The organism is Pseudoalteromonas sp. 23_GOM-1509m (genome assembly GCF_000518425.1).
Taxonomy (GTDB): domain Bacteria; phylum Pseudomonadota; class Gammaproteobacteria; order Enterobacterales; family Alteromonadaceae; genus Pseudoalteromonas; species Pseudoalteromonas tetraodonis.
Window position 1 is genome coordinate 115,343 of sequence record NZ_JADO01000010.1, and the last position, 57,671, is coordinate 173,013.

General features: G+C 38.0%; 44 protein-coding genes (2 of these 44 running past the window's edge). 17 read left to right on the forward strand and 27 right to left on the reverse strand.

Going from position 1 to position 57,671, the window contains the following annotated elements; translation table 11 throughout:
• Positions 1 to 89, forward strand: the final stretch of a protein-coding gene (locus N523_RS0104055; protein WP_028834386.1) for a TonB family protein. Its footprint begins 1,009 nt before the window's first position; the window shows 89 of its 1,098 coding nt (coding positions 1,010-1,098); its start codon lies off the left edge, out of view; it ends in the stop codon at positions 87 to 89.
• A gap of 40 nt (positions 90 to 129) precedes the next feature.
• Here N523_RS0104055 and N523_RS0104060 read toward each other — a convergent pair whose 3' ends face one another.
• The 3 genes from N523_RS0104060 to N523_RS0104070 all read right to left on the reverse strand — a co-directional run bounded on the left by N523_RS0104060 (position 130) and on the right by N523_RS0104070 (position 1,824).
• Entirely contained in the window at positions 130 to 582 is a 453-nt protein-coding gene (locus tag N523_RS0104060; RefSeq protein WP_013464121.1) for a low molecular weight protein-tyrosine-phosphatase, read from the reverse strand.
• Positions 583 to 648: 66 nt separating this feature from the next.
• On the reverse strand, positions 649 to 1,302 hold the full coding sequence (locus N523_RS0104065) for a glutathione S-transferase family protein (protein WP_028834387.1): 654 nt from the start codon (positions 1,300 to 1,302) through the stop codon (positions 649 to 651).
• 15 nt (positions 1,303 to 1,317) lie between these two features.
• Positions 1,318 to 1,824, reverse strand: a complete 507-nt coding sequence (locus N523_RS0104070) for a DUF3087 domain-containing protein (protein WP_008115114.1) — start codon at positions 1,822 to 1,824, stop codon at positions 1,318 to 1,320.
• A 214-nt stretch (positions 1,825 to 2,038) separates the two neighbouring features.
• On the opposite strand from N523_RS0104070, the gene N523_RS0104075 reads away from it, so the two are divergent.
• Positions 2,039 to 3,196 carry a hypothetical protein gene (locus N523_RS0104075; protein ID WP_028834388.1) on the forward strand — a complete coding sequence of 386 codons (1,158 nt, stop codon included), beginning with the start codon at positions 2,039 to 2,041 and terminating at the stop codon, positions 3,194 to 3,196.
• A gap of 252 nt (positions 3,197 to 3,448) precedes the next feature.
• Complete coding sequence (locus N523_RS0104080; RefSeq protein WP_028834389.1) at positions 3,449 to 6,700, forward strand: methyl-accepting chemotaxis protein; 3,252 nt, start codon at positions 3,449 to 3,451, stop codon at positions 6,698 to 6,700.
• Between the two features lie 92 nt (positions 6,701 to 6,792).
• Here the strand turns inward: N523_RS0104080 and kynU are convergent, their stop codons facing one another.
• From kynU to N523_RS0104095, 3 genes are all read right to left on the reverse strand, one after another.
• Positions 6,793 to 8,028, reverse strand: coding sequence for a kynureninase (gene kynU / locus N523_RS0104085; protein WP_028834390.1), 1,236 nt, complete (start codon positions 8,026 to 8,028; stop codon positions 6,793 to 6,795).
• Between the two features lie 2 nt (positions 8,029 to 8,030).
• Positions 8,031 to 8,864, reverse strand: coding sequence for an alpha/beta hydrolase (locus N523_RS0104090; protein ID WP_028834391.1), 834 nt, complete (start codon positions 8,862 to 8,864; stop codon positions 8,031 to 8,033).
• A gap of 126 nt (positions 8,865 to 8,990) precedes the next feature.
• Complete coding sequence (locus N523_RS0104095) at positions 8,991 to 10,292, reverse strand: metal-dependent hydrolase family protein (RefSeq protein ID WP_028834392.1); 1,302 nt, start codon at positions 10,290 to 10,292, stop codon at positions 8,991 to 8,993.
• 220 nt (positions 10,293 to 10,512) lie between these two features.
• Between N523_RS0104095 and N523_RS0104100 the strand changes: the two genes are divergently transcribed.
• Together N523_RS0104100 and N523_RS0104105 are read left to right on the forward strand one after the other, a co-directional pair.
• On the forward strand, positions 10,513 to 12,207 hold the full coding sequence (locus N523_RS0104100) for a GGDEF domain-containing protein (RefSeq protein WP_028834393.1): 1,695 nt from the start codon (positions 10,513 to 10,515) through the stop codon (positions 12,205 to 12,207).
• A 236-nt stretch (positions 12,208 to 12,443) separates the two neighbouring features.
• Positions 12,444 to 14,624 (forward strand): GAF domain-containing hybrid sensor histidine kinase/response regulator, encoded by a 2,181-nt coding sequence (locus N523_RS0104105; RefSeq protein WP_028834394.1) that lies wholly within the window; start codon positions 12,444 to 12,446, stop codon positions 14,622 to 14,624.
• A gap of 65 nt (positions 14,625 to 14,689) precedes the next feature.
• On the opposite strand, the gene N523_RS0104110 is transcribed toward N523_RS0104105, so the two are convergent.
• Positions 14,690 to 17,851 carry an efflux RND transporter permease subunit gene (locus tag N523_RS0104110; RefSeq protein WP_028834395.1) on the reverse strand — a complete coding sequence of 1,054 codons (3,162 nt, stop codon included), beginning with the start codon at positions 17,849 to 17,851 and terminating at the stop codon, positions 14,690 to 14,692.
• 21 nt (positions 17,852 to 17,872) lie between these two features.
• Positions 17,873 to 18,985, reverse strand: coding sequence for an efflux RND transporter periplasmic adaptor subunit (locus tag N523_RS0104115; protein WP_028834396.1), 1,113 nt, complete (start codon positions 18,983 to 18,985; stop codon positions 17,873 to 17,875).
• A gap of 173 nt (positions 18,986 to 19,158) precedes the next feature.
• Here N523_RS0104115 and N523_RS0104120 point away from each other — a divergent pair, with 173 nt between their 5' ends.
• Positions 19,159 to 19,467, forward strand: coding sequence for a hypothetical protein (locus N523_RS0104120; RefSeq protein ID WP_028834397.1), 309 nt, complete (start codon positions 19,159 to 19,161; stop codon positions 19,465 to 19,467).
• A 23-nt stretch (positions 19,468 to 19,490) separates the two neighbouring features.
• Here N523_RS0104120 and N523_RS0104125 read toward each other — a convergent pair whose 3' ends face one another.
• From N523_RS0104125 to N523_RS0104140, 4 genes are all read right to left on the reverse strand, one after another.
• On the reverse strand, positions 19,491 to 20,084 hold the full coding sequence (locus N523_RS0104125; protein ID WP_028834398.1) for an acyl carrier protein phosphodiesterase: 594 nt from the start codon (positions 20,082 to 20,084) through the stop codon (positions 19,491 to 19,493).
• A gap of 118 nt (positions 20,085 to 20,202) precedes the next feature.
• On the reverse strand, positions 20,203 to 20,697 hold the full coding sequence (locus N523_RS0104130; protein WP_010390780.1) for a general stress protein: 495 nt from the start codon (positions 20,695 to 20,697) through the stop codon (positions 20,203 to 20,205).
• A 214-nt stretch (positions 20,698 to 20,911) separates the two neighbouring features.
• A complete protein-coding gene (locus tag N523_RS0104135) occupies positions 20,912 to 21,895 on the reverse strand; it encodes a DNA topoisomerase IB (RefSeq protein ID WP_028834399.1) in 984 nt (327 codons plus the stop codon).
• A gap of 87 nt (positions 21,896 to 21,982) precedes the next feature.
• Entirely contained in the window at positions 21,983 to 24,049 is a 2,067-nt protein-coding gene (locus N523_RS0104140; protein WP_028834400.1) for a catalase, read from the reverse strand.
• 875 nt (positions 24,050 to 24,924) lie between these two features.
• Between N523_RS0104140 and N523_RS0104145 the strand changes: the two genes are divergently transcribed.
• Positions 24,925 to 25,305, forward strand: coding sequence for a hypothetical protein (locus N523_RS0104145; protein ID WP_028834401.1), 381 nt, complete (start codon positions 24,925 to 24,927; stop codon positions 25,303 to 25,305).
• Between the two features lie 42 nt (positions 25,306 to 25,347).
• On the opposite strand, the gene N523_RS0104150 is transcribed toward N523_RS0104145, so the two are convergent.
• Positions 25,348 to 27,456, reverse strand: coding sequence for a TonB-dependent siderophore receptor (locus N523_RS0104150; RefSeq protein WP_028834402.1), 2,109 nt, complete (start codon positions 27,454 to 27,456; stop codon positions 25,348 to 25,350).
• A gap of 246 nt (positions 27,457 to 27,702) precedes the next feature.
• Between N523_RS0104150 and N523_RS0104155 the strand changes: the two genes are divergently transcribed.
• Both N523_RS0104155 and N523_RS18890 read left to right on the forward strand, forming a co-directional pair.
• Positions 27,703 to 28,440, forward strand: a complete 738-nt coding sequence (locus N523_RS0104155) for a DUF4198 domain-containing protein (protein WP_028834403.1) — start codon at positions 27,703 to 27,705, stop codon at positions 28,438 to 28,440.
• 369 nt (positions 28,441 to 28,809) lie between these two features.
• Positions 28,810 to 30,453, forward strand: a complete 1,644-nt coding sequence (locus N523_RS18890; protein ID WP_051440307.1) for a methyl-accepting chemotaxis protein — start codon at positions 28,810 to 28,812, stop codon at positions 30,451 to 30,453.
• A gap of 205 nt (positions 30,454 to 30,658) precedes the next feature.
• Here N523_RS18890 and N523_RS0104165 read toward each other — a convergent pair whose 3' ends face one another.
• The 9 genes from N523_RS0104165 to N523_RS0104225 all read right to left on the reverse strand — a co-directional run bounded on the left by N523_RS0104165 (position 30,659) and on the right by N523_RS0104225 (position 37,353).
• Positions 30,659 to 31,405 carry a CPBP family glutamic-type intramembrane protease gene (locus N523_RS0104165; RefSeq protein WP_028834404.1) on the reverse strand — a complete coding sequence of 249 codons (747 nt, stop codon included), beginning with the start codon at positions 31,403 to 31,405 and terminating at the stop codon, positions 30,659 to 30,661.
• Positions 31,406 to 31,572: 167 nt separating this feature from the next.
• Entirely contained in the window at positions 31,573 to 31,785 is a 213-nt protein-coding gene (locus N523_RS0104170) for a helix-turn-helix domain-containing protein (RefSeq protein WP_010390771.1), read from the reverse strand.
• The gene (locus N523_RS0104175) at positions 31,785 to 32,342 is read right to left on the reverse strand and encodes a DUF2975 domain-containing protein (RefSeq protein ID WP_036949813.1); all 558 of its coding nucleotides are present in this window, start codon (positions 32,340 to 32,342) and stop codon (positions 31,785 to 31,787) included. The genes N523_RS0104170 and N523_RS0104175 overlap by 1 nt, the downstream gene beginning before the upstream one ends.
• 1 nt (position 32,343) lies before the next feature.
• Positions 32,344 to 33,198 (reverse strand): alpha/beta hydrolase, encoded by an 855-nt coding sequence (locus N523_RS0104180; RefSeq protein ID WP_028834405.1) that lies wholly within the window; start codon positions 33,196 to 33,198, stop codon positions 32,344 to 32,346.
• Between the two features lie 610 nt (positions 33,199 to 33,808).
• Entirely contained in the window at positions 33,809 to 34,318 is a 510-nt protein-coding gene (locus N523_RS0104190; protein WP_028834406.1) for a hypothetical protein, read from the reverse strand.
• A gap of 12 nt (positions 34,319 to 34,330) precedes the next feature.
• Complete coding sequence (locus N523_RS0104195) at positions 34,331 to 34,657, reverse strand: hypothetical protein (RefSeq protein WP_028834407.1); 327 nt, start codon at positions 34,655 to 34,657, stop codon at positions 34,331 to 34,333.
• Between the two features lie 894 nt (positions 34,658 to 35,551).
• On the reverse strand, positions 35,552 to 35,965 hold the full coding sequence (locus tag N523_RS0104210; RefSeq protein WP_155949121.1) for a hypothetical protein: 414 nt from the start codon (positions 35,963 to 35,965) through the stop codon (positions 35,552 to 35,554).
• Positions 35,966 to 36,231: 266 nt separating this feature from the next.
• The gene (locus N523_RS0104220; protein WP_028834411.1) at positions 36,232 to 36,870 is read right to left on the reverse strand and encodes a hypothetical protein; all 639 of its coding nucleotides are present in this window, start codon (positions 36,868 to 36,870) and stop codon (positions 36,232 to 36,234) included.
• Positions 36,871 to 37,044: 174 nt separating this feature from the next.
• Positions 37,045 to 37,353 carry a hypothetical protein gene (locus N523_RS0104225; RefSeq protein ID WP_036949816.1) on the reverse strand — a complete coding sequence of 103 codons (309 nt, stop codon included), beginning with the start codon at positions 37,351 to 37,353 and terminating at the stop codon, positions 37,045 to 37,047.
• 189 nt (positions 37,354 to 37,542) lie between these two features.
• On the opposite strand from N523_RS0104225, the gene N523_RS0104230 reads away from it, so the two are divergent.
• The 6 genes from N523_RS0104230 to N523_RS0104255 all read left to right on the forward strand — a co-directional run bounded on the left by N523_RS0104230 (position 37,543) and on the right by N523_RS0104255 (position 48,475).
• Complete coding sequence (locus N523_RS0104230; protein ID WP_028834413.1) at positions 37,543 to 38,901, forward strand: serine hydrolase domain-containing protein; 1,359 nt, start codon at positions 37,543 to 37,545, stop codon at positions 38,899 to 38,901.
• Positions 38,902 to 39,270: 369 nt separating this feature from the next.
• The gene (locus N523_RS0104235) at positions 39,271 to 39,444 is read left to right on the forward strand and encodes a helix-turn-helix domain-containing protein (RefSeq protein ID WP_028834414.1); all 174 of its coding nucleotides are present in this window, start codon (positions 39,271 to 39,273) and stop codon (positions 39,442 to 39,444) included.
• A 3-nt stretch (positions 39,445 to 39,447) separates the two neighbouring features.
• Positions 39,448 to 39,741, forward strand: coding sequence for a hypothetical protein (locus N523_RS0104240; protein WP_028834415.1), 294 nt, complete (start codon positions 39,448 to 39,450; stop codon positions 39,739 to 39,741).
• A 4-nt stretch (positions 39,742 to 39,745) separates the two neighbouring features.
• On the forward strand, positions 39,746 to 46,015 hold the full coding sequence (locus N523_RS0104245; protein WP_028834416.1) for a hypothetical protein: 6,270 nt from the start codon (positions 39,746 to 39,748) through the stop codon (positions 46,013 to 46,015).
• The gene (locus N523_RS0104250; RefSeq protein ID WP_231485776.1) at positions 45,921 to 46,655 is read left to right on the forward strand and encodes a hypothetical protein; all 735 of its coding nucleotides are present in this window, start codon (positions 45,921 to 45,923) and stop codon (positions 46,653 to 46,655) included. Before N523_RS0104245 ends, N523_RS0104250 begins: the two co-directional genes overlap by 95 nt.
• Before the next feature lie 2 nt (positions 46,656 to 46,657).
• Positions 46,658 to 48,475 (forward strand): hypothetical protein, encoded by a 1,818-nt coding sequence (locus N523_RS0104255; RefSeq protein ID WP_155949124.1) that lies wholly within the window; start codon positions 46,658 to 46,660, stop codon positions 48,473 to 48,475.
• Between the two features lie 80 nt (positions 48,476 to 48,555).
• Here N523_RS0104255 and gcvP read toward each other — a convergent pair whose 3' ends face one another.
• From gcvP to N523_RS0104275, 4 genes are all read right to left on the reverse strand, one after another.
• Positions 48,556 to 51,447: an aminomethyl-transferring glycine dehydrogenase gene (gcvP, locus tag N523_RS0104260; protein ID WP_028834419.1), complete on the reverse strand. Its 2,892-nt coding sequence runs from the start codon at positions 51,445 to 51,447 to the stop codon at positions 48,556 to 48,558.
• 152 nt (positions 51,448 to 51,599) lie between these two features.
• Positions 51,600 to 51,989, reverse strand: a complete 390-nt coding sequence (gcvH, locus tag N523_RS0104265; protein WP_008112430.1) for a glycine cleavage system protein GcvH — start codon at positions 51,987 to 51,989, stop codon at positions 51,600 to 51,602.
• A 76-nt stretch (positions 51,990 to 52,065) separates the two neighbouring features.
• Positions 52,066 to 53,148, reverse strand: a complete 1,083-nt coding sequence (gene gcvT, locus N523_RS0104270; RefSeq protein WP_028834420.1) for a glycine cleavage system aminomethyltransferase GcvT — start codon at positions 53,146 to 53,148, stop codon at positions 52,066 to 52,068.
• A 118-nt stretch (positions 53,149 to 53,266) separates the two neighbouring features.
• Positions 53,267 to 53,866, reverse strand: a complete 600-nt coding sequence (locus N523_RS0104275; RefSeq protein WP_028834421.1) for a hypothetical protein — start codon at positions 53,864 to 53,866, stop codon at positions 53,267 to 53,269.
• A gap of 126 nt (positions 53,867 to 53,992) precedes the next feature.
• Here N523_RS0104275 and N523_RS0104280 point away from each other — a divergent pair, with 126 nt between their 5' ends.
• Both N523_RS0104280 and N523_RS0104285 read left to right on the forward strand, forming a co-directional pair.
• Positions 53,993 to 54,850, forward strand: coding sequence for a LysR family transcriptional regulator (locus N523_RS0104280; protein ID WP_008465324.1), 858 nt, complete (start codon positions 53,993 to 53,995; stop codon positions 54,848 to 54,850).
• Between the two features lie 243 nt (positions 54,851 to 55,093).
• A complete protein-coding gene (locus tag N523_RS0104285; protein WP_028834422.1) occupies positions 55,094 to 57,250 on the forward strand; it encodes a TonB-dependent receptor family protein in 2,157 nt (718 codons plus the stop codon).
• A gap of 82 nt (positions 57,251 to 57,332) precedes the next feature.
• On the opposite strand, the gene rlmB is transcribed toward N523_RS0104285, so the two are convergent.
• Positions 57,333 to 57,671, reverse strand: the end of a protein-coding gene (gene rlmB / locus N523_RS0104290; RefSeq protein ID WP_008112440.1) for a 23S rRNA (guanosine(2251)-2'-O)-methyltransferase RlmB. 405 nt of this gene lie beyond the right edge of the window; only the last 339 of its 744 coding nucleotides appear in the window; the start codon falls outside the window, past its right edge; it ends in the stop codon at positions 57,333 to 57,335.

The window sequence follows — 57,671 nt, forward strand, 5'->3', positions numbered from 1 at the left end:
CGCAATGGCGTTATGCACCTAAGTTTGAACATGGAAAAGCGGTTGCAGCAACTTCCAAAGTACAGCTCGATTTTAAAGTAAACCGTTAATAACATACCAAAGGCGCGTTGAGCGCCTTTTTAGTTTATTCTACTTTAACTTAGCTAAAATGTTATCGCTGGCGGCCTCTATTAAATCAAGTACCTTTTCAAAGCCATCATCACCGCCATAGTAAGGATCGGGAATTGCGCTTTGTGTTTGCTCGCCATACTCTAAAAATAACGCCAACTTATATTGCAAATGCTCGGGGCAGCGAGCGGTTAGATCCGTCAGGTTTTGTTTATCGGCTGCTAAAATTAAATCAAACTCGCTAAAATCACTACTGCGCACCTTGCGTGAAAAAATACCTTTAAAACTATAACCACGTTTCTCGCCAGCTTGCATAGAGCGTTTATCTGGCGGATTACCTTCATGATGACCAATAGTCCCAGCCGAGTCCACTAGCAAATCAATGCCTAACTCTTTAGCGCGAGCTTTTAATACCGCCTCAGCCGTCGGTGAGCGACAAATATTACCCAAACAAACAATCAGTACTTTTTTCAATGATAGCTCCTTTATTGTTTAAGATTTTGTAAAATAAGCGACATTCCAGTCACCAACATTAAAAAGCTACTTAAGCGAGGCTAATATTTTTTGCTCGCCTTCAAGCATTGTGTGCATGGCAGTCCCCTGTTTTACACGGCTATGCAATGCTGCAAGATTAGGCCAGCGCGACTCATCAAGTTGCTCACCACCATGCTCCATATTCATTAACTGGCAGCTCACAGCAATGTCGGCAAGGGTTAAGCTCTCGCCAACAAAAAACTCGTTATCCCCTAAATAACCTTCTAAATAATCAAATAAAGGCGGTAGTTTTTCATTTAATGCACTTTGCACTAAGGCTTCATCGGTTGGCTTTTGCATTGTGGGAGCAATAATACGTTGCTGAAACACCGTAAATGTTGCAAAAGGAGCCAGCTCGTAATCTGCGTATTTTTCTAACCAGCGAACGGCTGCACGTTGCTCTATAGTATCACCGAGTAAGGACGCTGAATTAGGGTATTTTTCATCAAGATATTGGCAAATAACGCTAGAATCCGCCAAACTTAACTCGTCGTCTTTTAGCGCCGGAATTCGCCCTAGTGGGTTGAGTTCTAAAAACCAATCAGGTTGATTAAACGGCGAGACTATTTCGAGTTTATAGTCTAGTTGTTTATGCGCTAAACATACACGCACTTTACGTACATAGGGAGAAAGCGGGACACCATAGAGAATTATGCTCATTGTGATTCCTATAAATTAAAACTGCTTTAAAATTGCGTCATCGTAGTCATCGGCATTAAGGGTTAAATTATATTTAGCCGCAACGCTATCTAACTCGGCTTGTTTAATCGCTAAATCATCCATGGTGATGGTGTTATCGTCAAGCTGCCATAACAAGCGTGAACCTGCATAACTATAGTGAATGGCTAATAGCGCATCAGGATTACCTTCACGTCCCGCCGCTTTAAGCTTTGCCATCTTGCGGGTAATTTTATTAAGCGCTTGTTTAAGCTCCCATACATACACCACCTCGGTCATAAAAGGATGTGTACGGTATTTATTTAACAACCAGCCAATACCAATACTAGTAACAATAACGCCTAATAAGTTCCAATGAAAATGACTACCACTTTCATCGGGGAATAATGCAATAAGCGTTTGTGAAATAGCTAAACTACCAATCGCTAAGCTTGCGGCACAACCGACTATAACGCGGTTTAAATGTTTACGATAACGAGCTTTATCTATTTGAATAAGTTGCATAGTTGCCTAAAATTAAAAAACTAAAAAATACACAGCCACCATTGTAGCTAAACCCACCACAGAGTTTCGACTCTTTTTAATAAAATACCCGTAGTTTTTGATTTAACGCCGGTTTTATACTTCTTGCAACATAAAACCAACCAACGATTTTATTTGCACACACTTATTAGGCATAGGATAGTAGACAACAAATACGACTCAGTTTAGGACCATCATGATAAAAACACTGATTGCTGCAAGCTTAATTTTTTCTTCTTCTAATGCGTTAGCTAATTTAAACACACCGCTAACTCCAGAAGAATTGCGAATTGAAAAAGCCAGCCAAGCGATGCCTAGCGTGCTAAGCGCTTTTGCCAGCGAAGTTAATCAATTTGAGCAGCAATTCAAGTCACTCTCAAGCTATGCACAAGCCGTAGATACCGTTAATGACTACTCAAAACGATTATGGTTTAGTGCAAAAAAACGCATCGCTACAACGCAAAACTTAGATGATCGCGCACTTTACTGGGCTCGCTTACAATCAAGCAAAATTATTCGCACCACAAAGCCTGCATTTTCGCTGAGCGCCGCGCAGCAAACAGTGTTATTAACACTTTTAGAGAATGGCAGCCGGGGTCGCACCGATCTTAGCTACTCACAAAACACCTCTAAAAAAATATTATTGACTGGATTTGACCCGTTTTTACTTGATAGAAATATAAACCAAAGCAACCCATCGGGTGTTGCAGCACTGCTTCTTGATGGCCAAGTCATTAACTATAAAGGTATTAGTGCTGAAATAAACACAGTGATGGTGCCTGTGCGTTATGAAGACTTTGATCACGGTATTATAGAATCCTTACTTGCCCCTTATTACGCACTTAATAATGTTGATATGGTGGTTACCGTTAGCATGGGTAGTAAAGACTTTGACCTTGAGCGCTTTCCAGGCAAGCGCCGCAGTGTAACAGCGCCCGACAACGCCAATGTAGTGTATGGAGGTACCAAAACAGCGCCGCTCATTCCAAGCTTGAACGACCGCCCATTACCAGGTACTGAGTTTGTAGAATTTAGCTTACCCGTTAGCGCTATGTTAAGCGCAAAAGGCCCTTTTCCTATTAATGATAACCATCATGTTATTACCCTAAAAAAAGACTTTGAGCCTAATAGTTTCGATGAATTAAAAGACGCTATTGCAGTGCGAGGCGGTGGCGGTGGTTATTTGTCTAACGAAATTTCGTATCGCAGTATTCGCCTGCGAAATCAGCTAAATTCAGATATTCCGACAGGACATATTCACACCCCACGAATTGCTCAGTTTGAACCCGAAACTGAAGCTAAAATAGTAAAGCAAATTCAAACTATGTTAGAGCGCAGTTTAGTCGCACTCTAACATCGTTTGCTTTTTCAACTTCAACGTTAGAACGACTATTAATTAATAAACGTAGGAGCACTTAAATGCTTCTACGTTTTTTTGCTTTAAACCGCTAAAAAAGCATGCTGAAATTACATTAAAATTAAAAGCGCTCTGTATCAATCTCGGCTATTTTATAATAAAAACTCATTACTTTAATTATTAACTAGATCTTCACAAATTGTGTTCTATGCTCATTTGAGGTACAAACCTTATTACAGGGACATAGTAATGCTCACAATTAATCACTTTTTTAATTCTTTAAATTTAACAAAAAAACTTATTTCCGCCTTTTTAATTGTTGCTCTAGTGCCAATAGCAATAATTATCACGGTCACTATCAATACAGCGTCAAACTCGATGACTGAACAGGTTTATTCCCGTTTAGATGCGGTGAGTGAAGTAAAACAAAGCGCTGTTAAGCGCTACTTTAACAATATTGAAAATAAACTAAATGCGCTGCAAGCAAATCCAGAAATGGCCACTATTGCGACAAAGTTTATAGCAGGATTTAATGATATCTCCCCTTCAGATTCATCAGCGTCGCTAAATCGCTTTTATGAAGAGTCTTTTACCCCAAAATTTAAACAGCTAAACCCAACAAATACAGTCTCTTCATCTCTATTAGAGCAAATGAATCCAAAAAGTATTGAGCTGCAATCTCGTTATCTAGCTAATAACCCAAATCTAATTGGTGAAAAACAAAAACTAACCACCACAGAGCAATCAGACAGTTACGAGCAAGCGCACCGCCAATATCATCCTTATCTACGCGATATGACTAATATAAATAAGTTCTACGATATTTTTATTATCGACCCAGCAAATGGCAATATTGTTTACTCTGTTTATAAAGAAGTCGACTTTGCAACATCGCTGCAAACAGGCCCCTACGCTGATAGTAATTTAGCGAGCTTGTTTCAACAATTAAAAGACAGCAACGACCCACAAGCAATTGCATTTGCAGATTATAAACAGTACTCCCCTTCATATAACGCCCCTGCCAGCTTTATAGGTAAGCCTATTGTTGTTGATGGTAAAACAATTGCTATTTTAGCCGCCCAATTATCGATTGAAGATGTCAATTCAATCATGAAAGAACGTGGCGGGTTGGGCGAAAGCGGAGAAACCTACCTTGTAGGTCCTGAGGGGTTAATGCGCTCTGACTCTTATATTGACCCGAAAAATCATTCTGTAGAAAGCTCATTTAGAAACCCAAATAAAGGCACAGTAAATACCTTATCTGTAATCAAAGCACTGAGAAATGAAAAAGGACAACATGTTATAAATGATTATAACAATGAAATGGTGCTATCTGCATTTGCACCTGTAAATGTATTTAATGTTCGCTGGGCACTCATAGCAGAAATGGACGAACAAGAAGCTTTTGAGTCGATAACAACACTTTCCCAACAACTCATTGTTATTCTTTTTATCACTATTTTTATTGTTACTATTGCCGCATATTGGTTTGCGAGAACACTAACAAAACCTGTACATGCACTGGCTGATACAATGAAAAAAGTGGAGCAACAAGGTGACTTTTCATTACGAGCAACTGTCTATTCAAATGATGAAATAGGAGTCAGCACTCAAGCATTTAATACTCTTTTAAATGCACTACAGCTATCAATTAGTGAAACAAACCGTGTTATGAATCAAATGGCTGCGGGTAAATTTGATCAACGTATTGAAGCACCATGTCGAGGGGAATTAGATACGTTAAAACAAGCAACCAACGATTGCGCAAGTTCACTAAACGGAGCAATAAACGAATTAAATACCATTGCGATTGCTATGGCTGATGGTCAATTTGATATTCAAATTAATGCCTCAATGTCAGGCGAGTTAGGCACCTTAAAAAGTAATATTAACGAGTCGCTTTCTTCAATAAATAACACAATGAATAGTATCGTCGATATTATGGCTAACGTAGAACAAGGTAATTTTAAAGAACAAATCACCTATCCAGCGAAAGGAAAACTTGCGCAACTAAAAGACAGCGTCAATAACTCAGTTAGTAGTTTAAGTATTGCCATAGATGGGATTAGTGACGTTATGAGTGCATTACGACAAGGCCAGTTTTCTGCGCAATTAGAGGCCCCCTTAGCTGGCCAGCTTGATATTTTAAAACAAGATATTAATTCCAGTATGGCTAATTTAAATAATGTAATGAATGAAATAGGTGAAGTCATGACCTTTGTTAGTCAAGGTGACTTTAAAAAGATGATAAAAGGTGAAGCCAGCGGTCAACTTGAGCAGTTAAAAAGTAACATCAATACATCAATCACTGCTATTGATACTGCTTTAACTGAAATTTCATCAGTCATGCTAGCAATTAGTCAGGGGCGTTTTGATCATACTATTTCATCGGCTATGACAGGCCAACTAAATAGTTTAAAAACAGATATAAACCATTCAGTAACTAACCTCGAACGTGTCATAAACGACCTCAACCAAGTAATGGCTGCGATGGCAAACGGCGATTTTTCTCATCAATTAAAACAGCCATTACAAGGCCAGTTGGAAGATTTAAAAAATAATGTTAATGAGTCTACCTCATTAGTTTCATTGGCAATAAATGAAGTCAGTAGCGTTTTATCAAACTTAGCTAAAGGTGACCTTACCAAAAATATAGAGGGACAATATCAAGGCGTATTCGATACCCTTAAAAGCGACATCAACGCGACTATCGATAAATTAACTAATGTCATTCAAGAAATTCAAGTGTCGGCTAGTCAAGTTATGCAAAATGCGGGTGAAATAGCTTCAAGTAATACTGAAATAAGCAAACGCACAGAAGAGCAAGCAGCCAACCTTGAAGAAGCAAGCTCAAGTACTGAGCAAATGCTAGATGAGCTAACTAAAGTATCTGAACAATCAAAAAGTGCCGTGGCATTGGCAAGCAATGCAGAGCAAATTGCTGAAGAAGGAAATCGCCTATCAATACAAACCGTTAGCGCGATTGATGACGTGAATGAAGCCAGTAAAGACATTAACGAAATACTTACGGTTATTGACAACCTCGCTTTTCAAACAAACTTGCTATCACTTAATGCCGCCGTGGAAGCTGCTAGAGCTGGCGATCATGGAAGAGGCTTTGCAGTAGTCGCTAATGAAGTAGGTGATTTAGCGGGGCGTAGTGCTAAATCGGCAAAGCAAATAAAAAGTATTATTGTAAATAGTAATCAAAAAATAGCGCTTGGGACGGAATTAGCAGACACCTCAGGGAAGAAATTAAAACACATAATGCAAGCTGTTAGCGATGTTAATAAAAATATCATACATATAGCGCATTCAACCTCCGCACAAGAGCAAGCGATTAAAGAGGTTAACCTTGTTGTACAACGTTTAACCGGTTTAACCCAGGCAAACTCGGCTATTACAGAAGAAACAATGGCGGCAGCACGTCAAATGGCAGAACAAGCTACCGAGATGAGAGTGCAACTCAATTACTTTAATCTAAAAAAAGAGCAACAATAGACTAAAAGCACTGCAAGTTATTTTGCTAACACGATGCTTTTTTAACTTAAGTAATTTGATGAGCCATTATTGAATAATGGCTCATCATGACGTTACGTTACTTTACCTGCTAAATTAAAACGTGGCTGAGTATATAGCTGGGTTTTAACCACCTCAGCCAAAATCGTGACCGCATTCCATATATCTTCAAATGAGGTATAAAGAGGTGTAAAACCAAATCGTAATATATTGGGCGCACGAAAATCAGCAATAACCCCTTTTTCAATTAACGCTTGGCATATAGCGAACGCGTCTGTATGTGAAAACGCCAATTGGCTACCTCTTTGACAGGCATTTTCAGTAGAGCATAAACGCAAATCACTTAAGCATGAATGTGTTTGTAGCAATTTAATAAATACCTCGGCAAGTGCAATCGACTTTTCTCTTATTTGAGAAATGTCTACGTTTTGCCATACATCAAGGGCGGCATCTAACGCACTCATAGCAATCACACTGGGTGTGCCACACAAATACTGATTTATATTATCAGCGCCCTGATATTCAGCATTAAAAGCAAACGGTTTAGCATGACCCATCCAGCCTGATAGTGGCTGCTTTACACTAGCCTGATGACGTTTTGCCACATATAAAAATGCAGGCGAGCCCGGGCCACCGTTTAAGTATTTATAGCCACAGCCAACGGCAAAATCAGCATTACAGTTATCGAGCTCAACCGGTAAAGCACCCGCGCTGTGGGCTAAATCCCATATCACTAAAATGCCTTTTTCGTGGGCAAGCTTGGTCAGCTTTTGCATATCTAACAGCTGCCCGGTTCTAAAGTTCACCTGCGTTAATAGCAGCACCGCCACTGAATCGCTAAGGCTTTGCTCAATGTGTTGCTCTGCTACTAATTTAAGCTGACATAAGTCAGGGCCTAATAAATCACTTAACCCTTGTACCATGTATAAGTCGGTTGGAAAGTTATCTTGCGTGGATAACACCACATTTCGGCCAGGGTTTAACGATAACGCACTACTTAACAGCTTGAACAAGTTAACTGAAATAGAGTCACAACAAATCACTTGGCCTTTTGCAGCACCAATAATCGGCGCTATTTTATCTCCTACCTGAGTGGGTAAATCAATCCATTGGTGATCATTCCAACTTCTAATTAAGTGACTACCCCATTGTTGATTTACCACCTCTGCTACGCGTGACTTAACGGCTTTAGGTAAAGCACCCAGTGAATTACCATCGAGATAAATAGTGTCTGCGGGTAAATCGAATTCATCGCGTTTATTAGCCAGCGGGTCGGCTTTATCAAGCGCTACAATCTCATTAAAATTCATTTTTATATCTCATTTAAATTTTTTATTAGTGTACTAAATGCCTCAGTTCCTGGGTGGATCCAATCAAAATGCCCCACGCCTTCGAGCATCACCACCGGGCGTTTAAGCGGCGCTAAATTAAAAGCGGGGACAATGGCATCTTTGTCGCCTTGTAAAATAATGCTTTGGGGATGAAGTGGCTGCTCACTCGGGTTAGCTTGCGTGTAAGCCTTAGGTTTATCAGTTGGCATACCTTGCATAAAATCTTTTGTCACTTTTTGACAGCTGTTATTACCACGTGCATATGCTTTTATATCAGTGATAGGGGCTAAGCCAATAACGCCTTTAAGCTGGCTTATTTCACCACCCGCAAGCAGTGCTAAATGCCCACCAGCAGAGTGCCCTACAGCAACCGAGTCAGCTAATTTAAACTCGCCATTATTGTAAGTACTTGCCGCTAAAATACCGGCTTTTATATCATTAAATGTGACAGGCCAGCCACCACCGCTTGTACCACTTCTTCGATACTCTAATGACCACACGTTAAAACCAGCTTGTGCAAGCCCCGTACTTAACGCATACGTGTGTTTAATATCGTACTCACTAAGCCAACAGCCACCATGGAGTAAAATAACTAAAGGCGTTTGCACCAGTGCTTGCTTTGCGCGCCAAAGTAATGCGTACTGTGACTCATCACTGCCGTAGGCTATTTTTTCATCGGCTAAGTTAAATCCCAATGAAGCCACTTTTGCATAAGCTACATCATTTTCAACATCAGGAAATTCAACTGGTTGCTGCGAGGCACTATTTGCTAACAAAGGCCATACACTAAAAAATAAAACCACTAAGCTCTTCAAAATAAACTACTTCCTTTTTTATCCAAAAACGGTATAACAAAATAACGCTGGTCAATCGTCTACAAACATTTTGTTGTACGACCTACCAGCGTTATAACGTCATTCATAATAAAATAAATATAGTGTTTATTGTTGTTTGAAAATTACGCCTTCTTTCATCACAAAATCAACATCCATTAAAGCGCTAATATCGCTAAGTGGGCTGGAATCTAAGGCAATAATATCGGCAAACTTACCAGGCTCTATAGTGCCTAAACTCTGGCTCATATCAATTAAATCAGCAGCATTGACGGTTGCCGACTTTAAAATATCGGAGGTACTCATACCGGCTTCATACATCAATACGGCTTCTTTTGCGTTAATACCATGCTTTGATACGCCACTGTCAGTACCAAAGGCAATTTTAACGCCGGCTTTGTAAGCCTTAGTAAAGTTGTTGAGCATATCGCCCCCCACTCTCGTTGCTTTAGTCTTAATAGGTGCAGACATAAAATCTGAATTTTTTGCCATATTAACCACAGTATCGCCAGCTAATAACGTTGGTACAAGGTAAGCGCCGGTTTCTTTAAAGAGCTTGATGCCCTCTTCATCGGTGTAACTGCCGTGCTCAATGCTATCAACCCCTGCACGAAGTGCGGCATTAATACCTTGTGCAGCATGGGCATGGCTTGCTACTTTTCGTCCTAACCCATGTGCAGTTTTTACAATGGCTTTGAGCTCATCGTCTTCCATTTGTTGACCTGTCCCCGTGGTGGTATCAGAAAGCACACCACCGGTAGAGGCCACTTTAATTAAATCCGCCCCATACTTAATTGCATAACGTGTTTTTTTACGACACTCAACTGCGCCATCACACACTGTTGGTGGCGTTTTTATGGTGAGTAAATCAGGACTCATACCATCAACATCTAAATGCCCACCAGTAATAGTAACTCCGGCACCGGCAATAATACGCGGACCATTAACCCAGCCATTCGCCACCCCTTTTCGTAATGCGTACATTTGCTCGCTTTGGCTACCTACATCACGCACGGTGGTAAATCCCGCCATTAGGGTTTTATTAGCAAAATGAACACTGCGCATTGCTACATCTGCATCAGACATTTCAACCAGTTCTTTTTTATTATCTGGCCCAAGCTCACCTTGTAAATGCACATGCATATCCATAAGCCCTGGCATAACAAAGCTGGTCGATAAATCGATTAATTGGGCATCATCACCAAATCGAGAGGCCGGTAAAAAACCAGCGGATACAGACACTATTTTGCCATTTTCTATTACTACAGTTTGTTTTTGCTGTGATTTTTCGCCAGGGACGCTTAATAACTCTCCCGCATGAATCACTTTAGTATTGGCTTGTGCATTGCTGGCGCAAAAATTTGCGGCTAAAAAAATCGAGGTAATAACACTCAATCGAAATATGCTCATGAAAATCTCCAATGATTCGCTTTTCGTTAACAGCAACGAAATAACGTTAAAATATTGTTATACAACCAATACCTTATCAGGAAAGTCACAAAAACAAACCTGAAATACGTTTTTAGTAAAAATTCTGACCACTATTTACACTGCCTTCAAACGGAAAAAATAAAAGAAGATGTCTATACTCAACCATATTGTTGTAATACTTTTCATATGTAGGGAGCTTATGGATATTAAAGACATAAATATTGCACTGCTAGAAAAATGCAACTTTCTTTTAATGGTATTTGATAACCATCATCAGCTCAGTTATCTCTCAGATGGGTGGTCAGAGCTAAATATTACAACCAAAAACATGCCAACCATTGAAAGCCTGTATGCCTGTTGTACAACTGAAAGCAAAACACTATTACAACAACAAATTCTCGCACTAAAATCGCAACATAATGAGTTAGACCAATTTGATATTGAGCTCACATTTGCAACCGATTACTCTATTAAACTGAATTGCTGCTTACATAATGTGGATCAAAACCAACATCAATATATGGTTTTAGTTTTTAACCAGCATTTTGCCCAAGTGTCCTCTGTTATTAGTAATAACGAATTACAAACCATCATAGAAAACGCAGGCGAAGTTTTAAAAGTAGGTTATTGGCAGCTCGACTGTAATAGCAACCAATTATTTTGGACCGATGAAATTTACACTATCCATGGTGTTTCCCCTAGTCGCTATTCACCACAGTTAGATACTGCAATAAACTTTTATCATGCAGATGATAAGTCCAAAATAGCCAGCGCTGTCGAAAATGCGCTTTTAACGGGGCAAGAATGGAGTTGTATAAAATTACGTGTTGTAGATGACGACCAACAAGAACGCACGGTGATATCAAGCGGTAACGTATCAAGAAATAAAAATGGTGAAATTACTAAGCTATACGGCATTTTTCAGGATATAACAGGAAGTGAAAAAATAGCCCTTGAACGAGACTTTTTAGTTACTGCACTCAAAGAAACTACGGTAGGAATGGTCATTGCCGATAAAAATAAGCATGTTATTTGGGTTAATGGATCATTCGAAAAAATGACAGGGTATAGCCTTTTTGAAGTCGAAGGCAAAAAGCTCGGCTCTATTTTACAAGGTGAAAACACTGATTTAAAAACGATAGCTAAACTTAAAACTCATCTCAAAAAAGGGCTACCTATAAGCGCCCGAATTTTAAACTACACCAAAAGTGGGGAACCCTATTGGAATGAGTTGGCAATATCGCCGATTTATAGAGATGGAAAAATCGCTTATTACTTTGCGGTGCAAAACGATGTAAGCAAAGAAATAAACATAGAACACAAACTCATAGCCCTTAATACCAGTTTAGAGCAACGAATACAGGTGCGCACTCAAGAGCTATTTACACTTAACAAAGAGTTAGAAAAACAGGCTAATGTAGACCCACTTACAGGATGTTTAAATAGGCGAACCTTATACAGGTTTCTTACCGATGAGCTATTAAAAACACAAGATGAAAATACCTATATTTCATTATTAATGCTCGATATAGATCACTTTAAAGCCATAAATGATAACTACGGCCACGAAGCTGGAGATAAGGGTTTAAAAGAACTCGCTAATATTTTACATGGCCTCACCAGAAAAAATGACGCCGTATTTCGCCTTGGCGGTGAAGAGTTTTTAATTATTATGCCTAACACAAACAAAGCCGAAGCTAAGCAAGCCGCTGAGCGTATTAAAAACGCAGTGAATGAACATAAAGTTTACTATCGTAATAAAAATATTAGCTTTACTGTCAGTATTGGACTGCTTACCCACGATGGCACAATTAGCCTACAAAGCAGCTTAAAATACGTTGATGACTATTTATACGAGGCAAAAAATAGTGGTCGAAATAAAATTGTTGATTGACTCGCTATAAGACGGATTGTTTTAAATCAATTCGTAAAAATTTAAAAGGTCATATAAGCTAAATACTTAAGCACAACAATTTAGCTTAAATTTTCAACAGTAGATAAATTCGTAAATAAAAATACACTTTAAGCAAATTGACATTAAACGCGTATTTTTTCATTTTATACTAGCTAATGCGTTATTATTTTTATTCTATTACTCATTGTTAAGCATAACAAAAACAAGGTTACATAATGATAAAAGCGTCAACACCTGAGGATGAACTATCACGGCTAAAAGACTTATATGAGTATGACGTTTTAGACACTGAAGCTGAAAAATCCTTTGACGATTTAACCCAGCTTGCATCTGATATTTGTGAAACGCCAATCTCACTAATAAGTCTTGTTGATCCTGACAGGCAATGGTTTAAGTCAAAGCATGGTATTGATGTAGCCGAAACCGCACGAGATATCTCGTTTTGTTCTTACGCAATTCTAGAAAACCAAGTATTCGAAGTTCAAAATGCACTTACTGACACCCGCTTTCACGATAATCCCTTAGTTACAAACGACCCAAATATTCGCTTTTATGCAGGTGCACCTCTCATCACACCAAGAGGAAACGCTATAGGTACGTTATGTGTTATTAGCGATAAACCAAAAAAGCTTTCGAGCAAACAAATAAATGCACTCACGGTTTTGAGCAAAGAGGTCATTGCGCAATTAGAGCTTCGGCTTAATAATAAAAAGCTGTTTATGGCGTTAGAAAAACAAAAAGAGCACAATAAAGAGCTAGAAAAGTTAAAAGAAGCCGCGGATATCGCCAATAACACAAAGAGTAAATTTTTGGCAAATATGACTCATGAGCTGAGAACCCCATTACATGGAATTTTAAATTTAGCTGAGTTTGCGATCTCAGAGACCACAACAGAGGAAAAAAACAGCACCTTAAAAAGCATATTAAAGTCAGCACATTACTTATCAAATATTGTTAACGATATTTTAGACTTTTCTAAAATTGAGGCTGGCAAATTAGAAATTGAACATATCAACTTCAGTCTTAATGAGGTTATTAGCGATGTAATAAAACCCCAGTTACAGCAGGCATCTGCTAAAGGCATAAAGCTGATTACATCGATAGACCCTAAAATAGCAGACAATTTAAAAGGCGATCCTCTTCGGATTTCGCAAATTTTAAATAACCTGTGCTCAAATGCGATTAAATTTACCAACTTTGGCCAAGTAGAGCTGAAGATAAGTGTTAAAAATAGTACATTGCAAACACAAGTACTCACCTTTGAAGTTATTGATACAGGCCTTGGTATTAATGAGACTGTTCAAGAGCATTTATTTAAAGAATTTCATCAGGCCGACTCATCAACCTCAAGGAAATATGGAGGCACAGGTTTAGGCTTATCAATTTGCGCTCGTTTAAGTGAGTTAATGCAGGGGCACCTTAGCTTTACCAGCAAAATAGATAAGGGCTCCACGTTTACCTATGAGCAAAGCTTTGAGATTGCTTTATTGCCACCAACCTCGAAGCAGTGTACTGATATAACAAACCTTCAAGGTAGTACTGTTTTAATTGCCGAAGATAATAAAATAAATCAGCTTATTATTGTCAAAATGCTCAAAGCACATAATGCTAATTTAATTATCGCAGAGGACGGTAAAGAATGCGTTAAGTACTTCAAGGAGCACTCGGTAGACTTAATTTTCATGGATATACAAATGCCTGAAATGGATGGCATAAAAGCTACGCAAGCTATTAGAGCGCTTCCTAAAGGTAAAACCGTTCCGATTATAGCTATGACAGCAAATACCCTAAAACAAGACATTGAGCATTATTTAGATATTGGTATGGATGGCTACTTAACTAAACCGTTTGATAAAGCTAAGATCAATAGCTTACTCAATGTTTATAATCCTAAAAACCTCAACCTAAAAAACTTAGCAGTAAAAATTAGCGATCCTAATGTTTCTAGCGACCGGAAGCTAAAGCAAATATGCAAAGAGTTAAAAGCGCTTATTCCCAATGCTAATCGAGTGAGCCTTTGGTTATTTAATAAAGAATACAGTACATTAAATTGCTTAATTTGCCTTGATGAAAATAATGACGTGTCAAGTGGAACTGTTCTATACACAGAAAACTCCCCTGCTTATTTCAACTATATTTTAGCTAACCAAGTACTCGACGCTTCTGATGCCAGAAATAACGAAGTAACCAAGCCGTTCTCTCACTCTTACTTTGAGCCACTCGATATTTATTCTTTACTTGATTACATTTATACACTTAATAGCAAACCGTTAGGTGTCATTTGTTGTGAAAGTGTGGGCTCAAAGGTAACTTGGAGTCAAGCTGATAAAAAGTCGTTAATCAAAGTCGCAGACGTTACTAACTTGTTTTTATCTAAACAAATAAAGCATGAATAAAACAGCCCTATTTAGTGGCTAAAATTACCACTAAATAGGGATAAAACTATTATCAGCCCTTCGTATTAAGCCTGCTCTAACTCACGCTGGGTTTGTTGTTTATCTGCTTTAACCGGCTTTATTTTAAAGAAAAAAGTATACACAACCGGAACAAACCCTAATGTTAAAATTGTTCCCATTGCAAGACCAAACGCAATAGTGCTTGCTTGGCCATAAAACAAAACATCTTTAGATAAAATGAGCGGCATTAAGCCTATTATTGTTGTACAAGTAGACATTAATATAGGTCGTAAACGTCTTAAAGAAGCGCTGATCACCGCCTCATAATTTTGCTGATTATACTGCTCAGCGGTTTGTTGTTCACTGTGCTCAATTTGTTTACGTTCAATATTAATACGGTCAATTAATATAACCGCATTATTAATGATAATTCCGGCAAGCGCATATAGACCTAAAATAACCATAAACCCAAAGTTTGCCTGCATAATCAACAAACCAAAAGCAGCACCAATGATGATCAATGGCACAGTCAAAAATACAATACTAGTTGCACGGTAAGAGCGAAATTGCGCAATAATAATAAACACCATAATGGCAATACACAGCGGTAAGTTAGCTAAAATTGACGCTTGCGATTCAGCGGAGTCTCCAATTACACCGTCATATTCTATTTCATAACCAGGTGGTAATTTTTCTCTTATTTTATCAAGCTTTCCTTCAACTAATGGCACCATACTTTGCGCCGACATAATCTGGTTTTTAGCTTGTACTGTTACAGTACGAAATAAATTTTCACGCGCAATACGCGCAAATTGCGTTTCATAGCGAATGTCGGCCACTTGCATTAAAGGTACATTAACGCCTCGAGCCGAAGAATAAACATTTACGCTGTTAATACGGTCTAGATCGTAACGTTCACTGTTTTGTGCCCTTAACACAATGGGGAATATGTCATCACCTTCACGAAACTCAGAGATTGTGCGTCCCGAAAAGTAGGTTTCTAATGCTTGGGCAACATCGTTTGAACTAACCCCAGCACGACGAGCATTTTGCTGGTTAACCTCAACTTTAAGTGTAGTAATGCGGTTTTCCCAATCACTTTTAATATCGAATGCGCCGTCTGTATTACGCAATAAGGTTTTAATTTCCTCGCTAATAGAATAAATATAATTACTGTCTGGGCCTTTAATTTGAATCTCTATCAGTGAAGAATCTGATGGCCCTAAAAACATTTTAGTGGCGCGCCCCATAACTTCAGGAAAGTCTTGAGCAAACATGTCGCGCACGCTATTTATTGTTGGCTCAGCTAGTTTTCGCTCTCCAACATCAATCATAAAGAATGCTTTTGAAGGCTCAGGATCAATCGGTGTGAGTGACAAAACAAACCGTGGCCCGCCAAATCCACCATAAGCAGCATATTTTTTAATATGCGGAAAACGCGCTTTATCATCCAATTTTTTTAAAATGGCTTGTATCGTTGCATCAGTTTTACGCATTGACGTGCCGGCTGGCATATCTAAATACACTAAAATTTGCGCGCGGTCGGAGTCTGGAAAAAACTTAGCAGGCACTAAACTCATAGCCCAACCACCAACAAAAAACAGCCCTAATATAACAACAACAAAAATTATGCGAGCGCGCATAATTCGTCTTAATACTTTTTCATAAAGCGGACTAAGGCTATCGAAAAATCCATTAATTTTACGGCGAATAATATTTTGCTTTTGCCTCGTTTCCTTTTTCACAAAGCGATGACACAAGTAAGTAGTAAAGGTTAGGCTCAACGCCCATGAAATAAGCAATGCAATTAACACCACCAGCGAAATAGAGCGTGTATATTCACCCGCACTACTTTGCGCCAACATCAATGGCAAAAACACAAGAATAGTAGTCAACGATGAGGTTAAAGAGGGTATCGCAAGCGTACCCGAGGTATTACGAATAGCTTCGTCACGCGTTTCGCCCTCTTCTATACGCTTTTTAAAATCTTCAGCCATTATTATGCCATCATCAACCAGTAGCCCAAGCGCTATAATTAACGTGGCAAGCGACATACGCTCCAGCGGAATACCCATGAAGTTCATAATTGAAAGCGTGATTAGAATAGCTGCAGGTACAATCGAACCTACAATCAAGCCAGTGCGTAGACCTAAAAACATAATAACCACAATAGAGACAACAACAATGGTTTGTAACACACTAAAGCTCACACCAAATACAGCATCGGCAACCACATCGGCTTGGCGGGTAATATTTTTTAATTGATAGCCCGCAGGTATAGTTTGATTAATTTGAGCTATCATCGCTTCCATTTTAGGAGTGAACTTCAGCACATCCGCTTGTTCATCCTTAGAGATTGCAAAAATAATGGCTTGACGGCCATTGTAGTAACTTGTTCTTGAAGGGGGGTCGATCACTTCACGGCTTATTTTGGCAATATCACGTAATAAGATGGTTTGTGATTGATTGGGAACAGTGATCAGCGTATTGCGTATATCAGCTAGGCTTTGGTAATTCCCAGAAGGCTGGATAATAAAGTTTTCACCATCGGCATCAATAATGCCACTGGGACGTATAATATTTTGATTTTTTAAAGCCGCAATCAATTGTGTGGGTGCAATCCCTAATTGAGCGAGCTTAGCGTTTTTAGTTTCAATAAAAATACGCTCTTGCTGAATGCCTAAAATATCAATTTTTTTTGTGCCTTCGACTTGATGCATCATATCGGCAATATGTTGCGCCACATCTTGGCGATCCCCCATGCTATAAGCGGGATCTGCAATAAGTGCCACTGTTAAAACGGCAACATCACCAAAATCATCATTAATTACATAAGGTAAAGTACCACTGGGTAGCTCGCCTCGAACCGCGTTAATTTGGTCGCGCAGGATATCCCACTGCTGATCAAACTCACTTTGCTCAACACTTTGCTTGAGCTCTGCGTGAATAATAGAGCGGCCTGGAATAGATACTGAACGAATTTCGGCAATACTGGGCATTTCACGTATCGCTTCTTCGAGTGTTTTAGTGATCAACAGCTCTACTTTTTTTGCGCTCATGCCAGGGTAAGCGGTTGTTACAACCGCCTCACGAATTTTTATTTTAGGATCTTCTTGTTTGGGTAGTTGATAATAACTAAATGCGCCAAATAGCATAAGGCCAAAGACGATGGCCAGCATCAAGCGATTATGATCAAGAGCAAGCTCTGAAATAGTAGGGATTTTCATCGTTTAAATCTCCGTCACGGGTTATGGATTAAGGCGCTTGATTTCACCCTCGATAAGCGTCACTTTTTGCCCATCGTGTAAAAAAGCCATTCCCGCATTAACAATTCGCTCCCCTTCTTTTAAATCGCCTTTAATTTGCGCTTTCTGCGAAAAAAACGTTACTACGTCCACGGTTATTTTTTGTAAAACATAACCTGCTTGTTGTGATTCAGCTTGCGCTGTAGGTAACAGCTTAAAAACAAAATGCTGATTATTTTCTTGCGCCATAATGGCACTTACAGGTACTACAAAAGCATCTGTGGCTTCCTGCTGTTGTTTAAATTGTACTTCAGCACTCATACCCGTTCTAATGTCTGCAACATCATTTTCAGATATCTTTAAAATAACAGGAAACGCATTCGCGCCTTGAGCAGCTGTGCCAATTTCTTTAATTTTGGCATTCAACATTTTATCTAATGCTGAAATAGTTACCTTAGCAGGCTTATCAATAGCTAATGAGGAGAGAATCGCTTCAGGGGCAAGGATAGAGACTTCAAAATTTTCTTTACCTTGAATTATAAATGCAGATGTATTTGGGCTTACCTGTTGTGAAGGTTCAATATTACGTTTTGAAATAGTCCCTGCATAGGGCGCAATTAGCGTAGTATCTTGTAACTCTTCTTTTGCCATCGCTAGTCGAACTTTAGCAATATCGACTTTATCTTTGGCACTCTCATATTGCGACTTTGCTACATCGTATTGCGCGCGTGACACAGCGCCATCATCAACCAGTGATGCTTTGCGCTCAAAATCTTGCTTAACATTTAGCAGCATAGCCTTCGCATTAGAGACCTGCCCTTCGCCCTCTTGCACTGCCAATAAATACTTTGTTTGTTCCAGCCTGGCTAACGGCTCACCTTTTTCAAAAGCCTCACCAATCTCAAAAAAAACGTCTTCGACCTTTCCGCTAACCTCAAACATTAAAGTGGCTGTGTTAGCAGGTTGGATAACACCTGATAAAATACGACTATCAAACGATTTAGTTTTATTTAACTCTATGACAGAAACAGGTTTTAATTTTTGCTCAGAAACTTGCTCTTCAGAGCACCCTGACAACATAAAAATAATAACGAAACAAACAGCTATATAATTCATAATTTCCCTTGATAAATAGTGTATTCAAACTGGTTGTACTACCAAACTAACCACAATCAATATTCACAGTGAGCCATCTAATTTAAAGTATGGCTAACATTGTTATCACCCTGAAAGCTTGGGTATAATGCAATATTCCGGCTGTATTTTTAGCCTCTAAATTGGATCTCCACATGAAAAAACTATCTGCTGTGCAAGTAAAACAACAAGCTCTCGTTCTCAATGTTGCTGACAAAATAGAAGAGCAAGGCCGTGCTGAAATCCCAGGTATGCTGCAATGCTGGTTTGATGTGGAATATCATTTATTTCCAGGTTCTTTACTAATGTGTTTTCAATTTGAACACCAACAAGCACTTACAGCCGCAGAGCCGGAGCTACTAAAGTGGCAAAAACGCTTAAGCGGTGCCATGCTCAAAAAAGGCGTAATTTTAAAAGATATGCGCAAACATTTAGTATTTACCCTAAAAGGACCAGACGACTAAACCACTTATTTTGTAAGCGCACTCTACTTTGGTGCGCTTTCCAAATTAAACTCATTAACGTGCTTAATCAGCTCAGGGAAAAACGCTAAAAAGAGCTCATCTAGCTCACTATAATGGCGGATTATATCTTCAGCGGTACCTGCAAAATTATTAGTAAAGCGAATACGTTTAGCAATATTATCAAGCGCCCGCCCCACCCCATCAATGCTTTCGTACTCCTTAAACCAATCGTTTTTCGTCATACTGGTTACTACACGCTGCATTTTCTGTGGCATTACAGGTATACGCCTGTCCAAAAGGTCATAACTGGTGTGCTTAAAATCAATTAGTGATTGGTTATTAAACTGCTGCCAATGCGCAATAAGAAAATGATCAAACACCACATCAACTGCCACACCTGCAAAGCGCCTGCGCTTGGGTGAAAAAAGCTGTTTAGCTTCTTTAACTAAAGGGTGTGCATCAGTAAATTTATCCACTAAATAATGGTTATCTAGCGCACTTTTAACACTTGTCGGTATGTATGTTAGCTGTCGTTGACCACCAAAATCTCCCAGTAAGTTGCCAAAATGAGAATCAGCCGTAGGCTTTGCTAAATAAAGGTGAGCTAAATAATTCATTGGTTTCCATATAGATTAATATACTAAGCTCAGATAGTTTTAAAAATCAAACGCGTAAAAAGATGAAACGCAGTTCCACCTTTATACTTTTTAGATACTTATAGTGCATCCTGAAATATTACGCTTTTGAAACCTTGCTTGCACCAGCATTATCAAGAATTTCTTCAATACTATTTTTGTTATCGCTGTTATATTTAACACCGACGAGTATTGAACCCTTCTCAATTGCGTCTTCATAATACTTAATTTCATGTTCTGGAATAAATGCGCCGATTGCTGCACCTAGAGTCCCACCAACGGCAGCACCGGCGCCACCAGCTGCAAGTGCTGAAACCAAAGGACCTGCGACTAATAAGCCTGCACCACCCGAAGCGACTGCACCAACAGCGGTAAAACCACCAATAATTGCCGCTAACACGCCACCAGATGCAGCGCCCAGCAAACCGCCCTCTGAAGCTTTGGTACCTTCATCTACAGCAAAGTCTTCCTTTGTATACGAGTCGTTAGCAACAATGCTTATATCCGCCTCACTTACACCTAAAGCTTCTAATCTATAAATGGCTAATGTTGCTTGTGATGCATTATCGAATAACCCAGTAATAACAGTACTCATAATAACTCCTTTATTTGTTTAAGAAAGTACGCTTAGTAATTAGCAACATTCAAACCAAAGTTTTAATCCTTTAAAATCAGAAAGATAAATAAAAAAAGCAAAGTAGAACTCTACGTTTTAAAGTAAAAGTTGCTAGAAGTTGTAAAAAGTTCACACACATAGGTATAACTCAAGCGATTGAAATATGAGTAGAATTACAAAGAGATTAACGTTATTAGCTTTGTTCTTCTAAAAATATCAACAACCCAAGCTCATAGCGACTTAGATACTTAGTCTTACGGGGTAGTTTGTCTAAGTTATTAAAGTCCTTTAGAGCTTCTTTACCTCCTTTACACAGCTCAATCAACTTTGGATGAATATATGAATTACGAGCTATTGCTGGGGTATTCCCTAAATTACTTGAAACGCTACCTAACATATCTTTAAGCGAAAGCTGGCCGTTTGATTTATGTAAGACTTCAAATGCCAAAACACTGGCCCGCCATGTTCTAAAATGTTTTGCACTAAACTGCTCACCCATAACACTTTGAATAAACTCATTCACTTCTTTGGAGGTAACATCACAACACTCGCCTTCATCGATATATTGGAATAAGCTCTGCCCAGGCAAATCTTGCAACTGCTGTATGATAGAGCTAAGCACTTTATCTGTTATATTCACTTCTCTTTGCTTACCGGATTTTGCTTTATACTTTAAGCGAATATTTTTACCCGTTAGTTTTGCATGCCGGCTACGTAATGTCGTAGCACCAAAACTATTGTTATGTTTGGCATTTTTTTTAGAACCAACGCGCAGAGCTCCAAGGTCCATTAAACGTACAACGGCTGCAATTGTGCGCTGGCAATCAAGTTCATTACCTCGCAAATATTCCGATAGTTTTGCTCTTAACAAAGGCAGTTTATTTCCAAATAAAACACATGCTTCAAACTTTTTAAGCTCTTGCTGCTCCCTAAACTCGGGATGATAAAAGTATTGCTTGCGGTCTTTGTTGTCGTAGCCAGTAGCTAAAATATGCCCATTTTCTTCTGGGCATAACCATACATCTTTGTATGCGGGGGGAAAAGCGAGATTGTCTAACCGCTCTATTTCATCTTTATCATGTATTTTCTTTCCTGCAGGATCATAATAAACCCATTGGTTTTCATGCCTCTTTCGAGTAATACCCGGCAAGTTATCATCGACATAAATTAGTTTCATTTTATTCCTTTAAATTTTTGTAATCCTCAAATCAAACGGTGCCATCAATAACAAGGGCTAGTTCTCACTAGCCCCAATTTATGCGATTTATCGGCTCCAATACCTAAGATTACGAATTTTTGAGACAAATTCACTTGCGGAAATTTTATTTAAATCCAACCAGCCATCATCAAGCTGTCCATTTAAACCCGTAGCCTCGATTAAAGGAGTTGCTTTATCACTAAAGCCGATATACTTCATATGTGCATAAGCATCACTGACAAAATCTTTCGCCTCCGGTATTTCAGCAAACTTTTTAGCGCCTTCATTAGTGGTAAGCAGAACTATTGCGTCGTAAAGCACCGAAGGACCGCCATTAATCACTTGAACGGCCTCAACAACCTCGCCATTACTGTTTTTAGCACCACCAACTTGAGCCGCAATAACTTCATGACTTGCACCCTCCTCTTTAAGGCTTTGTGTTAATAAATTAAAGGTTTCAGCATCAAAACCATCACTTACTAATATACCAAGCTTCCTGCCTTTAAATGTATTTGGCGCATTTTTTAAAATACTTAGCGCATCAGATACTGGTAAATCTTGACGGGTATCAAGCGCAGCTTCTGCGGCATCTGGCATAGTTTGTAAACCTAAACCCAATGCAACTTGCTCAGCAAGCTTGTTATCAATGTTTAACAGATGAGAAACTACGCGTTCTCTGATACGTAAATGCTCTACTTTAGATAACTCAAAAATCAAAGCATCTTGAATATGCGTTTGCTCAATGTCAGTTTGACTTAAATAGAATTGGCGCGCTTGGCTATAGTGATCACTAAATGTTTCTGAGCGATAGCGTAATTTACCCCCGTCAGTTTCAGATTCTGAGCTTTTGAATCCGTGTACAGGGCACTCTCGCGGGTTGTTTTCACCCCCGCTGAATGAATTAGGTTCGTAATTAACCCGGCCTTTGGGGCTCTGCATTGCCATGTGGCCATCTTGAAGGAAATGTCTCATCGGGCATTTTGGTGCATTAATAGGAATTTGTGTGAAATTAGGCCCACCTAGGCGTTTGGTTTGTGTATCTAGGTAAGAAAAATTACGGCCTTGCAATAAAGGATCGGGAGTAAAATCAAGCCCAGGCACTATATTTTGAGTACAAAATGCAACCTGTTCGGTTTCTGCGAAGAAGTTGTCTACGACTCGATTGAGTACCATTTTACCAATAACTTTAACTGGTACTTGCTCTTCGGGTATCAGTTTAGTGGCATCAAAAACATCGAACTCGAACTCTTCAGCAAATTTTTGATCAAATACTTGAATGCCCAGCTCCCATTCCGGATAGTCACCATTATTAATTGATTCCCACATATCACGACGATGAAAATCAGGATCAGCGCCATTTAATTTCAATGCCTCATTCCAAACCACTGACTGCATACCGCCTTTAGGTTTCCAGTGGAACTTAACAAATTTTTCTTCACCTTGTGCATTAATAAACTTAAAAGTATGAACGCCAAACCCTTCCATAAACCTTAATGAGCGCGGGATAGCTCTATCTGACATTGCCCACATAACCATGTGCATGGATTCTGGCGACAAACTTACAAAATCCCAAAAATTATCGTGGGCTGTTTGCGCTTGTGGAAAACCACGATCTGGTTCTGCTTTTGCGCTATGTATAAGGTCGGGAAACTTCATCGCGTCTTGAATGAAAAAAACTGGGATATTATTGCCTACCAGATCCCAATTACCTTCCTGCGTATAAAACTTAACGGCAAAACCTCGCACATCACGTGCTAAATCAGGCGAGCCCTGATTACCCGCCACTGTTGAAAAGCGTGCAAAAACAGGTGTTTTTTCACCTTTACGTTGAAAAATATCAGCAGAGGTCAAATCATCTAAAGCATCATACGTTTCAAAGTAACCATGTGCTCCATACCCTCTTGCGTGAACAACTCGCTCAGGAATTCGCTCGTGATCAAAGTGAAACAACTTTTCTCGCAACACATGATCTTCCAATAGTCCTGGTCCGCGTTGACCTGCTTTTAATGAATTTTGATTGTCACTGATAGGGCAACCTTGTGCGGTTGTCATTACGGGATGGTCTTTATTAGCTTTTTGATGAAGCTCTCCTGCATGTCCTTTATTATTTGCATACTTAAATGACTCTGCCATAACTTTTCTTCCTTAAATAATTTTTTGATTGCTATATTTTTATAGGGTTAAAAAACAATAACCAAGCAAAATAAAGACCACCTATAAATAGTTTTAAAATCAATAATTAAGAAAGAAATGAAAATATTTCACCAATACAAACTATAAAAATTACACAACAAATGTAAGCTTTCCTCAGAGCATCATTTTATTAAATTACTAAGCAATCAGCTTGTTCTGATTTTCATTATTACTGTATTTTTACAATGATAGATTTAGTGAGAACTTTGTCTGTATTGAGGGTTAAGAAAGGTTTGAACGCAAGATGCTACTCAGCTTTTTTCTTGTTTAAAATAGCGTTCTGCTTTTGCACATGTAAGTTTAGATAATGAAAATTTACTCCCTTTATCTGGGCATAGTTTCTTTAAAAGACTTACTGCATAACGCCCACAACTTGGCAAAGTAAATAACTCTTATTCCTCAGTAACACCTAGCGCAGATTGATAACTCAACTGATAAAACACCTTAAGTAATAACATCTGTCTCTGCGGATGAGTGATAGATTTGACCTAGTAAATTATTAGATATGACAATATAAAAGATTTTTAAAAAATGATAAAAACATCTTTATTCCTTTAAAAACCTATTTAATTATAATTATTCAGTCAATTACCTAACTCAGTTATTGGCTGCCTTAATATTAAAATATTGATGCTAATATTCTTCAAAACTATCTAACCAATTACAATTGTATTTTGATAATTCAGTAAAGAGTCAGGCCAACTTTGTTATCACTGTTGCTGCATTTTTTCGGTGCTGCTTGAGTCGTAAAACGCCTTGCTTAGCCTTTAATACTAAATGCTATTTTCTATTGCAACCAAGGCTACTCACGCATTATGACAACGACTTTTTTAAGTAAGCCACAGCAAGTCGCGCTGCAACAAGCACTGTTTAGCAGTAAGCTGTTAAACAGTGAGATAGTAACAAGTGGTAACCCACCATCACAAAAGCAACAAGCCTATGGGCGTATAGCTGTAATGCTCTATCGCTTTAATTTACAAAAAATCAAATGGCCCTCTTTTTTAAAAACAGCTATAAACACTGCAAGCAATGAGTGCTCGTGGTTAACCCGTGAAATTATCAGATGCCAGCAAAGCTACAAAGCTCAACCTAATGACGCCTTAATAATTGAACAGAATGCATTTTTTAGTGGTATTTTTAGCGAAGAACTCGCCTACATTGACGCTTTACTTGGCACAGAAGCACAGTCTGAGTAAAGTGATGGGGCAAGCATCTTTGATGCCTGCCCCAAGGGTAAGTTAAAAGTTATATTTTAAGCTCAGTTTATAATTGACTGGCTCACCTGGTTGAGTCCAAATTGCAGAGTAAGAATTTGAGTAATATTCTTTATCCAGCACGTTATTAATGTTCAGTTGTACAATCACATCTTCATTAACGTTGTAAGTTGCGAACAGGTTCACCAGTGTATACGAAGGTAAGTAGTACGTAGGGTCTATGGTTTCACCTAAGCGCTCCCCCTCATACTGAACAGCTATACCAACGCTTGCATTTAAATCGATTAAATCATTCAATTCTCTTTTAATACGTGCATTTGCACTGTGTTTAGGAATATTAAGTAAAGGGCTACCTTTTGGTAATTTTACCCACCAATCTGTATTAACCGTGTCGTTTGCTGTTTTTGCATCGGTGTAGGTATAGGCCAAATCAAATGAGGTGCGCTCTGTAATATAACCGTGTAAATCAAACTCAACGCCTTCGCTAGTTACCTCGCCTAACGCCGTCGACACGCCTGCTTGCAAATCTGTAGTCAACATATTGCTTTTTTCGGCGCTAAATACAGTAAAGCTACCATTTAGGGTATCGGTGCTAAATTTAACACCCGCCTCAATAGAGGTTGTTGATTCTGGTTCAAATGCATCACCATTTATATCGTAACCACTGTTTGGCCTAAAACCTTCAGAGTAACTGCTGTAATACTGTATATCGTCTGAGAAAGCATACACTAAGCCTACTCGTGGGCTGAATGTACTCTGATTGCTTTTAGACTGACTTTGATTAATATGATTATCTATTTGCTGATCAAACCAATCATAACGACCGCCTACTTGTACTTTCCACTGCTCAGTGACGTCGATTTGATCTTGAATATAAATCCCGTAGCTATGCTGTACTTCAGTGCTGTTGAATAAAAGTGAGCCTTCGGGTGCTGTTTGCCCATACACGGGGTTATACATATTAATGGCATAGCGCGTATCCTCAAGCGTAGGGCGATATCTATACCAAAGTTTATCAAAATCAAACTTGCTGGCATCGGCACCTATTAATAAATGATGGGTAAACCCAGCAGCAGTAACGCTGCCACTTAGCTCAGTGCGGGCTGAAATATTTTTAGTTTGAAAATCACGCTCGTTATGTTGTCTATTTAAAGTTTCGCCGTCAGTAAAATAAACCTGCCTGCTAGGGGCGAGTTCAGCATCACTCGATTCGCTTATAAATTTAGAATCGCTATAGCTAAGCCCATTTAAAAGTGACCATTGCCCTATTTGATGCTCAAAAGTCAGTTGATGAGAAATCGCATCAACCTCTGTTGGTTTATCGCTTGGCTCACCTAAAAACGTTTCAATAGGTAATGCGTCTATCTTCCCGTCTAGGGCAACAATGCCACGGTCAAACGTCACACTCTGATCAACATACTCTAGTTCATAATTTAATTTTGTTGTGTCGGATATTAACCAAAGAATTGAAGGTGTGATCACCGTTTTTTTATTTTCGTGGTAGTCTCTAAAACCCTCACCGTCTTCAATTGCACCATTTACTCTAAAAGCGAGTTCATTGGTAATAGCATTAGTGTAGTCACCTTCAGCGCGATAACTCTGCCAGCTCCCTGCAGATACTTTCAAAGAGCCTTGTTCTTCAAACTGTGGCTTTTTAGTGATGATATTAATAGTACCGCCAGGCTCAGAGCGACCATAAAGAGCAGAGCCAGGCCCTTTCATCACTTCTACATAATCAATATTACTGGTATCGCGGGTACCGCTAAAACTTCGACCCGATGAAAAACCATTAATTAAAAAGCCTGAAGGAATATTCTCATCGCCTACTAAGCCACGTATTGCAAAGCTTTCCCACAATCCACCAAAATCATTTTGTTCAGAAATACTCGGCGTTAGATCAAATATATCTGTGAGTGTAGTCACTCCTGCGTCATCGAGGTTTTCTGCTGATATAAACTCAATACTTTGTGGTTGCTCGCTTAAGGGCACATCGCCACGAAAAGCTTGTCTAACACCCGTAACCGCTATTTTCTCTATGTTAGCTGACGCTGAAGCTGCGTATACAGAAGGCGCTAAAATGGTACTTATAGCAATTGATATGGCAGATATTTGGTATCGATTTATTAAGTTCATTCTATCTCTTAGATATCACGCAAGCTTAATCGGTTAAGTTTTTACTAAAATTTTTTTAGTAAGGCCGATTAAATAAACATGAAATACAAATGGTAATTATTGTTATTTGCAATAATATACAAATAGAATAAAAAGAGCTACCCTACAGCAACAAATTTTACAAAGTTATTAGAGGCTGTTTTTTCTTTTTGAATTAAACGTATTCAACATCGAAAAATAAATACCTCCTAAAATTTAGAGAAAAAAATGAAAATATTACCTTTCGCCTGCATGGCATTAGTCACATCAATATCAAGCACATACAGCGAACAAACACAGGCTCATGCAATATGGTTTGCAGAGCGCTCATCACAGTTGGCCTTTATATATGGCGAAGGCGCACAAGATTTAGATACCGTAAAACGACAAAATAAAATTAAAAGCATTACTGGCTATAACAAAAACTGGCAACAACAAAACGTAAAGCTTGTTGAGTCAGGGCCTATGATGCTACTAAATGATAAAACCGTTTATGCGGTTACTGGCATGCTCGATAATGGGTTGTGGAGTAAAACAAAGGAAGGTAAATGGTTTGCTAAAGGTCGAGATGCAATCCCCAATGCACTATTAAGCGAACATACTAAAAAGTACGCAGTACATTTACGTGGCCCGCTTGCCCAAGTACCTGCGCTTAAAAATCAGCAATTGCAAATTCTTCCTGTAGGCGAAGAATTTTCAGATCAAAAAGGAGCTATGGTTAGTTACCGCATAACTTTCAATAGTAAAGCTGTTCAAGGTGCTAAAGTAATCAATGATTTAGTAAACGATCCAGATCAAGAAGCAATAGTTAGCAATGATAACGGCTTGGTAACATTGCCATTGCGTAACCAAGGCTTAAACGTAATAGCCGCGATCTACGACGAAAAAAGCACGAATTTAAATGTATTTGCTAAAACCGAGCATTTAGCCACACTCTCATTTGTTTTACCCCATGCCGCAGAGTAAACGTTAAATACAGTCAAGTCAGCTCAATTCCTTACTCGCTGGCTGACTTTTCATTCTCAATTATCACTGTTTAGCCCTAAGCGGTGATAATTTAAAAAGTAGTCTTGAAAACCTAACTATTTAATAAAAAAAACAACCCAAAAAATCACACTTTAATTTATAAAATATTAACCATTAAAGTCGGGTAATTATAATAAATAAAGTTCATAACTCTCTCGTCTACCAAAAATAACAAAATTAATCTGATTAAAAACCAACCTTTATTTATTAAATTTTTGTTCTACAGTTTATTAATTAGTGGTGCTACAACGAACCTGTTATTTTTCAAAGATACAAGTCGATAAATGGACTGCCAAAAGGAATTTAAAAATGCTCTCAAATTTAAATCAAATTGGTTTCACTTCAATTAAAGCAAAATTATTAGCGAGTTTTAGTCTAATAATCATCATGCTAATTGTTACTGCTGGGATTGGTATATATAACCTTTCCATAATGAATGATCAAATGAGTAAAATAATTAATGTTTCAGCTGAAAAAGTAAAACTGGCAGCTAGAGTCAATCAAGGCGCTTTAGCTGTATCTCGAGCTGAAAAAAATATAATTTTGGCAGACTCAAAAGCAGCCATGGATGAATACGCCGACTTCATAGCTCAAACGCGAGATGAAATGCTAGAGCGACGTGCAACTCTTCGCAATTTAGTCAATGACAACGGCAAACGTTTACTCGATGAATTTGCCGCGACATGGGATGAATATATTGAGGTAAATCTTCAAATTCGTGATCTAGCAAGAGCTAATTTAAACGACAAAGCAATAGCCTTATCTAAAAATGAAGGCAGGAGGCTAAACGATTTAGCCATTTCTCAAATGGCTAATTTAGTAAATGCAATCGAACAAGATATGGCAAATGACGAGTTAGAAGCTCAAGCACGGCACTCCTCTGCATATAGCTTAATGCTTGTCATTACCCTTGTAGGCTTAATCGCAGGTATTGTTATTGCCATTTTTATCTCTTCGAGAATTACCGGCGCACTTAATCGCCTTTCACATAGAATGAACGATATTGCCGATGGCGAAGGTGATTTAACCGTAACAGTCGACGATTCATCAAAAGATGAAACCGGCGACGTTGCCCGCGCATTTAATAAATTTGTTGCTAAAATTCGCACCACAATAACCTCAGTGGCATCTGAAACCACTCAGGTTGCATCAACTTCCGAAGAGCTTTCAATAGTTAGTAACACCACAAGTGCAGCAGTTAAAAAGCTGCATGATGAAACGCAACAAGTTGCCACCGCTATGACGCAAATGAATGCAACAATTCAAGACGTTGCAAATAGCGCAGAAAATGCAGCCAGTTCAGCAAGTGATTCAAATAATAATGCTAAAGCCGGTGAAAGCATGGTGAACGAAACAGTTCACGCGGTTGATAACCTTACTAAAGAAATTAATCAATCCGCCTCTGCAATTGAAAAGCTACAAGCCGACAGCGAAAATATAAGTACCATATTAGATGTTATTAAAGGCGTATCTGAACAAACAAACTTATTGGCATTAAATGCCGCCATTGAAGCCGCAAGAGCGGGTGAGCAAGGCAGAGGTTTTGCAGTTGTTGCTGATGAAGTACGAACCTTAGCACAACGAACTAAAGAGTCGGCCACCAACATAGAACAAATGATCGATAAGTTTCAATCCGGAATATTAACCGCCATTGAGGTAATGACCAAAAGCCAACAACAAACAGACTTAGTTGTTGAAAAAGTGAGTAAAACAGGTGAAACCCTGCGAACAATCAATGACTACAGCAGCGCAATTAATGATATGAACGCGCAAATAGCCTCAGCCGCTGAACAACAAGCCGTGGTCGCAGATGAGATCAGCCGCAACGTTGTTAATATTAAACAAGTGACAGAGCAATCATCAGCTGCAACTGAGCAAACATCAACAGCAAGTAACGAAATGGCAATACTAGGCAATAACTTATTAAAATTGGTACAACAGTTTAAAGTGTAAGTACTGGGCTTCTCATGCTTTCAAGCTGAGTAGTGTTCGAAAGCAAATTTAGCAGTACAAAGCACTAAAAGCATAGGTAATAAAAGGAGCTCAAATTGCAGGCATGAATGACTAGTGGTCACCTGCAAACGAGCCCTTTTGGCTGCTGCCGGTGAGGAGGTAAAAACTTACACAAGATTTTACCTCTCTTAAATTAAACTTCTAATTAGATTAGCTGCCCAACAAAGTTAACACTATTATGGGCTAAAATAGGAAACACCAAACTCCCTGTGCGCTCTCTTAGCCAAAGTAAAATAAATCCGTAGCCGCCTGTTAATAAAATAGCGTGGAAAGAAAAGTGCCACTCTCCACCATTAAACATAACCCCATGAACTAGTCCAAATAACACCACTAAGAGCAACCCTGCAATGTTAATTGACGCACCACCTAAATTATAGCGTTCAGATATGATTGCCAAAGATATACAAAATAAAAGAATCCCTCTAAACATTGGCTCCTCATCAAAGCCTGGCATTGTTGCCTGATAAAGTAAGGTTTCTAAATCGTAATTAGGTTCACCACTCCAAAAAAGTGATACAACTATCTGTAAAATGATAAACAAGCACATAACTGTAAAAGCGGGTTTTATAGAATTTTCATTTTGCCTAAAAGTAAAACCAGCATCTGCAATACGAAAGTTAGCTTTAAATTTAACTAAAGCTAGTAGTACGACTAACCAAAGGATTATTGCCGCTACTTTTCCAGACCAATTCCACGACATATCAGGAAAAAGCATATCCAAGGGGATAACCTTCCCACCTTTAAACAAAGCAAAAAAGTAGCAAACTAAAATACCTAACGAAATCAAAGACCACATTAGATTTAAATCAACTTTTTTAAGTGCTCTTAATATCAAAACTAAAAGTAATATAACGCCGACATTTGCAAATAAACCTATAAATAGATCTTCCATGAATACCTCTTTTATTAAAGGCTATTTCTAGCACTTATTTTATTATTGTTTTAAGTAGTAACTAATACTAATCCTAAATTAGGTACTGTTAAACAATTAGTTATAGAAGAGGAGAGTGAAACGGGGTCAAACCCTAAAGGGAGCATTTTTACTAGTCAGTATGCGACTTAGTCAATATCAACTTCAAAGCGTAAAATATCACCAGGTTGGCAATCTAAGTATTTGCAAATAGCGTCAAGCGTTGTAAATCGTACAGCCTTTGCACGGCCCGATTTTAATACAGATAAATTTTGTGGGGTAATCCCAATTGCTTCGGCAAGCTCTGCCGACTTCATTTTACGCTTTGCGAGCATCACATCTAAATCAATTATTATTGCCATTAAATTACTAACTCTTGCTCTTGTTGCAGCTGTTGCGCCTGTTTCATTATCCATGCAATAACATAAATAATAAGCCCAACTATAAAGCCTATGATATCGGTGTCTTGAATCACTACAGCTCGTTTAAGCTCACTACCTGAGAACATATTGAGCAGTGTTACCAACAACGCGGGATAAAAAGCCACAAATATAAATTGCAGTAATAATAAGCCACCAAGCCATTTAAAGCATTGAATATTCTTTAAGTTAAAAAACAATCCTTTACGGTAAAGCATAAACAAGCGAATTAAAATCAGATTTACAATAATGTATGGCAACATTTGCGGTAACGCTAACCACGTCATTGCATTAAAACTGTTTGCCGTTAATGTGCTTGCAGTACTTTTCCAAGAACCGGTAACTTCAAGCCCTATCCACAAGTGGGTACCGTTAGCTTGAGTAAAGTTTAAAACATCACTGCCATTAAGTAACAATACAACGGCGGTAATTAATAAAGTAGTTAGGGTCAAAAAAAGTAACGCTAATATTACGTTACTCATCATTACTATTCTTTTCATTTTAAGATTTCTTTGCTTTTAACTGCATTACTAATCGCTGATAATGTAGCTGTAACTTATCACCAGTCAATGCATTACCATGGTGCTTACCCTTTACAATATATAATTGCTTTTGCTTTGAAAGTGCATGTTGGTATAAAGTTTCAGCTAAAGCAGGAGGTGTTTGAGTATCATCTTCTCCGGTAATTATTAAAAGCGGAGCAGTAAATGATTCCACTACCTTTAAATTATCAACCCTAGCTAGCTCATCACTAAAATTAACCTCTACAAATGGCTTTACAAACCAAGGCATACGTTGCGATGTCATTTGCTTTACATTAGTAATACTTCCTTCAAGTACTAGCGCATCAGCAGGCCGCTCGCTTGCAACATACCCTGCAATCATGCTTCCTAAAGAGTGTCCATGTAAAATAGTCGGAGTGCTTTTTAAATCTGTACGGGTTGCAACATAATCATAAACTGACAATGCATCACGCTTTAAGTTTTCAATTGTCGGCGTGCCCTCACTATTACCGTAACCTCGATGATCAACCATTAAAATATTTACATTCATTGGCAGTATATGCTGTGCAGGTTTACCTCCAGCAACGCTTACACGAAATTGATTACCACCAAAATAAATAACCGTTGCTTGCGCATTATCAACCTTTATCAAAGTGCCACTCAACGCCACGTCGTCAAACCCATTTATAGTTATGCCTTCTGTTGTAGCTGTTTGCTCAATTTTACGCAGCTTTGTAACCTGTATTTTTTGATCTGGGTTCAGAAAATTTGACTCTTCAATCGAAATTGTTGTGCATGCAGTTTGCAACACAACTAACACTATAATAGCAAGAGTAAGTAACTCGCGTTTCATTTTAAATTCCTTCTATTAAAAAATCACTATGACATTCAAAAACTAAAAAAACAATTAAAATTACCGTAAAACGATAACTTATTATTGCTTTATAATATTTAAATGTATTTTCAGCATTCCTTTCTATTATAAGATCGGGCTAAATTACAACGATGTTTAACTCGATATTGTGCCGCAATATAAGAAGAAGTTCGCGAATAGCGAGGGCACAGCAGCCCCGTTTTAGCTGTCGTCACCACAAAGAAAAAAAATTGAATAAGGTTTCTAATTTCTAAAGATGCGAGACGCATTCACATTATCTGTAATAGTAATCTCAAACATCTATAAGGGCATGCGCCCGCGCGCCAGCAAGCTAAACGCCCACAATAAATAACACATACTCTTGGTTTGTGAACGAGTAAGTATATTTGTGATTTGTTGGGTTTCGTTTAACTCTATCCAACCTAAGTTTATATAATTAACATTAATCACTACACACAAAAAAGCCGTTGCATTGCTGCAACGGCTTTTGTAGCTTTGATAAGTGTTAGTCTCGTATGTGTGAGCCCGAAGACATAGCAAAATAGATTGCGGTCGCCGTACACGTTACAAATACCGATTTGGGTTACTCTCATTTGTTTTTGTGACTAAAGTTTTTTAAGTACTCCATTTGCTTTTTTTGCCGTCTTTTAAGCCTTTTAGTAACATTAACACTCACCTTTAAATACTTACTTTTAAAAAGTAGCAATATAAATGAATTAAAAATAATAAATAAAAATGAAAGTTCTAAACCATTAAATAAACGTTCACTTTTTTGCTCAAATATTAAACCTAAAATATAAACTAGGGACACAGCTATAGAGCACCCAGCAACTAAGCGGTAAACTTTAATAACCCAGCTTCTACCAGTAGATATGAGCGCCCCAAGAAAGATAAACACACATATGCCAATAAAAAACCCGATAGCCCTAGGCCCTAGCTCATTTACAGTATCATAAGGCCAAAGCATAACTAATATTGTAAATGCTAATGATGAGTAGCTAATAACGCTTGATACAATAGCTAAAGCACAGACTAAGCTGTATTTTAGTTTTAATATTGAATGACTCTGTAAGCTAGTAGCTCTCATTTCACTGACCATCACCTAAAGCCATTATTCAAATAATACAGATGAAAACATTAATAGTGCGCAAAGCATAAAAATTACAAAATACACTTTAAATAATCTAGAGACGTGAGCTGGTACCTTGTTTCTATCACTTAATAAATTATACCGTTTTGCATACCAATCAAATAAAAATACACTGCCATAATGAAGTAAACCATGAAGCGCCATAAAAATATTTAGGGAATAGTAGCGATTTCCATGCTCTAAAATATCTTCAACCGTTCTGAGCTTTTTTGCTTTTAAATAAAAAGCTAAAGGTAAAAGAATGATAAAAATAACACTTAAGCCAACACCAAAAAATATCAAATCCATTATTTAATCAACAAAAAAGAAAGCAGTTAATCTAAACAAAAATATGCCATAAGGCATGCTAATAAAAACATAGAGCTAAATGTTATGAATAAAATATAATAAAGCTTAAACCACATCTGCAAATTTTTGGGTACTTTTTCCCTCTCCTCTATTACCTTATAACGTCTAGCATAGCAATCGAATAGAAATATAGAACCATAGTGCAATGCTCCGCTACCAGCAGTTATGATATTTGATGAGTAAAACCGATTTCCATCATCTAGAACATCCTCTACCAACCGTGTTTTTTTATCTTTTATAGCTATTAAAATTGGTAATATTATAAAAAAGAAAAGACCCGCAGATGTAAGAAACAGAGTTAAAAACCACAACTTAATAGGCTCCATTACTTTTCAATAACCTCATATATTAACTCGCCTGCAACCCCTCCAGAATAACCTCCAGCTTCGCTTGCCTCAACCCTATCAGCGCAATTCCAACATACCCGCCTTTTCAGGTTTTTGGCCATGTTGGCTACAGTTTTATAGTCTTGAAATTAGTAACGGGGATTTCGATTAGCAGGTGGTTGTGACTGCTCATTAAACAGGACAATATACATAAATATTAAACGTAGGCTTGCTCAATATAATGTAAAAAAGACTTAAAGCAGTCACCATTCAAAAAGGTGTTTTGCATGCCCTCTTACGCAATTCATTAAATAATAAAATGTATTCATAGACTCAATACGCAGAGATCTAGATACATTAATTCACCAAGAATGGTAACTATAAATCTAGGCCTTTTATGTCTAAAACCAGAAGTATGACCCTTTGGTTTTTAAAGCCAATCGAAAATAAAACCTTAAAAAATATTCTAAATTAATTTGTAATGTAGTTTTATTAAGTTTGTTTTTATTTAAAGATACTGTTTTGCCTTTGTACATGTAAGCTTAGGTAATGGAAGTTTACTCACTTTGTCTGAGCATAACTTATTTAAAAAATTGACTGCAAAGCGTTCGCATCTTGACAATGTATACAACTCATATTCCTCAGTAACACCAAGCGCAGATTGATAACTCAACTGATCAAAATATTCATTAGTGCCTAAAGCAATAACATCTTTCTCTGTCTCTCCAGATGAATGATAGATTTTACCTAGTAAATCATTGGTAAAATCGACAATGGTATTACTTTCAGACAAGTCATTTTTAAGTGAGCAAACACTAAGATAGGGTGTAGCTTTACCTACATCAAAATATAAATCATTTCCTGTAGCAAGATGACTAAAAAATATGGTGCTTAGTAAACAAAAAAGCTTAATTAACCTCACTATGCATTTCTCCATACCTTAAGCAAACCATATATATTACTCCAATATATAATAAACAAGCCTATAGATTGAATCGAACCGGAAAACTCAGTGCCAATAGTTATCATAGCTAATGTTAATATCGTTAGTAAACTTGAAAAAACAAATGATATTTTTAACAAATCCTTATTAGAATAGCCATTAGCTTTCTTTTGAGTCATATTATGTCGAGCAAAAAGATTAATACATACTAAGCAAAATATTACTACGCAGCCTTTTAATATCATTTAAATATCTTCCAGTTTAATTAAACCTCTCAAGATTAACTCCTTTTTTGCAGCCGCTTCATTTTTGCTTGAACAGTAATACAAAAAAGTCGAAATAACAGTTACATATGCCGCTGCATAGCTACTTCCAGTAAGGACTTTTGAGTTTTTAGTGAATTGTGAAGCGGCGGCTTTACCTACTTCACTTTTAGAGGCTTTCACTATTGCATCTTTAGCCGCAGCTTTAACACCAGTCTTTTTTATATTTAAAAGCGATTCTAAAATGTCAGGGACACTTTTTCCTGCGGAAGCTACACCTAAAACAGCAGTTGCTTTAGCTAAGTTTTTATTATTTTCAAAAAAGTCTCTTAATTCTTTGTCACTCAAACTCCAACTAAACCACTTTGGATTAAATGCTAACTGTGCGACAAGTCCATACAGATGCTCTTTAACTGGTCCACTTTTTATTGCTAAAATTGCGGCATTTAACTGTGACTGTTTATAGCGACTTAACTGTCTATAGGCAACTAGGCCAGTTAATATAGGCAAGATATCATCTTCGCTCCTAATCTTATTTTCAATTTTTCTAGCATCTAAGATATTAATTAAAAAACCAATAGGATCGGATTTATATTGTTCTGTTACATAAGGTGATTTCATCAACTCTTCCTTGTTGTGGTGTTCCTGTGTCTAAAATGATACTAATTAAGCTAATTTAAATCAACTTTTCGGTAAAGATTTGTTGTCAACTTATAAAACTAAGCACGCCTTATATGAGTATTAGAAAAAAGCGTTATGCACACCTTCTTATGCCTCTGTGAACTATAGTAACAATTAAAAAATGCCATTAGCCATTACGGATATAACTGTATTAATAACAATACTGACTATATAAGCCCCTATAAAAAACATAGCGAATGCTGAAACGGCTCCACCTCCGGTATATCCGGCCTTAGCTTTTTCTACCATTAAAACATAGATGCTCAGCCCTATACTCACTTTAAACCACAGCCAGTAATCGTTACTAAATAACGGTATTGCTGCAAAAGCAACGATCGGTACTAGTATTTTACCTTCTTCGTTTTTGTGTAAAAAATAAAAAGCCATAACAGCAATATATAAAAATGGCGTTACATCACTCATATAAACAACTTCCTTGTAAATATAAAATTAAAATAAATAAATTTTAACTATTGTACTTATTAATCAGTACTAAGCACTTAAAAGCGTCATTAATTGTGTTTACTTTTTAGCTGTGCAATATTAACTCACTATAAAGCGCAAGGAACGCCTGCTCATTAGCGAACTTGATATAAAAATTAAAGGATGAACATGATTAAGCCATTTTACACAAGCTGCTTATTAGCTCTTACTCTATTAATACCCAATCAAGCTAAAGCAAAGCATACAGCTTTACAGTACCAGCAAATCCTTAATAATACTCTTTCAGCCAGTGAGCCTGGTGTGTCGGTGATAATAAGTAAAAATGGAAAAACGGTTTTTAAAGGAACCCGAGGGCTTGCCAACCTTGAACACAACATTGCACTAACCAATCAAAGTGTTTTGCGGTTAGGTTCTATTTCAAAACAGTTTACCGCTGCTGCAATTATGATGCTGCAAGAGCAAGGTAAATTATTAACCTCTGACGATATTCATAAGTATGTTCCAAGCTTTCCTACTGAGGGCAACCTCGTCACAATAGAAAACTTACTGACCCACACATCGGGAATAGCAAATTATACCGATGACGACGACCTGTTCGATAAAGAAATACAAGTACCTGCAAGTGTTGATGATACGCTAGCACGTTTTGCCAAGCACCCCATGGTTTTTAAACCAGGCGAAGCAATGGCTTATTCAAATACAGGTTATTCACTACTTGGTAAAATAGTTGAAGTAGCAAGCGGGCAATCTTATAAGGAGTTCGTTGAACAAAATATTTTTAAAAAACTGGGGATGACACAAAGTAGCTACGAAGGGCAAGAGCTTGTTACTCACCGCGCAGCTGGATATGAACAAACAGAGCAAGGCTTTATAAACACAAGTTATATTAATATGGATTGGCCCTATGCCGCAGGGGCGCTTATATCTACTCCAACTGACTTAAATATTTGGTTTAGTGCATTATCGTCTGGCAAGCTTATTAGTAAAGCAAGTTATGAGAAGATGGTCAGCCCTTTTAAACTCAACGACGGCAGTTTTTCACCCTACGGTTACGGCCTAGTTATTAAGCCTTTTAATGACTATACGGTAATTAAACACACCGGTGGAATAAATGGCTTTTTAGCACATGCACGCTATATACCCGAGCAAAAACTATACGTAGCTGTACTCGCTAATTCAAACCATATAAACCCTATTTTTATAAACGAAAAACTCACAGCTAAAGTACTAGGTATAGAACTACCAAAATTTAAAAGCGTAAATGTAACAACGCAGCAACTATCACCCGTTTTAGGCGATTACCGTATTAATAAAAATACTTCTCGCAGCCTAATTTATGAAAATGACGTTTTATATTCTCAGCGCACAGGTGGAAATAAAATAAAGCTAATCCCTATGTCTAAAAATAGTTTTTACTACCCAAATTCAAATAACTATTTAGTCATTGAAAAAAACAGACAAGGGAAATTAATAATGAAATATTTTAGTGGGTTATCAACCACACCAACTGAGGCAATTAAAATTTAAGATAATTATAATGACACCTATTCTGATTTATCTATTTTTAATGTCTGAAGTCAAAATTGGCACCTTGGATCTCACATGGGTGACTGGTGCATATTCTCACCAATCAACGTCATTACTGGATGCATAGTCATATTTAAATTGAGTTTAAGTAATAAGAACACTTGGTTTTTGAATAAAAAGTTCAAGGAAACACAGCTGCCTGCTTGACCGGAGCTTTCTAATGGGTGACCCCTTTTGTTTCTTAAATAACGTAAAAAGCCAGGCTAAATTAATTGTTTAAAAATAATTTTGACCTATTAATTTGATTGCCTTTCCAATTCCTCAATTTTCTCATATGATAGGATTAATCTAAATTAGGGGACGTTGTGAATGGCTGACGATATACTCACTATTCAAGAGTTAGCGATCTATTTAAAACTCAATGAAAAAACGGCTTACCGATTAGCTAGCGAAGGTAAACTTCCCGGCTTTAAAGTCGGCGGTAGCTGGCGTTTTAAACGTGTAGATATTGAACACTGGATTGAAGAGCAAAAAAGGAAATAAATAATGGAACAGATATTAAATTGGATAAATCAAAATCAAACACTGGCAATTGTAGTTGCAGCCATAGGTTTGATTGTTTTTATCTTCAGTTTAAAAAGCACAACAACAAAGATATTCTCATCAAATAGAAGCGTTAGTCTAGGGGGGAATTCAAACGGCACAATAATGACAGGAGATATCAACACTAAGCGTTCTGGAGTTTTAAGCATTTTGGCTAATATTGCTAACCTCATAATGCTTATAATCAGTGCCGCAACTTTATATGTTACTTACTTAGCTTTTATTGCTGAGGGGTGATTCTTTGTTTTCTCTATTTTTTAATAAAATAAAAGTCATTGCTAAAAATAGGAGTGTGGCTATTGGTGGGACTAACAATGCTCCAATTTTAACTGGAGACATTAATGCAGAAGTTAACATTGATCACAAATCATTTGAACAAAACACCTTCTTATCCCAAGCCAGTATATTTGATAATTGTCAGAATAAAGTCACATTACTTTGGGCAACCCTCCAATGCTTAGAGTTACTATCACCAACTAAAGAACTTAGAGAAAAGTTAAAGCTTAAATTTATTCAAGATAAAGTAAATTTTAGCGTCGTTGTATTAAATGAAGAAGCTAAAAATATACGCTTTCTCTACTTCAAAGGTGCTAGTGGAGAAATTGATAAGAAAGATCTAAAAGCCATTATTTCAAATATTTATAAAGATATTAAGCCAGAATTTACTGTTAAAATAATTTGCAATAAAGTGATTTCAAAACCTGTTATAGATTTTTATAGGAAGGCAATAACAGGCGAATTTAATCCAAAGCACTTTAATAAAGAGAAAGATTCTTTTACAAGTTTTAAAATTACTTTATTAAATAATATATTCACTAATTTGACCTTAGATGTGTTAAAAAATAATAATGCGGCGTCTTATATATCTCCTGATAATTTAGATCATGTAAGTGAGCTAACGAAGGCGTTTGCTATAAAGCTGCTATCAGAAGTGTCATCAAATGACTTTTTAACAATAAAACGCCATGATTTAGAAGTGAGATTTGGTGCAGAGCACTATAATGATATATTCCCATCACCTCCAAAATTTGAAGCCTCCATACCAAGTAAGCTGAGAAACCACCAAGAGTCAATTTTACAATCAATACTAACCGAAAACAAAAACTCGGTAATTCATGCTCGTGGCGGAGTTGGTAAAACAGTAATGGCTAGGCTAGCCAATACAATAATCCCCTCTCATTCTCACTCAATTGTTTACGATTGCTTCGGTGATGGCCTTTATCGTTCAATTAACAGCCCAAGACACTCTTTTGATAAACTATTAGTTCAAGTCGCTAATGAATTAGCAATTAATGGTCTATGCGAACCTCTAATTGCAAACGGAAAAAACATAGAGCGATTAATTCAAGAGTTTATTTCTTGCATAGAATCCTCAGTGAAATGCTTAAAAAGAGCAAATACACAGGCACATCTATATATTTTTATAGATGCCGCAGATAATGCGGTCATGGCTGCTAAGGAAAAAGCTGAAAATTCAATTGTTACTCAGTTACTAAATGATTTAATGATTGATGGCTGTACTGTTATTGCATTGTGCAGAACCGAGCGAATTGAATTGCTAGAGCCCAGAAACGAAATTGTTCAATTTGAATTAAGAGAATTTTCTGAAAGTGAGTCATTCGCTCATTTAAAACATTATTATTCGGATGCAACAGAAGAGCATGCCAAAGAGTTTCACCGTTTATCAGGAGGTAATCCTCGTGTTCAAGCATACGCTATAGAAGAGTTTCCTGTATCTTTGAATGATATGCTACAAAACTTAGGACCAACCCTAACCACTGTAGACGCTCAAATAGAGGTTCAGCTAAATAATGCAATTGAAAGACTAAAAAATAAAAATACCGCCACAGAAGGCTTAAAAATCGATCTAATTTGTACAGCTTTAGCTAGTTTACCTCCATTTATTCCCATAGACGTTATATCAAAACTCTCTAATCTTTCTGAAGACGAAATTGCAAGCTTCATAAGTGATTTTGGTCGTGGTTTAATATTAATCGATAAGTGTATTCAGTTTAAAGACGAACCAACTGAAACATGGTTTAGGAAACAGTTTGCTTCAACATCTGAGCTAGCTAAAGAGTTTGTAGCAAATATACAAGAAATAGCAAATACAAACAGCTACGTATCTGAATGTTTACCCTACCTAATGTTGGCTGGGGGAAATCACGAGGACTTAATAGAGCTAGCACTTTCAGAAGAATTCTTGCCTAAAGGCAATCCAGTGGACGCTAGAAGCATCAGTACATCACGACTGAATGCTGCATTGAAATCAGCCATAAAACTGGAAGATTATTTTTCATTTATTAAGTTAGCATTGAGAACTGGAGAAGAGTTCGCTGGTGACCAAAGGCAAATAGAATTACTAAATCAAAATGTCACCTTAATTGGTATGGTTCAATCGCCTACCGAAATTCAAAAATTAGCGTTTCAAGGGCGATTATCTGGGGGATGGAAGGGGTCTGAAAATCTTTACAAATCTGCACTGCTATCGTTGCATGGGGAATTTAAAGGCGAAGCACTAAGTTATCTAAGAGCAGCAGAAAACTGGTTAAATACTTACCTAAAATCAATAGCAAAAGATAAACAAAAAAGGCATGAGGAAAATCTTTCTGCTGAAGATGTTGCCTTGCTTTTTACTGTCTACTTAAACCTACTTGGTCCTGAAAAAGTAGTTAATCGAATATTAAGTTTTGCTCCTACACAAGCTGTTCAAAACGCTATAGCTACTTTTACGAATAACTTACTCGATACTTCTAGGTTTGAAGATTTAAAACAGCTTGCCTTCTACTCTCAAGAACATAGCTATGTATGTATTAACTTTATAAATTCGCTATTTTTAGTACAACAATCTGTAGATGAAGAAATTTCTCAGAGCTGTTTAATAAACATTGAGAATCCAACAGGTGAACGAAATGAAAAAGCTAATATCAGCATTTCAACTCTAGATTTACTAATATTTATCGAATGTTGTTTCGCTTCTAGTTACGACAATGCTAGATTAAAAAACTTACTGATTAGACAAGTAAAATTAGAGCCAAAAGCTTGGTATGCCAACCCGACCACATATCATAATGATGATCTATTAGAGTTCATTGGAATAGCAGCTCTCTTAGAAGAGTTGACAGGTAAATCGCTTCCCGAAAATCAAATTTTCCCTAATGAGTTTTTAGCCGATGATTTAAGCTACAAGCAAAAAGAAGAAAAAGAAAATTATAAGAAAACACTGTCAGCCATGATGCCAGCACAACGTTTCCTTATACGCTCTAGAACTAACCGTGTAGAAAACTTCGAATTAGAATATAACGATGTATTTGATGGAATTAGAAAGTACTTACCTCAAGCATATGAGCGCAAGAATTTTATTCCAGATTTTGTCAAAAGTCGAAAACAGAGAAGTATATTTTGGGCCAGTGACATAGAGAAGTCATTGCAAACACAATTACTCACAAACATTATTGACGATGCACCTTATAGTTGCTTGCTCAATGGCCTATATTATAGTTGTAGAGTTAAAAATCTTAATTACCTATCTGAGTTTTACGAAACCGCATTAATCAACACCTCAAATAACAAAAATGAAAGTCCTGAAAGCATTTCAGAATCCTATATAGATATCGCCAATGCAACTTGTTCATTAGCACCCAAACAATCCGCAAAGTATTTCAACAAAGCTATAGAGGCAGTATCTAAATTTGGTAATGAAGCCTTACATAGACATTTTGCGATTTTGAGTTTGGCAGAGAAAAGTGCTGAAAGTGACTGTTCTCCTGAATTGACATACAGATTTGCTAGAAGTACAGAAACCTTCTATGAGTATATGTCTGACCACTTCCCGCTAGAACGTACAGTGAGAGCTATTCATGATATGGATGCTCCTTCATCATTTGCAATAATGGCTAGATGGTTAGACAGAGAAGTCACCTACTGGGGACCTTTTGAAGATACTGTACTAGAGCAATCTATATCAGCTAATACATTGAGCAGCCAAGAAGCATGGGCAGCTCAGGGATTAATTGATAACACTAGTTATGCAGAATTTTTTAGTCGATGTATTAAGAAATCTGAAACCCCAGAACTACGAGAAGTAATTTTTAATGATGCAGTTCAGCAAGCTTTAATTAAAGGGTTGTCAAAATCAGCACTATCACTCATAAAAAATACTGGTGCTGAATTTGCTATATCCTCCCAGGCTCTTGATGACGCTATTATAGATTTTAATGAACATGCTCTAGAACCTACTCATAGCTCTCATGTCACTGATAAGACGTACAAGCCTGTAGACTGGAATTCAGTATTCAAATCGAATAACAGCTTTATAGGTTCAGAATCTATTGAAGCATCATTAGCAAGTTTTAAAGCCCTAAAAGATAAGAGTTTTGATGAATGTTTCTGGAGTCAACTATATGACAGAGCTTCTATAATTTCAGCAGCAGACGTTGTTGATGCAATATTAAAATGCAAATTTTCTTCCAGCTTCGAACTATTAAATGCTTTGGAAAATACACCGAAAGAGTGGTTTGAACGAGAGGGAGTAAAAGAGGTATGGATAAAAGGCTTTGATCTTTACGTACAATTAAACGCAAGTACCGTCTCAAACCCCTGGTGGCCTGAGCACTCTACTTCACGATTTACACTAGAAACAGATTTTTCAAAACTAAGGCTCCCAGGTGTAATAAAAGCATTAGAAAATAAAAGCGACTTTGATGATGCTGAATTTATTTTCTCTGTTATTACAGTACTATCACAACAACTAACTCCTTCCGAAGCAAAAGAAGCTCTAGCTTACGCTTTAGACAGGGTCGAACTGCACGTTGATGAAAGTGATGCTGATGGAGATTGGTCGAAAGAACTTATTCCCACTGAAAATAATACCGAATCTTACGCCTCATTTATTTGGTCAGTATTAGCTAACCCCACATCAAAAATTCGTTGGGAAGCTGTCCACATAGTCTATCGTCTAGTAGAACTTAACTGCAATGAAGCCATTGATGCAATGATTGCTATGTTCCACCGAAATGATATAGGTGCCTTCGGTTCAATAGATTTTCCATTTTATAAGTTTCACGCACAATTATATTTTATGATTGCGATATATAGAGGAACTCAATCAAACCCACTACCTTTGCTAAAACATAGCGACTTCTTTCTAGACCAAGCCCTAAACGCTGATCACATTTTATTAGAGCACTATTCAGATAAGGTTGCCCGAAAGCTATTACAAGAAAAAAATGACACTTATACAGCTGAAGAAATAGAAAAATTAAACACTGTGGCAGTTAGCCTGTTCAATAAAAATATACCTAAAGATGCTAATAACTTTGAAGCGGCTAATATCGTTTCTCTTGATAAAGAACTACCCGAGCTTTCATTTTTTATAGACTTCCAAGAATACTGGCTTAAACCATTAGCAAGCATATTTAATGTCTCTGTTAAAGAATTAAGGAAGACAGCCATAAGTATTGTTGTAAATGAGTGGGGAGTTGCTCCAGATGAACGGTTTATTAGAGATACAAGAAATCATAGGCACAAAGAAACACATTCAAGGCACAGTGATATACCACCAACTCAACCATATGATTTTTACTTGGGATATCACGTTATTTTCACAATGGCATCAAGATTATTTAAAAAGCTTCCAGTAGTAGAAGGTAAATATGACTGGGAAGATGACCTTTGGGCAGACTGGCTTTCTAGCTACCTTTTATCAATGGATAATGGATATTTCCTTGCAGACTTAAGAGATCCTGCTCCTTTGGTAAGACGAAAATGGCTTAATGAAAAAGCTACTGATACATGGAAATGGGAACTTGAATACAATGACTTTCTTGAAGGACTACTATTAAGTAAAGGTGGCAGAACATATATCTGTGTTAATGGATCGTGGTCTGATAACGATGGCATGGGTAATAACGAAACCTATAGTATTTCTAGCGCTCTAGTATCAGTTAAAAACTCAACTTCGTTATTAAAAGCTCTAGTAACATGTAAGGGCTCGAATGATTACAAGCTGCCTAACTATAACGAAGAAGAGTTTGAATTAGATGACCCTGGTTTTAAAATGAAAGGCTGGTTGGCTGAACCCGAAGGATATAAAAAACTTGATGAAATAGATCCTTACGCAGGAGAATTAAAGTTTCCAACACGAAAAATAAGTAAAGAACATGAAGAATTGCTCAATTTGAATTATTGCTTACTTACCAGAAAATACATGGATAATGAGGGCGATTCTCAAGGCTTCTCTGAAACGTGGACGGGTTCTCATTCCCCGTATAATGAGGGCACTATTCGAGAAGGAAATAGGCTCTATATCTCCTTAGGGGAAGTACAGAAATTATGCGTTAAAACTGACTCATCACTCATATTTAAAGTTTCAATTAACCGTCGCAGCACAACTACCGATAAGGAGTTACCAGATAGTGTCAAATACCCAAAATCATATTGTAACCTGTATACAATCTCAAAAGATGGAGTCGTCAGAGATTACCAATCAAGAAGTTATCAACTTAGGTAAAGCTATCATTACTGAGCTAGGCATGGAGATTGAATGTAATACTCCAGCCCGTTGGTTAGTTCATTATATTGCTGAAAACATTCACAAGACAGAACACAGCCAAGGTGATGAAAAGGACGTAGCTGAAAAAAAGTGTGTAGATGCAATTTTCAAGCTTTGGCATCATCGCTCTGAGCTACCTAGAGGTATTAACCCATTTAGCGAATTTGACTCTGTTTTTAGGGGGCTATCAAGGTTAGATAACTCGTCGCAAAAACCGTACTTCAACGAGTTTTCACAATTTAATCATCAGATAGAGCCTGAAGAAACAGCGGAAAGTAAACAATGGGTTGATATAGCCATTTCTATTGACAAAATAGCAAAGGAGTTAGTTTCAGAAAGCTTTAAGTCAGCTGCGGAAGTAGCTATTACTGAGAAATCGAGAGAGATACTAAAGCTAGCACCTGAAGACTCAGGTGAAGATATAAGGATAATGCTCAGCTTTGTCTCTGATGATGAAGCTAATTCAAAAGAAAATCAAATAAAAGCAATTGAATCAAAAATAGAAAAAGTTGAAGCCCTCAAATCTATTTGCGATATGTTTATAGAAAAGTTTAATACTGAGATTGAAATTCAAAAAACTAAAACAAACGGATGTTAACTTTGAATAAATACTTATCATTGATCAAAAAATACTTTATTAGTCATTTTAAAAGTCTCTTCTGTCCTACCGCTACTATACCTTTGTTCGACACACGTCAAATTAAAGAGTTAAACACTGCGTCAACACTTTTGAAGTATCCATTGAAGTACTTTGCACAATTAAATAATGTCGAAAGAGTTAAAGGTTTAAATCAAGGGAATACAGTATTATTCGAGCTTATTGATTTACTACACGAAAAACATAACTTTTTTCAAGATTCTATCATATTAAATAATTCTGATTCTAAAGATATTAGACAACTTAATAATGTCATAGATGATGAACTAATACGTTTTGTAAAAATACGTTCAACCTTAATAAACGGAGCCCCAAATGATCTAAAAAAAATAGAAGATGATTTATTGTATAAAGAGATGAATTATAACATTTGTGAAAATTTAAATGGGCTAAGTATATGTAAGAAAAAGCTCAAATCCATGCCCGAGGCAATCTCTGAACTAATAAACTGTTGCTGGTTATCTGAACATATCGCATTAACATTACTAGGAGTTGTTGAGGTAAAAAAAAACAACAATGAGTTTGTTTTTCAAGCTAAAAATAAAATACAATTAAGAAATGTGTGGTTTGGTGATGTATTTGAAAAATCATCTGTGGACGCATCTATTCAATCAATAAATAAGCTAGCTGAGTTAACCTTTTCTCCAAACCTATTAGAAAAGATGGACAGAGACGAGTTTCAAAATTTGCATATGAGAGTATTATCTTTAATACCTCAACATTGGAGAATCGGTGCAGATGGAATCGTGCAAGTTCTTTTCGACGAAATAGCTGATTTAATATTTATAATTGTAAATGTAACTTATTACTCTTCAATTAAATCAAATACCCGACCTTTTAGAAAATCCGATATAAAAAAATACATCAAAGCAAATCCAAAAAGAACAGGAATGCTTAAAACTTATGAACTTATAAAAGACTTTCAATATTCCAATAAGTCTGAAGACAGGTTATTTGAAATATCAAAAGAAGGTTTAATCCTAGGCCCTGTAAATCAAATTAGAGGGCTAATTCAGCAAACAGAGTACTTCGCTAAAGTTAAACTTGGTGAAACTTGGCATAACGAATTAGAAGACCAACAAAAAAAATATTTATTAGATCATCTTCAATCACAAGAACATCTTCAGGTTTTGGATTTTGAGTTAAAACCTGAACATTATGGTCAAAATAAACCATCGTCAGAAAGGTTGGATATAGATTTTTTCATTCGAGATTTATCAACTTCATCTGTATATGCAGTTCAATTGAAACATGTAACGAGTATTAAACAGTCAGGCTTATCTTTTTGGTTAAGGATGCTTGCTACTAAAAATTCAAAATTGAACAAAGGAGTTCTTCAACTTGAAAACCTAAAACAAATTTTAAGTAAGTATCCAGAAACTCAAGAGTATTTAATCAAGAAAGGTTTAACTAAAACAGATATTAATAATCTAGTTCCTACTTTAGTTCATAACATCGGCTCTTTAGACTTCATGCAATTACAAGAAGGGATTATGGTTTATGATTTACATACCTTCAGAAAAATCCTAACAGGTAGAAGTGCTACAGAAGAAAGATATGATAATTACAAGTATAGCTTCCAAGAAAGTTATGGGAAAAAGAAAAAAAGTTTACCTCTATCTGAGCCTTGTAAAATTATTGATGAGTATTTAGAAGATGAAAGGTTTAAGCACTTTAAAGCATTTGATGGACCCGCACACATTAAACGCTCGGTTTCGATCAATGAACATATTATATCTTCTGTAGGTATAGGAATTTAAGCAAAAAAATAGACAAACCGGAGTTTGTCTATTTTTATATACATTGTCTGAATTTTATACATCCAGACACAGTTCAAAAATTAGTCGCGGTATGTCTCAATCGGAGGACATGCACATACTAAATTACGGTCGCCATATACGTCATCGATTCGCGTAACCGTTGGCCAGAACTTGTCTTTAGCAACTGCTGGCACTGGGAATGCAGCGTAAAAACGGTCATACGCGCGGTCCCATTCATTACCTAACACATCAGCTTGTGTGTGTGGTGCAAATACCAGTGGGTTGTTTTCGATAGACCATTCGCCTGAAATGATTTTATCAATTTCACCTTTAATCGATACCATCGCTTCGATAAAGCGGTCAATCTCGCCCTTAGACTCAGATTCAGTTGGCTCAATCATTAATGTGCCCGCTACTGGGAACGACATTGTTGGTGAGTGGAAACCGTAATCTTGTAAGCGCTTAGCAACGTCCATTTCAGTAATGCCTGATGCTTCTTTTAATGGTCGTAGGTCAATAATACATTCGTGAGCAACGCGATTATTACGGCCACGGTATAAAATTGGGAAGTGCTTGCTAAGCTCATTGCTTAGGTAGTTAGCATTTACAATCGCCATTTCTGTCGCTTGTTTTAAGCCTTCAGAGCCCATCATAGCAATGTAAGCCCATGAAATAGGTAAAATAGCTGCAGAGCCGTAAGGCGCTGCCGATACTGCACCATTTCCTTCATTAGTACCTGGTACGTTAATTACGCTGTGGTTTGGCATAAATGGCGCAAGGTGCGATTTAACACCAATTGGGCCAACACCTGGGCCACCGCCGCCGTGTGGAATACAGAAGGTTTTGTGTAAGTTTAAGTGCGATACGTCTGAGCCAATAAAGCCTGGGCTAGTAACACCTACTTGCGCGTTCATGTTTGCGCCATCCATGTAAACTTGGCCACCATGCTGGTGAACAATTTCACATAACTCACGAATCGTTTCTTCGTATACACCGTGGGTAGATGGGTACGTTACCATAGCACATGATAGGTTTTCAGAGACTTCTTCAGCTTTCGCTTTTAAGTCTTCCATGTCGATGTTGCCGTTTTTATCACAGTTAACAACCACAATTTTCATGCTGGCCATTTGTGCCGATGCTGGGTTAGTACCGTGCGCAGAACTTGGGATTAAACATACGTTACGGTGCGCATCCCCTCGTGACTCGTGGTATTTACGAATGGCGATTAAGCCTGCGTATTCACCTTGTGCACCTGAATTTGGTTGCAATGAAACCGCATCGTAACCGGTAATGTTAACTAGCCAATCGTGTAGTTCGTTAATCATTATTTGGTAACCTTCTGCTTGGTCTAGCGGGCAGAATGGGTGAAGGTTAGCGAATTCAGGCCAGGTAACTGGGATCATTTCAGCGGTCGCGTTTAGTTTCATGGTACATGAACCTAACGAGATCATAGAATGATTAAGTGCTAAATCTTTGTTTTCAAGGCGCTTAATATAGCGAAGCATGTCTGTTTCGCTGTGATAGCTGTTAAAGTTTGGATGCGTTAGAATTTCATCATCACGCACTAAGCTTGCAGGAATAGACTCGCTGCCATTTGCTTCAACATCAGCGGCAATCGCATCTACACTTAGGCCGTGGCCTTCGCCTAAAATAATATCAAATAACTCGGCAACGTCTGCACGGGTTGTGGTTTCTGATACTGAAATTGAATACTCGCCTGCATGGTTAGCAGCAAAGTTAACACCTTTAGCTACAGCACGCGCAATCACGTCGGCTTTGTTTTCATCAACTACTGTTAATGTGTCAAACCAAGTAGTGTGCTTAAGTGCCACACCTTTTGCTTTTAAGCCAGTTGCTAAAATATCAGCAAAACGGTGAATGCGTTGTGCAATGGTTTTTAAGCCTTGCGGGCCATGGTATACCGCGTAAAACGCAGCCATGTTCGCTAGTAATACTTGCGCAGTACAAATGTTTGAATTGGCTTTGTCGCGGCGAATGTGTTGCTCGCGGGTTTGCATTGCCATACGTAATGCATCGTTACCTAAACGGTCTTTTGATACACCAATAATACGACCTGGTAATGAACGTTTGTACGCATCACGTGTTGCAAAGAATGCGGCATGAGGACCGCCGTAACCCATAGGTACGCCAAAACGCTGTGCTGAACCCAGTACTACGTCGGCGCCTAATTTACCTGGTGCTTTTAATAGTAATAAGCTCATGATATCGGCAGCTACACAGGCAATCGCTTTTTTGCTTTGTACGACAGCTATTAGGTCTGTTATGTCAACAATTTCGCCTGATGTTGACGGGTATTGAAATAACGCACCAAAAATATCGTGGTTCACAGCATCGGCTGCTTTACCTACAATAATTTCAAAACCAAATTGCTCTGCACGGGTGCTCACTACGTCAATGGTTTGCGTGTGTACGTCGTCTGCAATAAAGAACGCATTGGCTTTTTTCGCTTTAGATACACGTTTTGCAAGGCCCATAGCCTCGGCTGCAGCGGTTGATTCGTCAAGCAGTGAGGCACTAGCTAAATCTAGGCCGGTAATATCTAGGGTCATAGTCTGGAAATTTAATAGTGACTCTAAGCGCCCTTGTGCAATCTCTGGCTGATACGGTGTGTACGCTGTATACCAACCCGGGTTTTCAAGTACGTTACGTAAAATTACGTGCGGTACGTGAGTTGGGTGGTAGCCTTGTCCAATATACGATTTGAAAACTTTATTTTTGCTTGCTACTGATTTTAAGTAACTTAGTGTTTCAACTTCGGTGCGGCTTTCGCCGATATTAAGACCTTGCTCAAGACGGATACCAGCAGGTACAGTTTGACCGATCAGCTCTTCAACGCTCGATACTTCAAGAGCGCTAAGCATGTCGTTTACTTGCGCTGGGCTTGGCCCAATATGGCGGCGAATAAAATCTTGCTTTTGCTCTAATTGTTCAAGAGATTTGGCGTTTGACATGTGTCCAGATTCCTATGATCCAAATACTAATGGGTAACTAGTATTGATTAAAATATGTGATGATTTAGCTGCTTACTTTGTATGGAAAAATAAGCGCTTTAATCATAAAAGCCCCAATGTTTTAACATAGAGGGGCTTTTATTAATTAACGATTAGTCTTCGTCAATTGTATGCGCGTAACCTTCAGCGTCTAATAAGTTATCTAACTCAGACTCTTCTGACGCTTTAATACGGAATAACCAACCGTCGCCGTATGCGTCGTTGTTTACTGTTTCAGGCGCATCTTCTAGCTCTTCGTTAATGGCAACAATTTCACCACTGATTGGCGCGTAAATGTCTGATGCCGCTTTTACTGACTCTGCTACTGCACAGTCTTCGCCAGCATCTACTTCGTCGCCTACTTCTGGTAATTCAACAAATACCATGTCGCCAAGCAGTTCTTGTGCATGCTCAGAAATACCAACAGTGTAAGTGCCGTCGCCTTCGTTACGAACCCACTCGTGTGAAGGTGCGTATTTTAACTCGCTAGGGATATTGCTCATTTTTTTCATCCTTTGGTTTAGATTGGGAGAATACCAATGAATAAGGCTAACTTATTTATTGGTATAACCAAATTATTTAGATTATTGATTTACCGTTACGTACAAAGCCCGACTTAACTACTTTTACGTTAACTAATTTTTTACGCATTTCTACTTGAGCTGTGTCGCCAGTTGAACGTGGCACACGTGCTAATGCAACACTATAGCCCAATGTTGGTGAGAATGTGCCAGATGTAATAACACCTTCGCCACCATCAACAATTACTTTAGAACCACTGCGTAGTACGCCTTTTTCTTCAAGAATAAGACCTACTTGCTTGTGAGTACTTTTTTCTGCACGTTGTTTTACCAAAACATCACGACCAATAAAGTCACGATTTTCTGGCTCCCATGCAATAGTCCATGCCATGTTAGCTGCCAGTGGTGATACGCTTTCGTCCATATCTAGGCCGTAAAGGTTCATACCTGCTTCTAAACGCAGTGTGTCGCGCGCACCTAAGCCCGCAGGCGCCACACCGGCATCAAGCAATTGCTGCCATAAATCGGCGGCTTGCTCGTTTGGTACTACAATTTCGTAACCGTCTTCGCCAGTATAACCTGTTGTAGCAATAAATAAATCACCGGCTTGAACACCAAAAAATGGCTTCATGCCTTCTACTGCAGCTTGCTGGTCTGCGTTTAATACCTGGGCTGTTTTAGCGCGTGCATTAGGGCCTTGAACCGCAATCATGGCGTATTCTGGTCGCTCAGTAACCGTTACAGCAAAATCACTCGACACCTTAGCTAAATGTGCTAAATCTTTTTCACGGGTCGCTGAGTTAACCACTAAGCGATAAAATGTTTCGCTAAAGTAGTAAATAATTAAGTCGTCGATTACGCCGCCTTGCTCGTTAAGCATGCCAGTGTAAAGCGCTTTACCTGGTACGGTTAACTTAGCAACATCATTAGCCACTAGCTTGCGTAAAAACGCTTGTGCTTGCTCACCTTGTATATCAACAATGGTCATGTGTGATACGTCGAACATACCAGCATCGTTACGTACGGCGTTGTGTTCTTCTATTTGTGAGCCGTAGTTAATTGGCATTTCCCAGCCATGAAAATCAACCATTTTTGCTCCGGCTTCAAGGTGCTTTGCATGTAATACTGTTTTAGAAGTCATAATATTCCTTCACTTTTAAATTAACCCATGTGTGTGGGCGTGGCCTCAATTAAATGAGGGGGAATAACATGGTAGCCATTAATAAGCCTACCAAATTGTAATCTTTAACTTTTACCCGTTAGGCTGCTTGAGTGTTGGTAACACTAAAGCCCTGTTGCTGCATATACTGTTGCCACTTATCAAGCGTGGCCGTTTTAGCAATAACAATAAACTGCTGTTCGTTGTTTTGATCTACTGCAGTAACAAACACTTCGCCACTTTGCGCGCCATAGCAAAGCTGCGCGTCAGCAAGGCGTAACCCTGGGGTTAGTTTAAATGCCTCAACTAAGGTATCAAATGCATTGTCGCCTTTTAAAGTAAAGGTCGCTAAGTCGGTGCGTACCACAAAGTCTATATCGTATCTAAGCTGCTGCTCGTTAATGAGCGCTTGTAATTGCAGGCTAGCATTAACTGGAAGTACAAATCGAAAGGCGGTTTCGCTAAAGTAGTAAACGGCGTAGCTAAAATCAGAATTTAAATCGCCATCCAGTGTGCCTTTAAAGCCAAAGCCACTAGCGGTAAGTTTGGTGAGATCATGACCTAAAATAGCACTTAAAAATACCGATGCTTCACTACCACTAAAGTCAATAACAACGTGACTGCTATCGGCTTGTAAGGCATTAATAACCGCGCTGTTAGCGTTGCTATGGCGGGCAAACATAATCGGGTTAAAAGTCATAACAAATACCTATCAATCTTTAATAGCAAAAGTATATTGCGCAAGCCTTACAACAACAAATTGTAATTACTTATCAATTGATAAATAATACTTATATATATAGCCATATAAATAGTAATTTTAAATATGAAAAATATTTCAACCGACAGTTTACGAACTTTTGTTATGGTGGTTGAGGTTGGTGGATTTGCCAAAGCAGGCGATTTACTTGGCCTTTCGCAACCTGCGGTGAGCTTACAAGTAAAACGCTTAGAAGACTTACTCGGCTATAAATTATTTAAAAAGCAGGGACAACGACAAGTACTCAACCAATATGGTGAGTTATTGCTGCCGATGGCTAAACAAATGGTGCAGCATAACGATGCCATTTTGCAGTTGTTCACCTCAGAAAGTGTAACCGGTAAAGTGCGCTTGGGGATCCCTAGCGAATTTGCCGCGCGTATTTTGCCCTCCATTATTGGCGATTTTGTGGCGCTCTACCCCGAGGTATCACTTGAAGTAAAATCACGTTTAAGTAAACACCTACTGTCTGATGAGCGCCAAGATCAATTTGATTTAGTGTTAGCGCTTAACGAGCAACTTGACTCAGAAAAATTCCCTATTTTTATTCAAGACCAATTAGTGTGGGTGGGCGACCTATCACTGGCACAAAATGAAACGGTAACCTTAGTGACCGCGCCTGAGGGCTGTATTTACCGACGCAGAGCAACTCAGGCGCTTGAAAAAGCAGGCATTAAATATCGTATTGTTTACAGTAATGCCGATTTAACCGGTTTAATTGCCGCATTAAAAGAAGGCTTAGGCATAACAGTGCTCGCAAAAAGTACCGTACCTAACGATTTAGCCTATCACTTACACACTAAACATTTACCTGCGCTTGGCAGCATAGGTATTAGTTTAGTAAAAACCGCCAGCGAACCTGAAAACGCGGTATTTAAACTCGCCGAATTTATTAAGCTGCGCTTAGGCTATCCCACTGCTTAAATAACCTGAACTCTGGATAATAAATCTATCCCACACAGAGTTCAGGTTAAATTAACTGCCACTAGCCATTACATTATCCTAATTTTATAAGATTAGAATAAACACTTAGTTAAAAATGTTATAAAAATAGCGTATTTTTACGGCAAATGTAAATATAACTAAAACTTAATAATATTGATTCTCATTCGTTAACATGTTTAAATTACGCCAATTTTAGTAGTTGAACTATTTTTAGGGTAATCAATGTCACATAAATTTTTAGTTTCCTCGTTAACTGCAGCCGTAGCGCTGTCTTTAAGTGCTACAGCAATGGCAAAAGATGCCGGCGGCGTTGAACGCAACTTTGAACAAATTACCGTTATTGGCTCACAAGCAGCAATTAACGATATTCCAGGATCGGCTACATTTATCTCTGATGAAGAATTGCAAAAATTCGAATTTACCGATATTTCTCGCGTATTAGCATCTGTACCAGGTGTATACGTTCAAGAAGAAGACGGCTATGGTCTGCGTCCTAACATTGGTATGCGTGGCACAGGTACTGGCCGTAACGATAAAATTTCAGTAATGGAAGACGGCGTACTCGTTGCACCGGCTCCTTATTCTGCACCATCGGCTTATTACTTCCCAACTATGGGTCGTATGGAATCAATTGAAGTATTAAAAGGTGCTGCCTCAGTTAAATATGGCCCGCGCACTACCGGTGGTGTATTAAATTTACTTTCTCGCAGCTTACCAACTGAAGCAAATAGCTCTATGGGTATGGTTGACGCGGCACTTGGTAGCGATGGTTACTATAAAGGTCACGCTTACTTCGCTAAAGAAAAAAATAACACTGCTGGCTTAATTGAAGTGTTTTCTTACGGCGCTGATGGTTTTAAAGAATTACCTGTAGGCGATGACAACACTGGTTTTGAAAAAAATGACGTACTGGTAAAGTTTGGCCATACCTTTGGTGAAAACGATGCCCACAACATTGAGTTTAAAGCTAAGTACTCTGAAGAAACATCAGACGAAACGTACATGGGCTTAACTAACGCCGATTACCAAGAAAATCCTAACCGTCGTTATGCGGCATCGCAAAATGATGAGATGAACACCCGTCATAATGCATACCAAGTAAACTATGCATACCGCTTTGGTGAAGGTTACGAATTTTTAGCAACCGCTTACTTAAATGACTTCCACCGTAACTGGTACAAAGCCAGTAAAGTAAGCGAAAGCTACCTTGAGCAATACAGTGAATTTGAAGCAAACCCAACGGCTGAAGGTATCGAAAACATAGGTGTTAAAGCTAATAACCGCGACTACCAAGCTAAAGGTGTGCAGTCTGAATTACATATTCCAGCGGGCGATCACTACATTACAGTTGGCGTACGTTACCACGAAGATGAAATGGATCGTTTCCAGTGGGAAGACAAATACACGCTTAATCAAGATTTAAGCATGACTCTTACTTCGCAAGGCGCACCTGGCTCTAATAGCAATCGCTTAGACAGCGCAAAAGCAAGCACCCTATTTATTCAAGACGAATGGACAATGGATGCATTAGTAGTGAGTGCAGGTCTACGTTATGAAGACATTACTATTACCCGTGAAGAATGGGCTAAATCAGATCCAACTCGTAGCCAAGGCTTAACAAAAGATATCTCTAACGATACTGAAATTTTAGTACCGTCTTTAGGTGCTACTTACACACTTAACGACAACGTAACGTTACTTGCAGGCATTCAAAAAGGTTATGCACCCGCAGCGCCAGGCAATGCTGACCAAGACGAAGAAGAGAGCGTCAACATCGAGTTTGGCTCTCGTTTTAATGCGGGCGGTTTTAACGGTGAAGTAATTGCGTTTTACTCTGATTACGACAATATGCATGGTAACTGTACTGCATCAGTAGGTTGTAATGACGATAACATTGGTGACCAATACAACTACGGTGAAGTAGAAGTATCGGGCTTTGAATTTAGCGCAGGTCGTACGTTTAATACTGCATCGGTTGCGTTTCCAGTAAAATTAACTTACACCTACACTGATTCAGAGTTTAAAAACACATTTGATTCAGAAATTTGGGGCTCTGTAGAAAAAGGCGATGCAATGCCTTACGTACCAGAAAACCAAGTTGCTTTATCATTTGGTGCCGAAGTGAATAACTTTGTTGTTAACAGCCAAATACGTTACGTATCGGATGCACATGCTGACCTTTCTGACTCAGGCTTAAATGCGATTGATAGCCGTGTTGTATGGGATTTAGCTGCTAAGTACTTAATTGATGAAAATCAAAAAGTATACCTAAGCGTTGATAACCTGTTTGATAAAACCTACATTGCTAACCGCGCAAATGGCGGTATTCAACCTGGTAAGCCACGCTCAGTACAAATGGGTTACTCTTATAGTTTTTAATAAAGTGCTAACTTAAAAGTACAAAAAAGCCGAGGTTGATTAAATCAATCTCGGCTTTTTAATGCCTATGTAATTAATAGGCTTAATTTGTTTCTGCGCGCTGGCGTAATACTTCAAATAAACAAATACCGGTTGCAACCGATACATTTAAACTTGAAACCGTGCCCGCCATTGGAATTTTAACGAGTACATCACAGTGCTCACGCGTTAAACGGCGCATACCCTCGCCTTCAGCTCCCATCACAATGGCCATTGGGCCTGTTAAGCTGGCATCAAATACATGTGTGTCGGTTTCACCGGCAGTACCTACAACCCAAACGCCCGCGTCTTTTATTTCACGTAATGTACGTGCAAGGTTAGTAACCTGAATAAGCGGTACTGTTTCAGCTGCGCCACAGGCCACTTTACGTGCCGTGCCATT

What these genes read in the sequence shown, in the direction of transcription:
- N523_RS0104065 (WP_028834387.1), bottom strand. Translation starts at nt 1,302, where the DNA reads ATGAGCATAATTCTCTATGGTGTCCCGCTTTCTCCCTATGTACGTAAA.
- N523_RS0104070 (WP_008115114.1), bottom strand. Translation starts at nt 1,824, where the DNA reads ATGCAACTTATTCAAATAGATAAAGCTCGTTATCGTAAACATTTAAAC.
- N523_RS0104075 (WP_028834388.1), top strand. Translation starts at nt 2,039, where the DNA reads ATGATAAAAACACTGATTGCTGCAAGCTTAATTTTTTCTTCTTCTAAT.
- N523_RS0104080 (WP_028834389.1), top strand. Translation starts at nt 3,449, where the DNA reads ATGCTCACAATTAATCACTTTTTTAATTCTTTAAATTTAACAAAAAAA.
- kynU (WP_028834390.1), bottom strand. Translation starts at nt 8,028, where the DNA reads ATGAATTTTAATGAGATTGTAGCGCTTGATAAAGCCGACCCGCTGGCT.
- N523_RS0104095 (WP_028834392.1), bottom strand. Translation starts at nt 10,292, where the DNA reads ATGAGCATATTTCGATTGAGTGTTATTACCTCGATTTTTTTAGCCGCA.
- N523_RS0104100 (WP_028834393.1), top strand. Translation starts at nt 10,513, where the DNA reads ATGGATATTAAAGACATAAATATTGCACTGCTAGAAAAATGCAACTTT.
- N523_RS0104105 (WP_028834394.1), top strand. Translation starts at nt 12,444, where the DNA reads ATGATAAAAGCGTCAACACCTGAGGATGAACTATCACGGCTAAAAGAC.
- N523_RS0104110 (WP_028834395.1), bottom strand. Translation starts at nt 17,851, where the DNA reads ATGAAAATCCCTACTATTTCAGAGCTTGCTCTTGATCATAATCGCTTG.
- N523_RS0104115 (WP_028834396.1), bottom strand. Translation starts at nt 18,985, where the DNA reads ATGAATTATATAGCTGTTTGTTTCGTTATTATTTTTATGTTGTCAGGG.
- N523_RS0104120 (WP_028834397.1), top strand. Translation starts at nt 19,159, where the DNA reads ATGAAAAAACTATCTGCTGTGCAAGTAAAACAACAAGCTCTCGTTCTC.
- N523_RS0104125 (WP_028834398.1), bottom strand. Translation starts at nt 20,084, where the DNA reads ATGAATTATTTAGCTCACCTTTATTTAGCAAAGCCTACGGCTGATTCT.
- N523_RS0104130 (WP_010390780.1), bottom strand. Translation starts at nt 20,697, where the DNA reads ATGAGTACTGTTATTACTGGGTTATTCGATAATGCATCACAAGCAACA.
- N523_RS0104135 (WP_028834399.1), bottom strand. Translation starts at nt 21,895, where the DNA reads ATGAAACTAATTTATGTCGATGATAACTTGCCGGGTATTACTCGAAAG.
- N523_RS0104140 (WP_028834400.1), bottom strand. Translation starts at nt 24,049, where the DNA reads ATGGCAGAGTCATTTAAGTATGCAAATAATAAAGGACATGCAGGAGAG.
- N523_RS0104145 (WP_028834401.1), top strand. Translation starts at nt 24,925, where the DNA reads ATGACAACGACTTTTTTAAGTAAGCCACAGCAAGTCGCGCTGCAACAA.
- N523_RS0104150 (WP_028834402.1), bottom strand. Translation starts at nt 27,456, where the DNA reads ATGAACTTAATAAATCGATACCAAATATCTGCCATATCAATTGCTATA.
- N523_RS0104155 (WP_028834403.1), top strand. Translation starts at nt 27,703, where the DNA reads ATGAAAATATTACCTTTCGCCTGCATGGCATTAGTCACATCAATATCA.
- N523_RS18890 (WP_051440307.1), top strand. Translation starts at nt 28,810, where the DNA reads ATGCTCTCAAATTTAAATCAAATTGGTTTCACTTCAATTAAAGCAAAA.
- N523_RS0104165 (WP_028834404.1), bottom strand. Translation starts at nt 31,405, where the DNA reads ATGGAAGATCTATTTATAGGTTTATTTGCAAATGTCGGCGTTATATTA.
- N523_RS0104170 (WP_010390771.1), bottom strand. Translation starts at nt 31,785, where the DNA reads ATGGCAATAATAATTGATTTAGATGTGATGCTCGCAAAGCGTAAAATG.
- N523_RS0104175 (WP_036949813.1), bottom strand. Translation starts at nt 32,342, where the DNA reads ATGAAAAGAATAGTAATGATGAGTAACGTAATATTAGCGTTACTTTTT.
- N523_RS0104180 (WP_028834405.1), bottom strand. Translation starts at nt 33,198, where the DNA reads ATGAAACGCGAGTTACTTACTCTTGCTATTATAGTGTTAGTTGTGTTG.
- N523_RS0104190 (WP_028834406.1), bottom strand. Translation starts at nt 34,318, where the DNA reads ATGGTCAGTGAAATGAGAGCTACTAGCTTACAGAGTCATTCAATATTA.
- N523_RS0104195 (WP_028834407.1), bottom strand. Translation starts at nt 34,657, where the DNA reads ATGGATTTGATATTTTTTGGTGTTGGCTTAAGTGTTATTTTTATCATT.
- N523_RS0104220 (WP_028834411.1), bottom strand. Translation starts at nt 36,870, where the DNA reads ATGAAATCACCTTATGTAACAGAACAATATAAATCCGATCCTATTGGT.
- N523_RS0104225 (WP_036949816.1), bottom strand. Translation starts at nt 37,353, where the DNA reads ATGAGTGATGTAACGCCATTTTTATATATTGCTGTTATGGCTTTTTAT.
- N523_RS0104230 (WP_028834413.1), top strand. Translation starts at nt 37,543, where the DNA reads ATGATTAAGCCATTTTACACAAGCTGCTTATTAGCTCTTACTCTATTA.
- N523_RS0104235 (WP_028834414.1), top strand. Translation starts at nt 39,271, where the DNA reads ATGGCTGACGATATACTCACTATTCAAGAGTTAGCGATCTATTTAAAA.
- N523_RS0104240 (WP_028834415.1), top strand. Translation starts at nt 39,448, where the DNA reads ATGGAACAGATATTAAATTGGATAAATCAAAATCAAACACTGGCAATT.
- gcvP (WP_028834419.1), bottom strand. Translation starts at nt 51,447, where the DNA reads ATGTCAAACGCCAAATCTCTTGAACAATTAGAGCAAAAGCAAGATTTT.
- gcvH (WP_008112430.1), bottom strand. Translation starts at nt 51,989, where the DNA reads ATGAGCAATATCCCTAGCGAGTTAAAATACGCACCTTCACACGAGTGG.
- gcvT (WP_028834420.1), bottom strand. Translation starts at nt 53,148, where the DNA reads ATGACTTCTAAAACAGTATTACATGCAAAGCACCTTGAAGCCGGAGCA.
- N523_RS0104275 (WP_028834421.1), bottom strand. Translation starts at nt 53,866, where the DNA reads ATGACTTTTAACCCGATTATGTTTGCCCGCCATAGCAACGCTAACAGC.
- N523_RS0104280 (WP_008465324.1), top strand. Translation starts at nt 53,993, where the DNA reads ATGAAAAATATTTCAACCGACAGTTTACGAACTTTTGTTATGGTGGTT.
- N523_RS0104285 (WP_028834422.1), top strand. Translation starts at nt 55,094, where the DNA reads ATGTCACATAAATTTTTAGTTTCCTCGTTAACTGCAGCCGTAGCGCTG.